The organism is Pseudomonas sp. NY15181, assembly GCF_048068055.1.
Lineage (GTDB): Bacteria > Pseudomonadota > Gammaproteobacteria > Pseudomonadales > Pseudomonadaceae > Pseudomonas.
The window spans coordinates 1-56,196 of record NZ_JBLUPT010000013.1 but is presented as its reverse complement, the minus strand read 5'-3'; the positions used below and the strand labels follow the sequence as shown (position 1 = coordinate 56,196).

The window sequence follows — 56,196 nt, the reverse complement described above, 5'->3', positions numbered from 1 at the left end:
GCAAGGGGTTTGAGCAGTCTCATGTGGACTCCTTTTCTTGTAGGTGTTCCAGGCGCCTGCCTGCGGGCTTGCGAGGCCGCAGGCAGGCTCTGTCGGGCGGGGTCAGACGCTCAGCAGCAGGAATTCGCGTTCCCAAGAGCTGATCACGCGCTTGAAGTTCTCGTGCTCGGCGCGCTTCACCGCGACGTAGCCCTGGACGAACTTGCGGCCCAGGTAGTCTTCCAGCACCTGGCACTCTTCCATGTGCGCCAGCGCGTCTTCGATGGTGATCGGCAGGCGCAGATTGCGGCGCTCGTAGGCGCGGCCTTCGACCGGAGCGCTGGGGTTGATCCGCTCCACCATGCCCAGGTAGCCGCACAGCAGGCTGGCGGCCAGTGCCAGGTAGGGGTTGGCGTCGGCGCCGGGCAGGCGGTTTTCCACGCGCATGGCTTCGGGGGAGGCCGCGGGTACGCGCAGGCCGACGGTGCGGTTCTCCACGCCCCACTCGACGTTCACCGGCGCGGAGGTGTCCGGCAGGAAGCGGCGGAAGGAGTTCACGTTCGGCGCGAACATCGGCAGCACTTTCGGGATGTACTTCTGCAGGCCGCCGATGTAGTGCAGGAACAGCTCGCTCATCGAGCCGTCGGCATTGGCGAAGATGTTCTTGCCGGTCGCGATATCCAGCACGCTCTGGTGAATGTGCATGGCGCTGCCCGGCTCGTCGGTGATCGGCTTGGCCATGAAGGTCGCCGCCACGTCGTGCTTCAGCGCGGCCTCGCGCATGCTGCGCTTGAACACGGTGATCTGGTCCGCGAGGCTCAGCGCGTCGCCGTGACGGAAGTTGATTTCCATCTGCGCCGGGCCGTCTTCGTGGATCAGGGTGTCCAGGTCCAGGCCCTGGGCTTCGCACCAATCGTAGACGTCTTCGAACAGCGGGTCGAATTCGTTGGCCGCATCGATGGAGAAACTCTGTCGGCCGCTTTCCGGGCGGCCCGAGCGGCCCACGGGGGCTTCCAACGGGAAGTCCGGGTCGCTGCTGCGCTTGGTCAGGTAGAACTCCATCTCCGGCGCGACGATCGGGTTCCAGCCCTTGTCCGCGTAAAGCTTCAGAACACGCTTGAGCACGTTGCGCGGCGACAGTTCGACGGGGTTGCCGTACTTGTCGTAGGTGTCGTGGAACACCATCGCGGTCGGCTCGATGGCCCAGGGCACCACGAACACCGCGTCCGGATCGGGACGGCAGACCATATCGATGTCCGCTTCGTCCAGCAGGTCGTAGTAGATATCGTCGTCGACATAATCCCCGGTGACCGTCTGCAGCAGCACACTCTCGGGGAGACGCATGCCTCCCTCGCCGAGGAACTTGTTGGTCGGGGAAATCTTGCCGCGGGCGATACCGGTCATGTCACTGACGACGCACTCGACTTCGGTGATCTGGTGTTGCTTCAGCCAGGAACTCAGCTGATCGGCGGGGGTGCTCATGCAAGCCTCTAATGGTTGGATGGAAGGCACAGGAAGGAAGTCGACCTCGTTGTGGGTCGACGCATGGCTAGTGTTGGGGAGAGCCGGGCCTTGGTTCTATCCACTTTCCGCAGATTCGGGGAGCACCCGGTTTTTTCGCTGGGAGCGCTCGGGGCTATCCGCTGCGCATGGGCCATCCGTTTTCTTGACCTGTCTTTGACCGGCCTTTGACATCCCGGACTCGATCATGGGCGAACCTAGTCAACCCGTGAGTCATCGCCGTGCCCATCAACTCCCTCTCCGCCGCCATGCTTCTGCTGGCGCTCGCCACCCCGATGAAAGCTCACTCGGAAGACCTGCCGGTCCGGGGCTGGATCGAGGACGCGAAAATCTACCCCGAGGGCATCCCGGTCAAAGCCAAGCTGGATACCGGTGCCCTGACCTCGTCGATGGATGCGAAGGACATCGAGTACTTCGAGAAGGGCTCGGAGACGTGGGTGCGATTCAAGGTCGTGGCCAAGAACAGCGACACCGGGGAGGAGAGCGTCCAGGAGTTCGCACGCCCCGTATTGCGGAAAGTGAAGGTTCGCGGCGCCGGTGGAGCGGATCATCGGCCGGTGGTGTCGATGAAAATCTGTATCGGCAACCAGTTGCTCGACGAGGAGTTCTCGCTCCGGGACCGCAAGAACATGATCTATCCGGTGCTGATCGGTCGAAAGACCCTTGAGCACGTAGGCCCCGTGGATGTGCGACGCACCTTTACCCAGGAACCCAAGTGCAAGGCCTGACCGTGTGCGTCGGCCATGAGCGCACAACGCCACGTTGCGACATTCCGGTCGGCTAGTGAAGGACTGCCCGGAACGAGGACACCAGTGCGGCGCCGATGATCGGCGAAAGCCACAAGCCCAGGGTCTGCCGAATGAAATCCCGCAGGTAGGTGGCGAGTTCAAGGTCGTACGGGGGCATGTCGGTGGAGTACCGGGCATAGCCGAACATGGCCAGGACGAAGCCGCCGGCAATGAAAACCCCTACCATCCTCGGCGCTACCCCTTTTCGAAGCGTATAGGCGAACAGCGCACCGCAGAGAATCCCGCAGAGGGCCGTCAGGGCTTCAAAACCGTATTCGGGTTCTGCAAACCACTCATCGCCGTACAGGCCGATCAGCCGTCCGGCATACCAGCCCGCCAGGCCCCCGAACAGCAGCGCGGTGGAAAGCAACGAAGGATTGCGCAAGCCCGGACTGAACTGCATTTCGCCTATCACCCTAGGGCCCTTGCCCAACGAAGGGGCCGGATTATACGTGCATCTCTGCGTCGTCGGTGCGTCGTAAACCCGGTCGAGGAATAGCCGGGCAGGGCGGATGACCGCTGGCGGAGCGTGGTGTCGAATTCTCCTGTCGATACGGTTTCATCCGCGATGCGGCCTATCACCCTGTGTGAACCATTGCGGACAAAGTCCGCTGGTGTCTGCCGACCTCGATAGGAACGAAGGCGAGCGCGGCAGGAGCAAGCCGCCGACTCGCGGTGTTATCATGTAACGATCATGAAGAGTGTTTGAAGCAGGCGAGCCTGGAGCAAGGCCCCGCCTGTGCCGATTCTGTGTCGAAACGGGTCGGCGGCAATCTTGAGTAGATCTCTGCAAGTGCGACGTAGCGTGGTGATTTGAGTGAAGCGGAACGATGTGAAGGCCCGGATTGCCGCAGGCATATCCTTTGACACCCACGTGATCGCAAACCCGACCAATACGAAAGAGTGGATCGTGTTCTTCAAAAAGGACGCGGGGCGCAGTTTTTTCCTGGTGGATGAAGACGAGCAGGTCGAGTCGTTTGCGCAGCTGGACGGTCTGATCGGCGAACTGCGCGAGCTCGGCATCAAGAACGTGGAAATCCATCTCTAAGTCCGCAGAGTTATTCGGAGAGGCCGCCATGCCAGTAAAGAATCGGAATCGGTATCCGCGAATGCCGGGCAACGCAGTGGGCTGGGTCATCCGATGAGTTGTTCGACCCTTCGAAAGATCGACCATCTGCGCCGGCAGATCCCGAGCTTCGCCTGCGTACCGGGCTGCCACGATTGTTGTGGGCCGGTGACCGCATCGTCCGAGGAAATGTCGCGCCTGCCGGTGAAAAGCGATGCCGAGCACGACGCCGCCCTGGCGCATTGGAACTGCGTGCACCTGGGGCCGCAAGGCTGCGAAGTGTACGAGGAGCGTCCGCTGATCTGTCGCTTGTTCGGGACGACCCCGAGCCTCCCATGTCCGCGCGGCCGTGGGCCGGAAACCGCCACGGACGAGCAGGTCGAACGCCAGGTGCATGAGCTGATCGCCACCACCCGGCAAGTGCTCGTTTAGCGGGGGTTATCGGGGCATGTAGCCCAGTTGCCAGGAGCGCGGGACGAAGTAGACGACCACCGCTAGCGCACAGGCCAACGCACTGCTCATGGCCATGGCCCCCAGTCCCAGATGGTGTTCCAGAAAGGCTCCCGCCGCACCCCCTAGCAGCATGCCGCTCCAGGGCACCAGTTGAACCCGCCAGCCGTTATTGCGCTCCCCCAAAAGCCAGCGACCAAGGCCGCGGCCGAAGCGGGACAGCGCACCGGTCACGTAGGTGAGGCCGATGGGCATGCCGTTCACCTGTTCCACCACCGCGTTCAGCATCCCCATCGACATGATCGCCGCAACGAAGGCCGGAAGGTTCTGCTCGCCGGGCCAGAGGGCGGCGAACCCCAGCAGCGTCGCGACGACGATAAGCAACGGCGTGGCCCGCCGCTTGAAGCCGCGGGCCAGGACGACACCCAGGGCATTGCCGGCCACGAAGCACAGCACCGCGAGCGAAAGCCGCCCGAGCGTGGTCAGGTCGTGGTCGGTCACGGCGACGGCGAGCCGGGTGGTATTGCCGCTCATGAAAGACACGAAGTCGCCGGTGGCCAGGAACCCGATCGCATCGGTCATGCCCGCCAGTACGGACAACCCGGCGACGAGCCCCAGCCCGACGCGCCCGCGCATTACGTGCAGCCGCGATCTTTTGGCGCTGCGAGGTTTCGGAGCATGAGGGAGCATTTACGAAGTCGCCTGATGGGAAGAGGGTATGACGACGGAGCAGGGGTTCAGCATTGCGCGGTGGGCACTTCGTCTGCGCTGATGCAATGCTCGATTTCGGTCACCTTGCGCAACGCGAGGTCGGCATTGGGATAGGCGCCGAACATGCGCCCCTGGTAGAAGACCACCCAGACGAAGCCCGACGGTTCCATGCCGGCGAGCCCGCGCAGCAGGGTCTGGAATCGGGCGGGCAGATCGTCAATGTGCATCTGTGCCATACCGCGCAGCATCATGGCCGGTCACCTCTTCGTTCAGTCGGCGGTATTTTCGACTCCCGGTGGCCGAGGAGCAATACGACGGAAGTTTGTCCCGGGAAGAGCATGGCGCGGAGCGGCCGGCAGTCAGCGGGTCGAGGGTGACGGATAGAGGCCGGCAAGCCGCGCGATCAGGACACCCACGTAGAAGACACCGGTGAACTCTTCGATCATCACCAGCGAGCGGGCGTGATTGGTCAACGGCACGATGTCGCCGTACCCGGTGGTGGTGAGGGTCGTGAGGCTGAAGTAGATCAGTTTGAAGAAGGTGCCGGTCTGGGTGAAATCGAGACGGGTGGGGCCGAACGAACCGGCGGCCGTGACCTCGGTCAGGGCGTAGATGAGCGACCAGGCGAAGGCCAGCATGATGTAGCCGGCAAGTGCGCCGTGCAGCTTGTCCGCCGTGATCTGCCCGCGCTTGAGAACATAGCGGAGCACGCTGGTGATCGAGATCGTCAGGGATGCCGCATAGGCTATCCCGGCAAGGTGGAGGATGGTCAGGTTCGACGTCCACAGCGCCGTCCACTGAAGGCCGATCCCCAATAGCGCCAGGCCCAGCTTGGCGATGAGCCCTCGCTGAGACTGCGGGGCAGCGAAGGCCCCTACCAGCAGTACGCTTGAAAACAGGATGCCGAGCAGCGTGCGGGGGAACAGGCCCTCCTCCAGGTAGGGGAACACCAGGATCAGACCGATCAGGAGCAGCAACAGATAGGTGCAGGGCCCGAGGCCTATGATCATCTGCGACAGGTCCTCGTCGGACTCCGTCTTGTCTTTCGAGTCTGTCATTCCGGACCTCCTGAGGAACGAACCGACGCCCGCGTCAGGGCACACTCCTGTTGAGCAGTCATCAGGCCGTACCTTTCGCGTGGAGGGAAAGAACGACGACTGCCCACATACCCAGTGTGGCGAGGAAGTTGATCGTGAAGACCAGGCCGCGCAACCGAATGTTTGTCGTGAGTATCTGCACGCAGCTGTGAGCCACGCGTCCAACGATGAAAATCCAGGCAAGCCAGGCTGCGGCGGCTACCGCGAGCTGGTTCTGTATCAGCAGCAGGCAGGCAGCGTAGAAAAACACCGGCCATTCGAACTGATTGGAAAGGTTGGCGCTGATGCGGGGTTCCACCGTTGCCCAGGGATTGCTGCCATCCGGCCCCTTGCCGATACCCCAGACTTTAGGCGCACGGGCGATAGTCAGCAGCACGTAGAGGAGCGCGGTAAGCGCTACATGGACGGCCATGGGGACTATGAGTGGGTGCACCGGTCGTTACCCTCATTTGGCGCTGCTGCTGAATCAGCCGCCGACTGGAAGCCTGCCTGACGGCCCTGAGCCGGGGGCATGCACCATTCCGCCAACGCCCTTGGCTCATGGTGTTCAGCCGGGGTGAGACTAGCTCAATTCCAGGCGACATGGCCCGCGGCAAGCGGCCATGATTGGCCGAACACCGGCCAGCGCACGCCGCCAACTCTGATAGTCTCAACCGCACCCAGTTCGATGGCGAGTGACGGAAAAATGCCCAACCATTCTCCTGTATCCCAAGCGGTCGATAGCCCGATCACCCGGTGCGCGATCTTCCTGGTCGCGACCCTGGTGCCGGACAAGGCTCATCGCGATGCCGTGCGCTCACTCTGTGGCGACGTGGCCGCCCTGGTGCGCTCGGTGGGCAAGCGCGTCCCCACTGGCAACCTTTCCTGCGTGGTGGGTTTTGGCTCCGAAGCGTGGGACACCCTGTTCGGCGCTCCGCGTCCTGCGTCCCTGCACAGGTTCCGCGAAATCGGCGCGGGCGAGCGTGTCGCCGTCGCAACGCCCGGAGATCTCCTGCTGCATATCCGCGCAGAGCACATGGACCTCTGTTTCGAACTGGCCACCCAGTTGCTGGCGCGGCTGGGCGATGCCGTCACCGTGGTCGATGAAGTCCACGGGTTCCGCTATTTCGACATGCGCAGCATGGTCGGCTTCGTCGATGGCACCGAAAACCCGGTCGGCCGCGAGGCGGCGCACTTCACCCTCATTGGCGACGAAGATCCGGACTTCGCCGGTGGCAGCTATGTACTGGTGCAGAAATACCTGCATGACATGGCGGGCTGGAACGGGCTTTCCACCGAAGCCCAGGAGCGCATCATCGGGCGCACCAAGCTGTCGGACATCGAGCTGGACGACTCGGTGAAACCGAGCTGTTCGCACAGCTCGCTGACCACGCTGGAGAAGAACGGGCAGGAGGTGAAGATCCTGCGCGACAACATGCCGTTCGGCCGGCCCGGGGCAGGGGAGTTCGGCACCTACTTCATCGGTTACGCCCGTTCGCCGGAGCCGATCGAGGAAATGCTCCAGAACATGTTCATCGGCCGTCCGCCGGGCAATTACGACCGCCTGCTGGATTACAGCAAGGCGGTGACGGGAAGCCTGTTCTTCGTGCCATCCGCCGATCTGCTGGAGGCGTTGGCCGACAAGGTCGCGTAGCCGACGGGGAATGACGGCTTAAGCCGGTATCAGGCCCAGGGCGCGCCGTTGGCGAAATGCTCCTCGATCCAGCGCCGAAAGGCTTCGGCGGTGGCCGTGTCGTAGCGCGCCGAGGGGCGGACGAGGTAGACCCCGGCGTCCGCGTCGAGCCGCCAACCGGGCAGCACGCGGACCAATCGCCCGGCATCGAGGTCGTGCTTCATCAGCCACTCGCCGCCGACGAGGATGCCGACGCCGGCGCGTGCCGCCGACAGCAGCGATTCATTGTCATTGCTGGTGAGGGTACTGCTGATCCTGACTGTCTGCTGGGCGCCGTCGCAGGTGAGCTTCCAGTCGGGATAGGAATGCAGGCCGGTGAAGCCCAGGCAGTTGTGTCCGGGCAGCTCCGAGGGCATCGCGGGGTTGCCTTGGCGCTCCAGGTAAGCCGGTGCCGCGCAGAGGATGCGGTGGCTGGCGCAGAGCTTGCGCGCGACCAGGCGGCTGTCGGGGAGTTCGCCGACTCGGATGGCGGCGTCGAAGCCTTCGGCGACCAGGTCGACGATGCGCTCGGAGTACTCCATGTCCAGGGAAACCTTCGGATGCGCGAGGGCGAAGCCGGCGATGATCGGGCTCAGCCAGAGCCGGCCCATCGCCGACGGCAGCGCGACGCGCAGGCGTCCCTGGACCTGGGCGGCGTTGTGCGTCGCTTCTTCCTGGGCTTCCTGGATCAGGCTGGCGGCGTGGCGCAGGCGCTCCGCCAGGCGCAAGCCTTCGCCGGTGAAGCGCAGTTGCCGGGTGGTGCGCTCCACCAGCCGTATCCCCAGGCGCAGCTCCAGCGCGCTCAGTCGTTTCGACAGGACCGAAGGGTGGCGCTGCAAGGCTCGGCCCGCGGCGGCGAAGGAGCCGTGCTCGAACAGTGCCAGGAGGGTGGCGAGTTCGTCCGCCTGTCGACTATCGAACAGATCCATAAGGCTCCCAGTTTGGCGAATCCATTGATCGGGCGGGCAGGGCTCATGGCACCAGCACCATGGCGCCCTCGGAGCGGCCGGCTTCCAGGTCGGCATGGGCGCGCGCGGCGTCGGCGAGCCGATAGCGCTGCCAGACCCGAGGCCGGATGATACCTGCGGCGACCGCCTGCAACACGTCCCCTGCGCGCTCCTGGTATTCCGTGGTGGTCGCCGTGTGCGCCGCCAGCGAGGGGCGGGTGAGGAACAGCGAGCCCTTGGCGTTGAGCGTGGCCAGCTCGACCGCCGGCGGTGCGCCGCTGGTCATGCCGAAGCTCACCAGCAGGCCTCGGGGGCGCAGGCTGTCCAGCGAAGCGGCGAAGGAAGCCCGGCCGACGCCGTCGTAGACCACGTCGACCCTGCGGCCCTGGGTGAGGTCGTGTACTTGCGCGGCCAGGGTCCGGGCATCGAATACCAGCACCTCGTCGCAGCCTGCCGCCCGTGCCCGCTCGACGCTCCCCTGGCGCGACACGACGCCGACGACGAGGGCGCCCAGGTGCTTCGCCCAGGACGCCATGATCTGCCCGAGCGCGCCGCCGGCGCCGTAGATCAGCACCCGCGTGCCAGGGCCGACGGGGTAGGTGGTCTTGAGCAGGTATTGCGCGGTGATGCCTTTGAACAGCAGGGCGGCCGCTTCGTCGAAAGCCAGTTCGTCGGGCAGCTTCACCAGCCTCTCCGCCGGGTAGAGGCGTCCGCTCGCGTAACCGCCCAGGGGGCCGGTGGCATAGGCGACCCGGTCGCCGACCGCCACCTGGGTGACGCCCGCTCCCACCGCCGCCACGACGCCGGCGCCCTCGAGCCCCGGCGTGGCCGGCAGGGGAATTTTCACCGCGCCCGAACGCTGGCTCGCGTCCAGCGGGTTGACGCCAATGGCAGCCTGTTCCAGCCAGACTTCGCCCGGGCCGGGATGCTGGTCTTCGACCTGGCCGATCCGAAGAACCTCCGGCCCGCCGAACTGCTGCAGCGTTACGCGCGCGATCATCGTTTTTTCCTCTGACTGTGAACGATGATCGGCAGTCTAATTGCCTAGCTCTGGGGCACTAGATGGCTGGATTGCAGATGATAACTGCACTGGGTGCAGCAATGCTGCATGCCGCGAAACGCCGGCGTTGGATGCGCTGGCCGGTGCGGTTCAGCCCCTGCGCCCGAAGGCGGCGCTGGCGAAGTCGAGGAAGCTGCGCAGTTTGGGGGTAAGGCGCCGGTCGGGCGCGTAGAGGATGTTCATCGGCGAAGTCGGTACGCCGTAGTCCGGCAACAGGGCGACCAGGGTGCCGTCGCGCAGGGCATCGCTGACCAGCTCCAGCGGTTGCAGCACCACGCCCAGGCCGGCCACGGCGGCGGCGAGCAGCGGGTCGCCCTGATTGATCGTCAAACGGCTTGTAATCGGCACATCGATTCGTCCCTCGGGGCCGTCGAAGGTCCAGCGCGTTCGCCCATCGGAATAGGCGAAGCCCAAGCATTCGTGCTGCGGCAGGTCCCAGGGCGAGGTGATCGGTGGGCGCCGTGCGAGATAGGAAGGCGCCGCGCAAAGGACCAGTCGGTAGGGCGCCAAGGGGATTGCCTTCAGACCGCTGCTGGGCAGCTCGCCGATGCGGAAGACCGCGTCGTAGCCGTCGTTGACCAGGTCCACCAGTTCGTTGCTCAGGGTCAGGTCGATCGACACCTGCGGGTAGCGCACCATGTATTCCACCAGGCGCGGCGACAGGCTACGCATGCCGAAGCTGACCGGCGCATTGATCCGCAGGCGGCCGCTGGGTACGCCGCGGGTCACCGCGGCCAGGCTTTCCGCCGCCAGCATGTCGGCAAGGATCAGCTTCGCCCGCGGATAGAAGGCGCGGCCAAAGTCGGTGAGGCTCTGCCGGCGCGTGGTGCGGTTGAGCAACGACAGGCCCAGGTGCTGTTCGAGCAGCTTCACCTGCTTGCCCACCAGTTGCGGCGACATTTTCAGCTCTTCCGCGGCGGCGCTGAAGGAGCCCAGCTCTACGGCCTTCACGAAGGTGGCCATCTGCGTCAGGCGGTCCATTACAAACTCTTCGTTTCAAGTGTCGGGCCATCCTAGGCCTTTATCCCCCTACGGCCAACGCCTAGATTTCCTCCCATGCCGCGGGCGGTCGGGTGACTGCTTCGCGGTCCTTCTATAGTCCCAATCCGGCCGGCCCGCTTCCGGCCCCGATCAAGAAGAGGTGAACATGGCCCGCATTGTCAGAATCCACGAGTACGGTGATGCCAGCGTCCTGAAGCTGGAGTCGGTGGAGATTCCCGCCCCGGCGGCGGACGAGGTGCAGATCCGCGTCAAGGCCATCGGCCTGAACCGCGCGGAGGTGATGTTCCGCAGCCACGCCTACCTGCAGGAGGCGCAGTTCCCCAGCCGACTGGGCTACGAGGCGGCGGGCGTAGTGGCGGCGGTGGGCAGCGCGGTCAGCGACCTTGCGGTCGGCGATGCGGTGAGCCTGATCCCGCCGCTGGATATCGCTCGCTGGGGCACCTACGGCGAGGTGGCCAACGTGCCGGCCTACCTGGCGGTCAAGCACCCGGCGAAGCTGTCCTTCGAGCAGGCCGCGGCGTCCTGGATGCAGTACGTCACCGCTTGGGGCGCGCTGGTCGACCAGGCGAAGCTGGGCAAGGGCGATTTCGTCCTGGTCACTGCCGCTTCCAGCAGCGTGGGCCTTGCCGCCTTCCAGATCGCACGGCTGGTTGGCGCAACAGCCATCGCCGTCACCCGTACCCGGGCGAAGAAGCAGGCACTGCTGGAGGCTGGCGCGGCGCATGTCATCGTCAGCGATGAGGAAGACATCGTGCAGGCGGTCATGGCGTTGACCGGCGGGAAGGGCGCCCGTGTGGTCTTCGATCCTGTCGGCGGTCCCGCCTTCGAAGTCCTGACCCAGGCCATGGCCAGGGGCGGCATCCTCCTCGAATACGGCGCGTTGAGCCCGGAGCCCACGCCGTTCCCGCTGTTCACCGTGCTGGGCAAGAGCCTGACGCTCAAGGGCTATCTGTACGCTGAAATCGTCTCCGACCCTGCGGCCCTGGCACGGGCCAAGGCGTTCATCCTGAATGGGCTGGAGTCGGGCGAGCTGAGCCCGATCATCGCCCGGACCTTCCCGCTGGACGATATCCAGGACGCGCATCGCTTCCTGGAAGCCAATCAGCAGGTGGGCAAGGTGGTGGTGACCGTCTGAGTTCCCCGGCAGGTCCGGGACGCATCCGGGCCTGCCGCGTCGGCCGGGATCTGCTGGCGGGCGGGCTGGCGGAAGGTCGGCCGGTGTCTTGTGAAGCGCCTCCAGTGCCCATCGGGAATTTGATCTAGCTTGAATGGAGGGGCGCCGGTGACGCCTTCATAAGCCGGCACTTTCGGCCCCATGAGCACTGGGCGTCGCCGCCAGTCGAGCGTTCGCCCCCCCACAGTCCATGACGCCAGGGTGACGACAGCAACATGGCCTCCCGCAAGAAAACCTCTGCCAGGAAAGCCGGCAGGACCGAACAGACAGTCAATTTCCTTTCCCGCGAGGAGCGACTGGCCAACGGACAACGCCTGCGCGCCCAGATCCCTCGCGAAGCGCACGCCAAATGGAAATCACCGGGCCGGCAGCGCGATGTGATCGCCATCCTGGAAAAATCCAACCGCGACCGTCTCAAGGACCTCGTGCCGATCCGATACGGGCGCATGCTGCGCACGCCCTTCACCTTCCTGCGCGGCTCGGCTGGACTGATGGCCCACGACCTGGCCGCGGGGCCGTGCATCGGCGTGAATGTCCAGGCCTGCGGCGACTGCCACCTGCTCAACTTCGGCCTGTTCGCCACCCCCGAGCGCAACCTGGTCTTCGATCTCAATGATTTCGACGAGACCCTGCCCGCACCCTGGGAATGGGACATCAAGCGCCTGGTGGCGAGCTTTGCCGTGGCGGCGCGCGATGGTGGCCTGTCCGATGTCCGTGCGCGCGATGTGGTCGTGACCTGCGCGCGCGCCTACCGCGAGAACCTGCGCGCCTATTCGAAGCTGAGCCCGCTGGAGGTCTGGTATTCGCGCCTGGACACCGAGGCGCTGCTGGCGATGGCGCCGGACGCCAAGGCCCGCAAGTTCCGCCAGCAGTTGTTCGACCGCGCCCGCGAACGAGTGATGGAAAGCGCCTTCCCGAAGATCGCCGAGCAGGTTGCCGGCCAGCCGCGCATCATCGACCAGCCGCCGATCATCTATCACGTCGCCGAGGACAACTTCATGCAGCGTGTGCAGCACAGCCTGGCCGATTACCGCCGCAGCCTCACCGATGATCGCCGGGTGTTGTTCGATCGTTACCGCCTGGTCGACGCCGCAGTGAAAGTGGTCGGCATCGGCAGCGTCGGGACCCGCTGTTTCATTGCGCTGCTGTTCTCCGAAGAGAACCATCCGCTGATTCTGCAATTCAAGGAGTCGTGCCGTTCCGTGCTCGAGCCCTACGCCGGCAAGAGCCAGTACGACCATCACGGACAGCGGGTGGTGATGGGGCAGCGCCTGATGCAGTCTTCCAGTGACATTTTCCTGGGCTGGATGCGCAGCCCGGCTGGACGCGACTATTTCGTCAGGCAGTTGCGCGACATGAAGCTGTCCGTACCGGTCGAGCGCATCAGCGCACCGCAACTGGAGCGCTACGCCGACATCTGCGGCCTGACGCTGGCCCGTGCCCACGCCAAGTCCGGCGACGCCGCGACCATCAGCGGCTACCTGGGCAAGGGCGATACCTTCGATGAGATCCTGGGCGACTTCGCCATGCTCTATGCCGACCAGACCGAGCGTGATCACGCGGCGCTGGTCAAGGCTGCGCGCGCCGGGCGCGTGAAGGTGCTGATCGAGGAGGCGTAGATGAGGCCTCCCATTGTGTCCCGGTTCGTGTGGCGCGGGATATTTGCGTTGGGGTGCCGCTGGCCGGCGGGGTGTCTAGCGGTGTTCCTCGTGCTCGGCGGCTGCAGCCATATCGGCCCCGGCTCCGTGGCCGTGGACCGCTTCGACTACAGTTCGGCGGTGGCGGACTCCTGGAAGCAACAGACCCTGCTGAACATCGTCAAGCTGCGCTACCTCGACATGCCGGTGTTCGTCGACGTGGCCTCCGTCGTCGCCGGCTACTCTCTGGAAACCGGCGGTAGCCTGGGCGGGCAGGTCTCCTCGGCGGACGCGGTGCAGGGCAACAGCGTGCTGCTGGGTGCAAGCAGCAAATACACCGACCGCCCGACCATCACCTACGTGCCGCTGACCGGGGAACGCTTCCTCACGGGGCTGGTCACGCCCATCGACCCGAAGAAGATCTTCGGCCTGCTGCAATCGGGCTATGCGGCGGACTTCATCCTGGGGTTGACCGTGGACTCGCTGAACGGGGTACGCAACCGCTCGGCGGTGGCAGGCACGGTGCGCGAAGCCGACCCCGAGTTCCTCCAGGTCCTGCAATTGCTGCGGGAAATCCAGGTCGCGGGTGCAGTGGGCATGCGCGTGGAGGAAGACAAGAGCAAAGGTCAGATCGCGTTGCTGTTCATGCGCAGCAACGACATCACGCCGGATATCCAGGCCAAGCAAAAGATGCTGCGCGGGTTGCTGCACATGCCGGAGGACCGCCAGCAGTTCGTGCTGCGCTATTCGCCGGTACGCGGCGAGGCGGACGAACTGGCCGTCAGCAGCCGCTCGTTGCTGCAGATCCTGACGGCGTTCTCCAGCTACGTTGACGTGCCCCAGGAGCACATCGAGGATCGCAGCGCGCTGCCTGCGTTCCGGGAGGGGGAGGCGAGCAGTGCGAGGGCGCAGATCCACATCCTCAGCGGCAAGGACAAGCCCCGGCATGCCTATGTCGCGGTGTTCTACCGCGACTACTGGTACTGGATCGAGGACAGCAACCTGGCGGCCAAGCGAGCGCTCGGCGCGGTGATGCTGTTCTTTACGCTTGCGGAAACCAGCGGCAATGAGAAGGCTCCGCTGATCACGATTCCCGCGCAGTAGCACTTGTCGCGTAAAGGCGCGGCCGCCGTTCATGAAAAGTACAGCGGGCGGCGGTAGATTTTGTGCCACAGGCGCAGGCGGCAATGGCGGATCGCGCCTATCTTCTGACGATAACTATTAATAAAGGGTTCCACATGGAAGTTTCCGGCAAGAAGATGACGCTGACCGGGCTGACCACCCTGGTGGCAGTGAACATGATGGGGTCGGGCATCATCATGTTGCCGACGAGCATGGCGCAGCTGGGGGCGATTTCGCTGCTGTCATGGGCCGTTACCGCGGTCGGCTCGATGGCCATCGCCTACTGCTTCGCCCAGTGCGGCATCTACTGCACGCGCTCGGGCGGGATGTCGGCGTACACCGAGGAAGCCCACGGCAAGTCGGCGTTCTTCCTCTGCTCCTATCTCTACTTCCTGTCGCTGGCCATCGGCAACGTGGCCATCGCCATCTCCGCGGTGGGCTACCTGACGCCCTTCATCCCCTGGCTGGGCACCGGGGCGATGCCCTTGTTCGTCGGTACGGTGGGGCTGATCTGGCTGACCACGCTGGCCAACTTCGGCGGTCCCAAGGTGACCGGGCAGATCGGCTCGCTCACCGTCTGGGGCGTGATCATTCCCGTGGCGGGCCTGTCGGTGATCGGCTGGTTCTGGTTCGACGGCGCGGTGTTTTCCGCCGCCTGGAACCCCAATGGGATCGCCACGCACGACGCCATCACCCAGAGCATTCCGCTGACCCTCTGGGCCTTCCTCGGCATGGAGTCGGCGGCGCAGAACTCCGACGCGGTGGAAAATCCCAAGCGCAACGTACCGTTGGCCTGCCTGCTGGGCACCCTCGGCGCGGCGGTGGTCTACGTGCTGTCCACCTCGGTGATCATGGGCATCGTGCCGAACGCCGAGCTGGCCAATTCCAGCGCGCCGTTCGCCTTCGTCTACGCGAAGATGTTCAACCCGGTGGTGGGCAACATCATCATGGGGCTGGCGGTGATGGCCTGCGTCGGTTCGCTGCTGGGCTGGCAGTTCACCCTGGCGCAGACCGCAAAGGTCACCGCCGACCAGCGCATGTTCCCCAGGCTGTACAGCCGTGTCACCCTGATCGGTGCGCCCATCGCCGGGCTGCTGGCGAACGCCGCGCTGCAAAGCGCCATGGCGGTTTCCACTATCTCCCCGAACGCCTCCGAGCAGTTCGGCAAGCTGGTCAGCCTGGCGGCGGTGACCAACATCGTGCCCTATATCACTGCGCTCTCGGCGCTGCTGGTGATCATGCAGAAGGCCGGCGTGGTCGGCTTTCCCCGCTACCGTAATGTCATCGCCCTGCTGATCGCCATGATCTACAGCTTCTATGCGCTCTACGCGTCGGGCATGGAGGCGGTGTTCGGCGGCATGATCGTGACGGCCGTGGGCTACCTGATGTTCGGCTACATCGCCGACCGGCTGCTCGAACCGCAGTCGCCCGCCAACGCGGAGGGCCGGCCATGAAGCACATGCTCCCCCGCGTTGCCGTCCTCATGGCGGCGATGCTGCCGTTGTTGGCGCCGGCCCAGACCCTCGAACGCATCCGCGGCAGCGGCACCCTGACCCTGGGCTACCTGCCGGATCTCCCGCCATTCACGATCAGCGAAGGCGAAGGCGCCGCCGGTTACGGCATCGACCTCTGCCAGAAGGTGGCCGACCAGCTCCGGACCCAGCCGGGCCTTGCGCAGATGAAGGTGCACTTCGTGCCGCTGACCTCGGACAAGGCACAGGATGTGGTGCATGACGGCGGCGTCGACCTGCTTTGCAGCCCGATGGTGGAGACCCTGCAGCTGCGCCAGCGCCTCGACTTCTCCCTGCCGGTGTACACCGCCGGATTGGGGGTAGTGGTGCGCAAGGATGCGCCGCCGTTCCTGCTCAAGGCGCTCAATGGCGAGGTGGAGCAGAGTGGCCCGACCTGGCGCGCGACGCTCAATCGCGGCCTGGCGGCCTACAGCTTCGCGGTGCAGGGCGGCTCGGCGGTGGAAACCTGGGCCCATGAAAGGATGCGCTTGCTGAAGGTGCTGGTCACCCTGCGGACCGTGGCCAGCCCGGCCGAGGGCGTCGGGCAGGTCGCAGGCGGCAAGGTCGATGCGTTCTTCGCCGATCAGATGACCCTGCGCAGTCTGGTGGCGCGGGACAGCGCCAATGCCAACCTGATGGTGCTCGATCGTCGCTTCGAGTTTGCGCCGGTTGCATTGGCCATGGCCCGGGGCGACGAGGACTTCCGCCTGCAGGTGGATACGGCGCTGAGCCAGGTGTACCGCTCCGGCGCCATCGAAACACTCTACGGCAAGTACTTCGGCCCACCCGGCGAGCTGGACCGGACCTTGTTCAAGGTCTATTCGCGGCCCTAGCTCCCTTGCGCGGGAGCCAGGTAGCGGGCCGGGATCGCTGGCTCGCTTCAGGGCGTGGTGCACACGGCGCCGTGGAGGAAGCTCGTCTCGATCAGGTCGGCCAGGCTCGCCCGCGCAACGCGGCCCCTTCGCACGGCATTCAGGATGCCGATCAGTAGCCGGCTCCACAGCTCCGTCAGTACGGGGGCAGGTACGTCGATTCGGAACACCTTTTCACGCTGGCCGCGCAGGAAAAAGGCGTCCAGCTCGGCCTCCCATGCTCCGATTTCCGGTGGTTTCACCGGGGCGCCGTTGCAGTGGTGCATCAGGAAGGTCGCCAGTTCCGAATGCCCGAGGCTGCCGTGGATCATCCGCCTGAGGGCCTCCTGCGGTGGGGCATTCGCGAGATCGGCTTCTCGCAGAATCGCGCCACAGGTTGCCACGGCGCGGGCGACCAGGCGCTCGATCAGTTCCTCGCGAGTCCCGTAGAGCCGATGGAGGGTCGGCTTGCTGATGCCAATGGCTTTCGCTAGCGCCTGCAGGGAGATGCGTGGGTGGTCCGCCAGCGCACTGGCCAGGGGGGCGAAAAGATCGGGATGCCGGGACGAAAGCATGGTCATGCCTGGGCGGGCCGCTGTTTGCTGATGGAGGGCAGGGCGAGGAGCATCAGCGCGCCGCAGGTCAGCAGCGCCGGGGTGTAGGAGTGGGTAAGGTCGACCAGGTAGCCGACGGCTTCGGGGCCGAAGGCGGCCACCAGGCCGGAGATCAGGTTGCCGATGCCCAGCAGGCTGCCGAAATTGCGTTGGCCCATGATGTCCACCAGCAGCAGCGGCGCGAGCTGGTTGACGAGGTTGAAGGTGCCGCCCCAGAGCAGGGCGAACAGGACGATGGCGCCGCTGCCCAGGTTCGGGACCGCGGCGCCCAGCAGGCAGAGCAGCCCCACGGCGCCGATGAGCGTGCCCAGTAGCAGGATTTTGCGGGCGCAGTAGCGGGCGCTGACCAGGCCGAAGATGAAATTTCCGAGCATGGCGGCGCCGCTGGTGCCGGCGAGGAAAGCCGCTGCCGTCGGCGCGGCGAAGCCGGCGGACACCAGGTAGGGCACCAGGTTGATGAAGATGCCGATGCTGCTCAGGATCAGCAGGGTCTGCATGGCGATCCACCACCAGTAGGCTGGCGTGCGCAGGGCATCGCCGATGCCCGGTCCCGCGCCCTGGCCTTCGGCCGGCTGCGTCTCGTCCACCGCCTGCGCGGGCGGCACCCGCGCCAGCAGCAGCGGCAGCGGGACGCAGACCAGCAGCAGGAGGAGGGCGATGAGCTGCAGGGTGTCGCGCCAACCCAGGCTGGCGATGGCTTCGGTGAGCAGCATGGGGAACAGCATCGCGCCCACCGAGGCGCCCGCCAGCAGCACGCCGAAGGCCAGGCCCTGGCGCCGGGGGACGACCCAGCGCGCCGCCAGGATGATCGCCGGCACGTAGGTCGAGGCGCCGATGCCGGCGCCGCTCAGGGCCATGGCCAGCGTCAGCTGGCCGATGTCCGAACTCTGTGCGCCCAGGAAGTTGGCCAGCGCGGCGAGCGCCGCGCCGCTGACCATCACGGCGCGCGGCGCGACCCTGTCGAGCAGCCAGCCGACCACGGGTGTCGCCAGGGTCATGCTGAAGATGAATGCGGTGGCGAGGAAGCCGGTCTGGGCATTGCTGCTGCCGAAGGTTGCGGAGATCGGCAGCATGAACACGCCCAGCGAATTGAGCGTGGTGCCGAAGCCGACGCAGAGCACCAGGGTGAGGCCGAGCACCAGCCGCCAGGCCTGCCGCTGGTCGGGGACGTTGGCCGGGCTTGCGAGGACCTCGGGTGCGGAAGGCTGGGGCCATTCCACGTCCAGCTCCGCGCTGGGGTTCTGCGTGCGCCGCATGGCGGTAACCTCTTCGTTCGTGGGTGGTGGCGGCGCGGACGGCCGCAGGGGTGCCGGGACGTCCGGTTGGCGTCGCCGGGTGATGGATTCAGTGCGTCGATTTCCCTCGCAGGGGCGGAGGGCAGGCAGGCGGCCGGGATGAGGCATGGGACCGGACAGCGCGATAGCTCGCCCGAGGCCGGGCGGGCGCGTCCGCAGGCGGTTCGCAGCGTGGCCGGACGGGGCGCCGGTTCACGGTACTTGCCGCAGGCAACTGCCCAGGCTGCACGGGGCGGCCGGGGATTGACGGGCCTCCTCGCTGGCCTGTTTCGCCGAGGCTTCGTACCTGTCCAGCATGTAGCGGGCGGCCAGCAGGCAACCGCAGATGACGATGGTGATCAGCAGCGGAATGAACCTGGACATGGCATCGGCCTCGTCGACTAACCCCGGGTTTCGCACGGTAGTCTCGGAGGCCGACGGCCAAATCGTCCGCTAGGACTAGCCCAGGGAGGCGACGCTGCGCAGGATCAGGCGTACCAGCATGGTCTGCCGGGTCACCCCGGTCTTGGAGAAGGTCGAGCGCAGGTGGGCGCGCGCGGTATTGCGGCTGATGCCCAGCTCATCGGAGGCTTCGTCCAGGGTCAGACCGTTGGCCAGCAGCATCGCCAGCTGGGACTCGGACGGGGTCAGGTCGAACAGCGCCTTGACGATCTCCTGGGGCGCGCGGGCCTCCTGTTCCGGGTCGCTGACGAAGATCACCACCGAGGGACAGTGCCTGCCTTCGTTCCACTCGCTCAGTGGCACCGAGCGCACGACGATGCCCAGGTCCGCGCGGCCGGAGGGACGCTGCACGCGCATGGCCTCGACCACCGACGGATGCGAACTTTTCTGCGACAGCAGGGCCTGCTTCACCAGGCGGCGGAATTCCTGGCTGTCGCGTGCGGTGCCGACCTGCAGGTTGTCGCCGCTGATCTTCAGGCCATCCTTTTCGCGCAGCAGGTTCTCGGCCACCTGGTTGGTCTGCAGGATCTTGCCGTTCTCATCGAGGATGATGGTGCCGACGGCGAACTGGTCTACCGCGCCGGCGTAGAGGTTGCGCTCGGTCTCGATGCGGTTGATCTGCGTGTGCAGCACCACCGAGCGCTCCAGGTGCGGCACGAAATAGGCCAGCCGCGCCTTGTCGTCCTCGGTGAACGCGGGTGACTCGATGCCGCGGCAGACGCGGATGCGGCACAGGGCGCCGTCACTGGTGCGGATGTCGGCGCCGAGGATATGGAACACCCCCGCCGGCGCGGCGAAGTTGCGGTAGAACTCCGACGCCAGCCAGGCTTCCTGGGAGATGAACTCATCGATGGTCACGACCTGGCCGCTGGGCAGGTCGACGAAGGGATCGAGGTTGAAATAGTACTGGTTGTAGGAGGCCACGATTTCGGCCGAACTGCCGTTGGCGTTGACCATCAGGCCTTCGTTCTCGTCGCTGGGCGGACGCAGGATGAAGGTGACGTACTTGGCGTCGAGGAACTGGTTGAGCTGGTTGAGAAAGGACTGCCACGGCGTGGGCTCCAAAGGGCCCTGGTAGAGATTGCCGAGCATTCCGCTGAACTGGTCGAGCGAAAGCGTGTGTGCCATTGGTGAACCATTTCTTATTTTTGTAGTAGGAAAACGCTGACGAGATTAGTCAGCGTTTTCCGCAAAAGGCAATCCGTCCCGCCAGACAGGGGATAAGTGGCATCGGCCGCTCTACTAGGCGCGTCAGCGCAGCAAGCGGCCCGGGAGCGCACAGTCAGCGCGCGGCGCTGGGTTCTCGGTGGGCTAGTTCAATCGGACGAGGGCCACCGTTCCCGCTGTCGATATGGTTGGCGCGTCCCTGCCGGTCGCAGCGGTGTGGCGCCGGCCTTGCGCCGGCCGCTGATTTTCGCTCGATTCCCGCTGCTTCTGTTCGATCACGGCCCGCAGGCCCATGTGCCAGAACAACAACAAAAAGGAGCATCTGCATGTCATCCCCGTTCTCCGTGAACCGTCCGTGCCGTCTGCAGGAAGTCCCCGCGTGGGACCAGGAAGCCGAGGTGCTGGTGGTCGGTTTCGGCGCCGCCGGCGCCTCCGCCGCCATCGAGGCCGCCACTGCAGGGGCGCGCGTCGTGTTGCTGGAGGCCACCTCCGGCAACGGTGGCACCAGCGCGCTCTCGGGCGGCGAGATCTACCTCGGCGGCAGTGGCGGTACCCCGGCCCAGCGCAACGCCGGGTTCAGCGACGATACCGAAGACCTGTACCGGTACCTGATGCTGGCTGGCGGGCCGGACGCCGACGAAGCCAAGGTGCGCCTCTACGCGGACAACAGCCTCGCCCACTACCACTGGCTGGTGGAGCAGGGCGTGCCGTACAAGAACACCTTCCTGCCGCAGAAGATGGTGGAGCCGGCCACCGACGACTGCCTGATCTGGTCCGGCAGCGAGGAGGCCTGGCCCTTCGCCGAGGCGGCCAAACCCTGCCCGCGGGGCCATACGCCGCAGTGGGAGGGATGGGGCGGCGGCCGCCTGCTGATGGACATCCTGGCCGCCCGCGTGGTCGAACTCGGCGTCGAGGTGCACTATGACAGCCGCGTGCTGGCCCTGGTGGCCGATGACCAGGGCAGGGTTCACGGCGTGGTGGCGCGTTGCGACGGCCAGCCGCGCTTCATCCGCGCGAGCAAGGGCGTGATCCTCTGCGCCGGCGGCTTCGTGATGAACCGCGAGATGGTGCGCTGCCATGCCCCGCAGTTGATGCACAACGACAACCCGATCGGCACGCCGGGGGACGACGGCAGCGGCATCCAGCTGGGCATCAGCGTCGGCGGCGCGGCGATCCACATGGACGAGGCTTTCGTCAGCCTGCCGTTCTACGCGCCGGAATCGCTGGTCAAGGGCATCTTCGTCAACGAGCGCGGCCAGCGCTTCATCAACGAGGACTGCTACCACGGCCGAATCGGCTATCACATCCTGCGCCAGGGCGGGAACCGGGTATTCCTGCTGGCCGACAACGCCTGCTTCGAGCGCCCGGCCGAGTTCACCCGCATCGACATCGCCGCTGTCGGCGAGACCTGGGAGGAGGTGGAGCAGGAGCTGGGACTGCCGTCGGGCACCCTGGCCGAGAGCGTCGCCTTCTTCAACCGGCATGCCGCCGAGGGCCGCGACCCGCTGTTCAACAAGGCGGCGAAATGGCTCAAGGCACTGGACGAGCCGCCCTTCGTCGCCCTGGACTGCCGCATCGATTACGCCTTCTACCCGCACTTCACCCTCGGCGGACTCGACACGCTGCCCACGGGTCAGGTGCTGACCCAGCAGCGCGATCCCATCGCCGGCCTCTACGCCGCCGGCCGCACCAGCTGCGGCCTGCCGCGCTGGGGTGGCGGCTACAGCTCGGGGCTGTCGCTGGCGGATGCCAGCTTCTTCGGCCGCCAGGCCGGTCTTCACGCCGCTACGCAGGGCTGACCTGCACGGGACGCCCCGGTGATCATCACCGGGGCGTCTTTCCATCGGCGCTCCCGAAGGGCGCTCGCGCCCCTGCCGCCGGGGCGGCACCTCCTTGTCCATTCGGACGATTCCCGCCCTTGGCGCTGCCCACAGACTGAGCCCATCCGACTCAACGGAGGTCGCCTGCCATGAAGTACGCCTTCACCGACGAGCAGGGAACACCACTCGCCGTCGCTCCCGACGCTGAACCCTGCGTGGCCGAAGGCCAGCCCGAGCGGGCGCGGCCTGGGCGGCAAGCCCATGGGCGCTGAGCATTCGGCGGTCAGGGCGCCGGGCCGCGCCGACGAAGGGCCCGGCCTGCTGCTGCGCAGCCTTCAGGTCGCCAGGGCGCCGGCCTGGGACCCCACCCAGGCGCTTTCCGAACTGATCGGCCTGGCTTACGAAGGGCTCAGCGAGGCCCGCCCCTGGTTCACCCTGGCCGAGCGCCTGCGGCAGTTGCTCGGCGCCTTCAACGTGACGATCACCCTGTATCACCATGAGGACCAGCCCAGGGACATCCAGGTGACGGCCCTGGATGCCTATGACCGAACCGACTGGGACTGCGTCGAACGGGAGTCCCGCGAGCGCTTCGGCCACATCGAGCTACTGCGCCCGGAAACCGTGGCGCCGGGCACGCTGATCGAGTTCGGCCCGGAGGACGTGGAGCCGGACTGCGCGGCCTACATGGCTGCGCTGGGCATCGGGCGCTGCCTGCGCAGTTGCTTCGCCGAGCCGGTCGGTATGCGCTGCTGGGTGGATGTGGTGCGCGGCCAGCGTGTGTCCGGACAGGCATTCGTCGAGGCGGAGCGGTGGCTGCTGCTGGAGCTGATGCCTCACCTGGCGCGGGCTCTGGGGCTGTACGCCCGGCTCAAGCGCGAGGAGGCCGAGAGGGCGGTGTACGAGGATAGCCTTGACCACATGGCGCTCGGCTGCCTGCTGCTGGACGGCAACGCCCGGGTGCTCTGCGTCAACCGCACGGCGCAGGCGATCATCGCCCGGCAGGTCGGCCTGGAGTTGCGCCAGGGGCGCCTGCTGGCCGAGGATCGCAGCGTGCAGCTGGCGCTGGAGGGGGCGTTTACCAAGGTCATGCGTGCGCGCGCAGGTCGCGGTACCGCCTGCCCTGGCGAACTGGTTCGCCTGCGGACGCGCGACGGCATGCTGCTGGGGATCCTGGTCGAGCCGGTTCCGCCGACGCCGTACTACCAGGGTGAGCAGGTGCCCAGCCTGATCCTCCACCTCTGCGAACTCTCCCAGTGCGAGGCCGTCGTGCAGGCACCGCGCGACCACTCGCCCGAGCTGATCGCCCAGCTCTTCGGCCTGACCCGCCAGGAGGCTCGCCTGGCGGCCTGGCTGGGCGCCGGACAGACCATCAGCGAGGCGGCCGTGCAGATGAATATCGCGGTGGCCGCCGCGCGCAATTACTCGAAGAACATCTACGCCAAGCTCGGCATCAAGGGGCAGACCGACCTGGTTCGCCTCATGTGCCGCAGCGTCGCCTTGCTGCGCTGACGAAGGAATCCACGCTCTCAGTACCAGTTGGTACTGGAGCGGCCTTTCCCGCTCTCTCTAGGATCGATCCCACTGGAGCCGCCCCGGCCATATCGGCCGGCGGCGCATACCTGGGAGTCGTCAGTGAGCGCAGTGATCGATCGGCAGGCCGTATGCGGACCGGTTCCGCAATATCCCATCGCCCAGGCCTACGAGGCCGGCGTGGTACCGATCCGCTTCAGTGGCTGGCCGGCGGCGCAACCGGCGCCGGTCTACGCGGCGCTCGAAGGTGAGCGTGACACCGATGTAGTCGTCGTCGGCGCCGGCCTTGCGGGAACCTCCCTGACCCTGCACCTGGCCGAACGCGGCGTACGCACCGTGCTGCTGGAGGCCGACCAGCCGGCCAGCGGCGCCTCCGGGCGCAACGCCGGGCACGTGCAGCCCTACCTGAGTTCCTTCGAGCCGTTGCGCGCCCACCGCGACGAAGGGCGGCGCTTCATCGAAACCTTCACCGAGCAGCGCAATATCGTCTTCGAACTCAGTCGCAAGCATGGCCTGGCGGCGGATGTGGAAGCCTGCGGCCTGCTCGAAGTGGCCCGCCGGCCGCAGGCGGCGCTGGAGCGCCAGGCCCGGCTGTGGAAGGGGATGGGCTACGACGTGGAGCTGGTCGGTGGAGCGCGCGTGCAGGAAATGCTCGGCACCACGCTCTACATCCAGGGGCTGCACTGGCGTGAAGGCGGGCGTGTCAATCCCTACCTCTTCACCCAGGGCATGGCGGCCAGCGCGGTGCGCGCTGGGGCCTCGGTGTACGGCAACTCCTGCGTGCTGGCCTGCGAGCGTGACGGCAGCCGCTGGCGTGTGCGCACCGCCACTGGCAGCGTGCGTGCGGCACGCGTAGTGCTGTGCACCAGCGGTCATGCCGGCAACGGCTTCTTCCCGGAACTGGCGCGGACACAATTCCCCCTGGTCGCCTGCGGCATGGCCACGCGGCCGCTGCCTGCGGCCGTGCTCGATGCGATCAACCCGGCCCGGGTCACGCTCATGCAGTACCCCGCCGGCCTCTATCCGCTGGTCATCGACGGTCGCGGCCGGCTGATCACCGCGACCATTCCGCGGCACCGCCAGGCGCAGTGCGCCGAGGTCCATTTCGCCGATTTCGTGCGCTACCTGCGCCGCACCTATCCGGGCGTGGGCGATGCGCCCATCGAGCTGGAGTCGTACTGGACCGGGATGACCGCCAACTCTTCGTCCGCCTACGACGCTGCCTATCCGAAGCTGTACCAGGTGGAGCAGGGCGTGCTGGCGCTGATGAACCTGGGCTCCTGGGGCAACCTCATGGGGCCGCTGCTGGGCATGGACCTGGCCCGCGCATTGGTTGCCGACCGTCCGGACGATGCCATTTTGCCCCTGGAGCAGCCTCAGTCGGTGCGCCTGCCGGGGCGCTTCGAAACCAAGATCCGCCGCGTGCTGATCCCCGCGGCCAGGCTGGCGGACCGCCTCGACCTGGTTTGAACGGAGCGGTCCGCGAGGGCCGCATCCGGGGTGATTACCGCTTTACACAAAAACAAGAAGCACAATGAGAGGTAAGCATGAAGATCTTGCTGTTGGGATGTGGGAATGTCGGGGCCAACGTCGCGCGCCAGCTGGTGCCGCGCCACCCGTCGGTGGACTACGTGGTGGCCGACCTGAACCTTGAAGTCGCCCAGAAGCTCGCCGCCGACCTGGGGCCGAAAGTCAGCGCCGCACGGGCGGACGTTCTCGATCCGGCGTGCCTGGACGCGCTGCTCGATGGCGTCGACCTGGTATTCAACGCGGTCGGTCCGTTCTACCGCAGCGCCGTGCCGGTGATCGAGGCGGCCCTGCGAGCCCGCGTCGACTACATCGACATCAACGACGACCACGATGTCGCCGAAGCCCTCTACCTCGACCCGGCCTACCACCAGCGCGCGCTGGAGGCGGGAATCCGGCTGGTGGTTGGTTGCGGCTCGACGCCCGGCCTGAGCAACGTGATCGCGCGCATGCTGGTCGACCGCCTGGACAGCACCCAGGAAATCCACCTGGCCACCGCCGTGCCCTTCGTGCCGGACCTGCTGTCGCCGGCGGTGATCGATCACATGATGCACATCACCTGCGGCGAGGTGCTGCAGTTCGTCGATGGCGAATACCGCAAGATGCCCGGCTGGGGCGGCCGCCTGGAGGTGCCTTACGCGGCGCCGTTCAAGCACTACCCGGCGTTCTTCATCGGCCACGGCGAGACCGTCACCCTGCCGCACTGCATCCCGGGGTTGCAGCAGGTCACCAACCGCATTGGCTTCTTCCCCGAGGCCGGTTCGAAGATCTGGCAGTCGATGATCGACCTTGGCCTGGGCAGCCCGGACAAGATCGAGGCGCTGGGCATCTCGCCGCTCAAGTTCCTCACCCAGCACCTGTCCAGCGAGGCCGCTCGCAAGAGCCTGAGCGTGGACCTGTCCGACGAGCCCTGGGCCGTGGCCATGCGCGTGGAAGTCCGTGGCCTGCGCGACGGCGCCGAGGTCTGCTGCGTTGTCGAGCAGCACCTGGAGCTGCCGGTGGAGGAGACCGACGACACCACCGCCGACCCGACCCCGACCTGCGCGCGCCTGTTCATCGAGGCCTACCTGGATGGACGGATTCTCGGCCAGGGCCTGCTGGCCCCGGAAAGCTGCGTGGACGCCGAAGCCTACGTGCGCACCTTCGCCGAGGAAACCGGTGCCACCTTCATCGCCAGCGAAACCCGGGTACGGCGCGATCTCCACGTCTGATCCCGTGCCGCGTGCCACGGCGGCACGCGGCCGCCACCCGAGGATGACGACAAGGCCGGTCCGCCCCGCGCGGCCGGACCTTCGCAGAGGAAGAGAAGACCATGAAGCACCGAATTCTTGGCGCGCTGCCGCTGGCGGCGGCGCTGATGCTGGGCAGTGAGATCGCCTTCGCCGCGGCCAGTCCCGCGGAAGTGGAAAAGCTTGGCCGTGAGCTCACCTGCATTGGCGCGGAGAAGGCCGGCAATGCCGACGGCAGCATCCCGCCGTTCGCCGGCAAATGGCTGGGCACTCCACCGGGCGTGAAGTTCGAGGGCCTGGGCAGCCGCCACCCCGACCCTTACGCCGGGGAAAAGCCGCTGTACACCATCACCGCGCAGAACATGGCTCAGTACGAGGCGCGCCTGTCCGACGGGCAGAAGGCCCTGCTGCGCAAGTACCCGCAGACCTTCGCCATTCCGGTCTACCCCAGCCACCGCGACTTCCGCTATGAAGACCAGCGTTGCGAGATGACCCGCAAGAACGCCGCCACGGCGGAGCTGGAAGACGGCAACATGGGCGAGCGCGCGGTGCGCAACGGCACGCCGTTCCCGATTCCCAGAAGCGGCGACGAGCTGATGCGCAACATCCTGCTGCCGGCCTACCCGAGCCAGGAAGACGGAATCTACGACCAGGCCGTGGTCTATCCCGATGGCAAGGTGGCCTGGGGTCGCCTGCACTTCGAGATCCTCGACCAGACCAGCGGCCCGGAGTTCGCCGGCCAGCCCACCGAAGGCATCTTCGCCTACTCGCGGGTGACCACGCTCAAGCCGGACCGGCAGAAGGGCGAGGTGTCGCTGACCTATACCTACTTCAACGAAGCGCGCAATGCCCAGACCAGCTGGCAGTACAACCCAGGCACGCGGCGCGTGCGCCAGGCGCCGGGCTACGGTTTCGACATCCCGCTGGGGGTCGGCGGCTTCCGTACCATCGACGACGACCGTCTCTTCAACGGCTCGCCCGAGCGCTACAACTGGAAGCTGGTGGGCAAGCGCGAGCTGTACGTCCCGTACAACGGCTATCGCCTGGAACAGGCGGACATCAAGTACGCCGACCTGCTCAAGAACGGCAGCATCGACCCGAAGTACATGCGCTATGAACTGCACCGGGTCTGGGTGCTGGAAGCGACGCTCAAGGAAGGTTATCGCCACCAGTACGCCAAGCGCGTGCTGTACATCGACGAGGACACCTGGAACGCCATCATGGCCGACAACTACGACGCCCATGGCGAGCTGTGGCGGACCAATTTCCTGAACACCTTCTACGCCTACGGCGCGCGGGTGTTCCATGCCGGCGTCACGGTCTACCACGACCTGGTTTCCGGTGCCTACCTGGCCGATCGCCTGACCAACGAAGGCAACCCCGCGCAGATCGGCGGGGACCGCCTGAAACCCTTCATGTTCACCACCGACATGTTGCGCCAGGCCGGCCACTGAGGCCCCGCGGCCGCGTCGCGCCGACGCGGCCGTCTTCACACCCAATTCATTGCTGCCGCTCGCGCACCCGGCCAGGCCGGTGCGCGCGGGTCGCCGCTGCGCGCCCGACAGACAGCGGCGCGTCGACGAACAGGAGATTCCCCATGCCGTATCTCGCGAACAAGGCGCCGCGCGGCGCCGTCGTCCACCCGTGGCTGCTCGGCCTGTGCCTGCTGCCGCCGATGCTCCCGGCCCACGCCGGCAGCTTCGACCTCGGCTCCGAGGTCGCCGTCGATTACACCCTGACCCTCAACTACGGCCTTGCCTACCGGATGCGCGATCCTTCGCAGGCCCTGGTCAATGGCCCGGTCGATCCCCAGAGCGGCCTGTCCAGCACGGTCAACTCCGACGACGGCGATCGCAACTTCAAGAAGGGCAGCCTGATCAACAACCGCTTCTCGATGCTCGGCGAGATGGACATCAAGTACCGCAACTACGGTGCCTTCGTCCGTGCCAGCAGCTTCTACGACGATGTCTACAACCGCTCCAACGACAACGACTCGCCGGACACGGTGAACAAGAGCGGCGCCTACGATCACTTCACCTCCCAGGCGCGCAACCTGTCGGGCAGCCGCAGCCGTTTTCTCGATTCCTACGTCTACGGCAGCTTCCAGACCAGCGAGGAGTCGATGCTCAACCTGCGCCTCGGGCGTCAGGTCGTGCAGTGGGGCGAGAGCCTGTTCTTCCCCAACATCGCCGCGGCGCAGTCGCCGGTGGACGCGACCAAGGCCAACGTGCCCGGCGTCGAGGTCAAGGACATCCTCCTGCCGGTCGGCCAGGCCTCTGCACAGTGGCAGCTGACGCCCAGCTTCGGCGTGGCGGCCTACTACCAGTACGAGTACAAGGCCAACGAACTCGACCCGGTCGGCACCTACTTCTCCTACACCGACGTGGTCGGCCCCGGCGCCCAGTTCATTCGCGCAGCGCCCGGCTTCGACATCCACCGCGGGCCCGACCACAAGCCGCGCGACAGCGGCCAGTGGGGCCTGAGCACGCGCTTCGGCCTGGGCGGCGAGAGCGAGCTGAGCCTGTACTACCTGCGCTACCACGACAAGAACCCCAACGTGGCGGTGAACTACGAGGACGGCTTCCCGCTCGACTACAACATCATCTACTTCGACGACATCAACCTCTACGGGGCGAGCTTCTCCACGCGCCTGGGCGACCTCAATCTGGCCGGCGAGGTCAGCTACAAGGACGGCGTGCCGGTGCTGGTCGACTCCGACCTTGGCCCGGTCGCCACCCGTGCCGATGCCACCCAGGCGCAGCTGTCGGGGATCTACCTGCTCGGTCCGCGCTGGTTCTCCGACCAGACCACCTTCATCGCCGAGGTGGGCTACCTGTACGTGAACGACGTCGATTCCTATCGCTCCAACGGCCAGAGCTTCGACGAGCTGAGTCTGGACCGCAGCGCCTGGGCCTACCAGCTCTCGGTGACGCCGTCCTGGAACAACGTGATCGACGGTTGGGACATGACCCTGCCGCTGACCTTCGCCCAGCAGGTGCAGGGCACCGCCGCCGTGGGTGGGGCCTTCGGCAGCCTGGTGGGCGAGGGCGACATGCGCATGAGTGTCGGCGTCGTCGGCAAGTACCTGAACAACCTGGAGCTCGGCGTGACCTACAACGGCTTCCTCGGCTCGGCCGACCTGGAAAAGCGGCCGCTGGCGGATCGCGACTACCTGGCGATCAACGCCAAGTACAGCTTCTGAGTGGGGGCCGTCATGAGGATGATTCTCGGACTGGCGGCCTGCGTGGTGGTGGCGTTGGCCGGTGCGCTGGCCTTCTCCCCGCGCAGCGCGCCCTCGCTGCGGCCAACGGATGTGCCGGTGGATCGCTTGCGGATCGACGGCATCAAGTCCACGGCCGCCGGGCTGGTGCTGGCCGGCGAGCTCGGCCAGATACGTTACTCCACCGACCAGGGAGCCAGCTGGCACGCCGCCAGCGTGACGCCGCAACGGCAGGCGCTGATCACGCGCCTGGTGTTCGCCGACTCCCATCATGGCCTGGCCCTCGGTCACGAGGGCTGGATCCTGCGCAGCACCGACGGCGGGCGTAACTGGCGCGAGGCGGCCTTCACCGACAGCGATGGCCAACCGCTGATGGACGCCGCGCGACTGCCCACGGGGGACTGGCTGGCGGTCGGTGCCTTCGGCCGCGTACTGCGCTCCGGCGATGGCGGGAAGACCTGGGCCAGCCAGTCCATCGGCGCGCCCGGCGACTGGCACCTCAATGCCATCGCCGCGTCGCCCGACCGGCGCCAGTGGCTGATCGTCGGCGAGGCGGGCAGCCTGCTGCGCTCCACGGACGCCGGTACCCATTGGCAGGTCATCGAGCCGTTCTACAGCGGCTCGCTGTACGGCGCGGTCGGCCTGGGCGGCGACATCTGGGTGGCCTATGGGATGCGCGGCCAGGTGTTCCGCAGCAGCGACGGCGGCCAGCACTGGAGCCCGGTGCGGCTGCCGCTGTCCGAGTCCCTGTACGCCGGCGCGCTCGCCCCGGACGGCACGCTGCTGCTCGCGGGGCAGGGCGGCGTGGTGCTGGGCAGCCGCGATGGGGGCCTGTCGTTCCAGGTGCTGCGCGACGGTGGCCAGGAAAACCTCACCGACCTGCTGGTCGATTCCACCGGCGCGCTGCTCCTGGCCAGCGACGCCGGCCTGCGTCGCCTGCCCTTGCCGTCGCGCGCGCAAGCCGCCAGCGGCGAGACCGCGCCCATGTCGTCACAGGAGATTCGCTGATGTCCGCTGTTCCCACCCGTACCGAGCGCCTGGTCGCCGCACTGGCCCGTGGGCTGATTGCCCGGCGCAAGGTCCTGGGCCTGCTGTTCGTGCTGGTCACCCTGGGCCTGGGCGCCTCGTCGCTGCACACGCGCCTGGACCCCGGCTTCAACAAGCTGATTCCGCTCAGCCATCCGTTCATGGCGGCCTTCCGCGAGCACGGCACCACCTTCTCCGGCGCCAACCGCATCCTCGTCGATGTGCATTGGAAGGGCCCGGGCGACATCTATAACCGGGAGTTCCTCGAGGTACTGCGCAAGGTCACCGATGAGGTGTTCTTCACCCCTGGGGTGAACCGCAGCCGCGTGCGTTCGCTGTTCACCCCCAACGTGCGCTACATCGAGGTCACCGAGGCCGGCTTCACCGGCGACGTGGTCGTGCCCTCGCGCTTCGTCGCCGACGCCACGGGGCTTGCGCAGATCCGCACCAATGTCGCCAAGTCCGGCGAGATCGGCCAGCTGGTGGCCAACGACCTGCGTTCGGCCATGGTCCAGGCGGACCTGCTGGAGTTCGACCCGCAGACCGGGCAGAAGCTCGACTACGCGGCGGTGGCCAAGCGCCTGGAAAGCATCCGCGCGCGCTACGGCAGCGGGCAGATCGACATCCGCATCGTCGGCTTCGCCAAGATCATGGGCGAGGTGATGGACGGCCTCAACGGCGTGCTGGCGTTCTTCGCCATCGCCTTCGCGATCACCACGCTGCTGCTGTGGCTCTACTGCCGTTCGCTGAAGCTGACCCTGCTGGCCATCTGCGTGGCGCTGCTGCCGGTGATCTGGCTGCTCGGCCTGCTGCCGTTGCTGGGTTATGGCATCGACCCGATGTCGGTGCTGGTGCCGTTCCTGATCTTCTCCATCGGCGTGTCCCATGCCGTGCAGATGACCAACGCCTGGAAGCAGGACGTGCTGGTCGGCGCCACCTCGCGCGAGGCCGCCGAGGCTGCCTTCCGCAAGCTGGCGATTCCGGGGACGGTGGCGCTGCTGGCCAACGCCCTGGGCTTCATGGTGATCATGCTGATCGACATTCCCATCGTCCGCGAGCTGGGCCTCACCGCGTGCCTGGGCGTCGGCCTGATGGTGGTCACCAACAAGATGTTCCTGCCGATCATCCTCTCCCACCTGCAACTGGAGCGCGCCGCGCGCCGGGCGCAGTCGGGGCAGCGGCAGCGCGTCTGGTGGGCATTGTCGGCGCTGGCCGAACCGAAGCCGGCGCTGCTGTGCCTGGCCGGGATGCTCGTGCTGCTCGCCGCTGGCACCTACGAGTCGCGCTTCCTGCGTATCGGCGACATCGGCACCGGTGCCCCGGAGCTGCGCGCCGAGTCGCGCTACAACCAGGACAATGCGGCCATCGTCGGCAGCTACTCGATCAGCATGGACGTGCTGTCCGTCTATGCCGAAACCACGGGCCTGGAGGAAGCCTGCCTGAACTGGGAGGTGATGAACGCGGTCGAGCGCCTGGACCTGTTCCTGCGCGGCGTCGCTGGCGTGCAATCGGTGCGCAGCGTGGCTGGCGGGGCGAAGCTCTACGTCGCCGGCAACAACGAGGCGAACCCGCGCTGGGCGGCGCTGCAGCGTTCGGAGGCGGCCCTGCGGATCGGCGGCGGCGCGGCCAACCCGGAGCTGGGGCTGAACAGCGAGGGTTGCCGGACCATCAACGTGCAGGTCTACCTCGACGACCACCAGGGTTCGACCTTGAAGCACGTCACCGAAGAGGTGCAGCGCTTCATCGCCGCCGAGCACAGCCCGCTGATCCGCTTCCGCCTGGCGGGGGGCAACGCCGGGGTGGCGGCCGCCACCAACGAGGCGGTGGAGCAGGCCGAGGTGCAGATGCTGGCGTCGATCTTCGTCGCCATCACGCTGCTCTGCTGGGTGACCTTCCGCTCCTGGCGCGGGGTGCTCTGCGTGATCGTGCCGCTGATGCTGGTGACCATTCTGTGCAACGCGCTCATGGCCTTGCTCGGCATCGGCCTGAAGGTCGCCACGCTGCCGGTGATCGCCCTGGGCGTCGGGGTGGGCGTGGACTACGGCGTGTACCTGTTCGAGCGGGTGCAGCATGAGCTGCACGACGGCAGGAGCCTGCGCGAAGCCTTCTACGAGGCGCTGCGCCAGCGGGGCACCGCCGCGGCGTTCACCGCCGTGACCATGTCGATCGGCGTCGGCACCTGGGCCTTCTCGGCCCTCAAGTTCCAGGCCGACATGGGCGTGCTGCTGGCCTTCATGTTCCTGGTCAACGTGCTGGGGGCGATCTTCCTCCTGCCGGCCCTTGCGGTCTGGCTTGGCGTGGGGCAGCGCGAGGCGCCGGCGTTGCCGGTCGGGGGCGAGCTGCTCGACGGCTGACCGAGTTTCCCGGGGCGCGCGCAATGAGGGCACGCAGGATGTCGGGCTTGGGAGTGTGGCAGCCGACAGCGCGCATCCTGCGGGGTGGGCGCGTCCCCGGGGTTTTATTCAGGTGCGGGCCAGCCTTGCGTTGGTTCAGTCGATACGCACCGATCGACGTTGGCCCGGCATCCATCGCCGGGCCAACGCCGTTCTGAGGTATTGAAAGGGAAGGGGGTGCAGCTGTGCGTCGCCCGGCGTCGCTGGATGAGTATTTGCGGCGGGCCTCAGCTGGCCGGCTGGTTGCCGCAGAGGAAGGCGACGCTGCCATGCAGCGTGCAGGCCAGTTCACTCTGCCGGTTGACCCCGGCCTTGCCGAAGATCGCCCTCAGGTGCGATTTGGCCGTGTTGCGGCTGATGCTCATGCGCACGCAGGCATCCTCCAGCGACAACCCGTTGGCCAGTTGCGCCGCCAGCTCCGCCTCGGTCGGGGTGAAGCCGAACAGCTGGCGCAGCGGCTGCTGCGGCACGCTGGCGGTCTGTTCGGGGTCGCGCAGGAATACCGCCACCCGCGCTTCGCCGCCCTCGGTCTGCTCGCGGCCCGGCAGGCTCTGCACGACCACGCCCAGCGCCGGACGGCCGGACGGGCGCGTCAGCATGATTGCCTCGGCCACCTGCGGGCCGTTGGGCTCGCGCTGCTGCCGGGCCTGGCTGATCAGCCGCTGCAGGGCCTGGTTGTCGCGGCCGACGCTGGCTTGCAGGCAGCCCTCGAGCACCTGCAGGCCATCGCCGGCCGCCAGCAGTTCCTGGGCGGCCTGGTTGCATTCGAGCACCTGTTGGCGGCTGTCGAGGATCAGGGTGCCAATGCGCATCCGCTCCACGGCCGTGGCATACAGGCGCCGCTCCACCTCGCTGCGCTCCAGTCGTCCGTAGAGACTCAGGGCCCGTTGCAGGTGCGAAAGCAGGCGCGCGCAGAACGCCTTGTCGGCGGCATCGAAGGCCGGGGCACCGTGTGACCGGCTGATGCGCAGGCGGCATTGGCCGCCGTCGGGGCCGGGGATGTCCGCGCCGAGAATATGGAAGATGTCCAGCGGCGCGTTGAACTGCTGGTAGAAGGCCGACTCGCGCCAGCCGTCCTCACCGAGGATTTCGGTCACCGTATGGACTTCGCCCTGGGGCAGGTCGACGAAGGGGTCGAGGGCGTAGAAGGTGCCTTCGTAGGCGTCAACGGCCCAGGTCGAGACCGCGCCGGCATTGACCATGAAGCCCGGCGCGCCGGGTTTGGTCGGGCGCAGGATCAGGGTTGCGTAGCTGGCGCCGAGGGTTTCGCGCAGGTGTTCCAGGCTCTGTTGCCAGGGCAGGGCTTCGCTGGCGCCTTCGTAGATCAGGTCGATCAGGGCGCTCAGGTCGTCCAGCGAAATCTCGGTGCCGTGCATGTTCTTCCCTCCACCGGGTGAGCCTTCTGATGGGCTCTGCAAGGCTGGTCCGCCCGGGGATCACGGGCATCGTCCGTATGGGGGATGCGAGGGGGCGCGAGGAGCCGCGCTATCTCACCCATGTGGGCTAGTCCCCGGCGGGGATGTTGATGAGCGGGGCCTGCTCGATAGTTCGGCTCGACATCCATCACCCTGGAGAACCGTATGCAATCGCCGACCAACGCGCCCGCCATCTACCCGCAACGCTTCGCCCGTGGCTGGCACTGCCTGGGCCTGGCCGCGGACTACGCCGACGGCAAACCGCACCGCCTGGATATCTTCGGCACCCGCCTGGTCGCCTATCGCGGTGAGGACGGCGCCATTCGCATCCTCGACGGCTACTGCCCGCACATGGGCGCCGACCTCAGCGGCGGCGAGGTGCGCGGCAACGACGTGGTGTGCCCGTTCCACCATTGGCAATGGGGCGCCGACGGCAAGTGCACTTCCATCCCGTACTGCCAGCGCATTCCGCCGCGCGCGCGGGTCAAGGCCTGGCCGACCCTGGAGGAAAACCGCCTGCTGTTCGTCTGGCACGACGCCGAGGGCGGCGCGCCCGATCCCGCCGTGCGCATTCCGCGCATCGACGCCTGCTTCTCGCCGGAGTGGACCGACTGGCGCATGCGCAAGATGGTGATCCAGACCAACTGCCGCGAGCTGGTGGACAACCTCGCCGACTTCGCCCACTTCGGCCCGGTGCACGGCTCGCCGGCCAGCTACTTCTGCAACACCTTCGACGGCCACATCGGCTACCAGATGTTCCAGGGCGAGGAGAGCGAGCTGCTCGGTAATGGCCTGCGCGCCGACAGCGCCTACTTCGGCCCGGCCTACCACGTCACCCGGATGAGCGCGCAGACCGGCGGCCAGACCATCGACACGCTGCTGCTCAACTGCCATGTGCCCATCGACCAGAACAGCTTCGAGCTGCGCTACGCGGTCAAGGTACGCAAGCAGCCGGGGCTTTCCGAGGAGCAGAACCTGGCCATCGCCGAGGCCTACGCCGAGCAGGCCCACAAGTCGTTCTTCCAGGACGTGGAGATCTGGCACGGCAAGCGCCGCATCGACAAGCCGCTGCTGTGCGATGGCGACGGCCCGGTCTACCAGCTGCGCGAATGGTACGAGCAGTTCTACACCGACGTCGCCGCACTGCCGGCGCCGACCCTCAAGGTCTTCGAGCGGCACGCCACTGGCTGGCGCCAGCTCGATGAAGTGCCCGAACAGGCGCGCAGCCAGCTGCACCTGATCTGAGCGGAGAACCCCGGATGAAACTCAAGGACAAGGTCGCGCTGGTCACCGGCGCGGGCTCGGGCATGGGGCGCGCCACCGCGGTCCTGTTCGCCGAGCAGGGCGCCAGCGTGGTGCTGGCGGATATCGACGGCGCAGCGGCGGAAAGTGTCCGCCAGGCGCTGACCGGCAGCGAGCGCTGCATGGCGGCGGCCTGCGACATCGCCGACGGCGCGGCCGTGGAGCGGCTCTTCGCCGCAGTGCGCGAGCGCTACGGCCGGCTCGACGTGCTGGTCAACAACGCCGGTCTCGGCCAGGTGCCGGGCGATGGTTTCGAGCACTACCAGCGGCGCCTGGGGGAGCGCAATGCGCAGCTTGCGGCAGGCCGGAAGCCGGATGTGTTCACCGACATGATCGTCGACCTCACCGACGACGGCTGGCAGCGCATCCAGAAGATCAATCTCGACGGCGCCTTCTACTGCAGCCGCGCGGCGGTGCGCCTGATGATCGCCTGCGGCAGCCGTGGCTCGATCATCAACATCGCCAGCCTGTCGGCGCTGACCGGCGAGGGGCCGCTGGCCTACTGCGCGTCCAAGGCCGCGCTGCTGGGCTTCTCCAAGTGCCTGGCGCGGGACCTCGGGCCGCGCGGCATCCGCGTCAACACGGTGTGCCCGGGGCCGACCCGCACACCGATGATGCAATCGATCTCCCGCGAATGGGCAGAGGCCCTGGAGCGCGCGATCCCCCTGGGACGGATGCTGGAGCCGGAGGAGATCGCGCATACCTGCCTGTTCCTCGCCAGCGACGACTCCAGCGCTTTCACCGGACAAACCCTCGCCGCCAGCGGCGGCATGTTGATGCTTTGAAGAGGCCTAGGCAGATGACTGGACGACTGCAAGACAAAGTGGCGCTGATCAGCGGCGCCGGTACTGGCATTGGCGCCGCGGCGGCGCAGCTGTTCGCCGCCCAGGGCGCGCGGGTGATGGTCTGCGGCCGGCGCCGCGAGCCCCTGGAGGCGGTGGTGGCGCAGATTCGCGCGCAGGGCGGCGAGGCCGACTGGGTGCAGGCCGATGTCACCGACGAGGCCTCGGTGGACAACGCCGTGGCGGCGACCGTGGCGCGCTTCGGGCAGCTCGACGTGATGATCAACAACGCCGTGAACTACACCTGGGGCATGCTCTCCGGCCTTGAGACCTCCGAATGGCACAAGTGCTTGCGCGGCAGCCTCGACGTGGCCTTCTTCGGCACCCGTGCGGCGTTCCGTGCCATGCAGGGGCGCGGCGGCTCCATCGTCAACCTCGGTTCGGTGGCCGGCCTGCTCGGCAGCCCGGGCCTGAGTGCCTACGGTGCGGCCAAGGCCGGGGTACTCAACTTTAGCCGCGCGGTGGCCCTGGAAGGTGCGGCGCAGAAGATCCGCGTCAACGTGGTGATCCCCGGCATCGTCTGGAGCGAGGGCACCCGCGAGGCGATGAGCAGCCCGCAGATCGCCGAGGGCACCGCGCGCTCCGTGCCGCTGGGACGCATCGGCGAGCCGGAGGAAGTGGCCAACGCCATCCTCTTCCTGGCGTCCGACGAGGCCTCCTACATCACCGGCCAGAGCCTGGTGGTGGACGGCGGCAAGACCTGTGAACTGAACGTGGGCGCCACCGACTACACCTCGGCGACCTCGACCGAAGTCCGTGCAGCCGCCCAGGAGGCTTGATCCGATGAACATTCAACTGAACTCCCCCGCAAGCCCGGTCGTGGTCACCGGCGGCGCATCCGGCATCGGCCTGGCCTGCGCCGAGGCGCTCGCCGCCGTCGGCCGTCCGGTGGCCATCTGGGATCTGCAGGCTGGCAAGGCCGAGGAAGTCGCCGCCAGCCTGGGCGAGACCTTTGGCGTGGCCTGCGTGGGTATTGGCATCGACCTGTGCGATGCCTCGGCGATCGCGCCGGCCCTGGTGGCGACCCGTGAGGCACTGGGTGCGCCGGGTGGACTGGTGCATGCCGCCGGCATGGTCGACCAGAGCGGCATCGAGCAGCTCACCGTGGAGCGCTGGAACCGCGTGCTCGACGTGAACCTGCGCGCCATGGCCCTGCTGGTCCAGGAGATGCTACCGGACCTGCGCGCCAACCCCGGTTCCTCCGTGATCGGCATCGCCTCGATCAACGCCACGCTGGGCAACGGCCTGATCCCGTCCTACAGCGCCTCCAAGGGCGGCCTGCTGTCGCTGGTGCGTTCCCTGGCCGACGCCCTCGGCGCCGACGGCATCCGCGTCAACTCGGTGTCGCCGGGGCAGATTCTCACGCCCATGGTGGCGCCCATCGTGGCGGCCCACCCTGGCGCCTTCGAACGTCGCATCCTGCTCGGCCGCCTTGGCCGCCCCGATGAAGTCGCACGCGTGGTGCGCTTCCTGCTGTCCGACGAGGCCAGCTACATCAACGCCGCGGAAATCGTCGTCGACGGCGGCAACATTTCCTCGCAGCGCTGAGCCCCGTCCATGGAGAAACCGATGAATGAAATGAGCCTGGAGCAGCGCCTGGATCGCCTGGAATCGATGGAGCAGATCCGCATGTTGCCGGCCAAGTACGCCCTGGCCCTGGACATGCGCGACCTCGATGCCTGGGTCGGGCTGTTCCCGGAGGATGTGCGGGTCGGCAAGGACCAGATCGGCCGCGCCCACCTGAAGGCCTGGATGGACGACACCCTGCGCCTGCAGTTCAGCACCACCTCGCACCATATCGGCGGGCACATCATCGAGTTCCGCGATGCCGACAACGCCAGCGGCGTGGTCTATTCGAAGAACGAGCACGAAGCCGGCCCGGAGTGGGTGATCATGCAGATGCTCTACTGGGACGACTACCAGCGCATCGACGGGCGCTGGTACTTCCGCCGCCGCCTGCCGTGCTACCTCTACGCCACCGACCTGAACCGCCCGCCGATCGGCGAGAAGAAGATGCGCTGGCCGGGCCGCGAGCCCTATGACGGCTCCTGGCACGACCTCTGGCCGACCTGGAAGACCTTCTGGAGCAACAAGCCCGACGATGCCCTGCCGCAGGTGGCCGAGCCAGCGCCGCTGGAGCAGTTCCTCGACACCATGCGCCGGGGTTCCAGCGCGCCGCGGATCAAGGTGCGCTGATGGCCGGCTCTTCCTCGCGCGCCCTGGACGCGCTCTTCGAACCGCTGCAGCTGGGCGAGCTGCGACTGGCCAATCGCATCGTCATGGCGCCGATGACGCGCAGCCGCGCCGATGCCGATGACGCCCCCGACGCGCTGCATGCGCGCTATTACAGCCAGCGCGCCGACGCCGGATTGATCATCGCCGAAGGCACCTACCCGAGCATTCATGGCAAGGGTTACTGCCGCACGCCGGGTATCGCCACGCCCACGCAGATCGCCGCCTGGGGCCGGGTCAACGCCGCCATCGGCGAGCAGGGCGGCGCCAGCCGCGTGCTGCAACTGATGCACGTCGGCCGTGCGGCCAGCCGCCACAACAAGCCCGAAGGTGCCGAGACGCTGGCACCCTCGGCCATCGCCGCACACGGCAGCCTGTACAGTGACAGCCATGGCATGGTGCCGATGGAGGTGCCGCGAGCGCTGGAAACGCATGAAGTCGCCGGGGTGATCGATGAATACCGGCAGGCCGCACTGAATGCCCGCGCGGCCGGCTTCGATGGCGTGGAGCTGCACTGCAGCAGCGGCTACCTGCCGATGCAGTTCCTCCTGGCCAGCAGCAACCAGCGCAGCGACGGCTACGGCGGCTCGCTGACACGGCGCATCCGCTTCGTGGTGGAGACCCTGGAAGCCATGGCCGAGGCGATAGGGGCAGGGCGCGTCGGCTTGCGCATCTGCCCGGGCAATCCGTACAACGACATGCAGGACGACGATCCGGCCGCCACCTACGGGGCATTGCTGGATGCCGTCGATCCGCTGGGGCTGGCCTACCTGCAGGTCAGCCGCTCGCCACAGCCGGAGCTGGATGCCTTCGAACTGGCGCGCCGGCACTTCAGCGGCGCGCTGATTCTCAACGACGGCTTCGATGGCGCGAGTGCTGCGCAAGCCATTGCAGCGGGGCAGGGCGAGGCGGTGTCGTTCGCCCGTCATTTCATCGCCAACCCCGACCTGGTGGCGCGCCTGCGCGAAGGCCTGCCCCTGGCCGGCTTCGATCGCGCCACCCTGTACACGCCGGGTGCGCGCGGCTTCACCGACTACCCGGTCTACGCCGACGCTACGGAGGTGCAGCCATGATGCCGGCGCGGAGCATTCCTGCGGCGCTGGCGCGCAGCGCGCGTCGCGCTCCTGGGCACATCGCCGTCGACGAGGGCGACCTGCGTCTGACCTATGCCGAGCTGGAAAGCCGCTCCCGGCAGCTTGGCAGGGCCTTGCTCGCCCAGGGCCTGGCGCCAGGGGATCGGGTCGCCGTCTGGGCGCCGAACGGCCACCGCTGGCTGCTGGCGGCCCTGGGCGGGCTGATGGCCGGCGCGGTGCTGGTGCCGCTGAGCACACGACTGAAGGCCGCCGAGGCGGCGGACATCCTGCGTCGCAGCGGGGCGCGGGTGCTGTTCAGCGTCGGCGAGTTCCTCGGCAGCTACTACCCGGAACTGCTGGCCTGCCAGGTGCTGGTCGACCTGGAGCGGACCGTGGTCATCGAACAGGCCCGCGTCGGCGACACCAGCTGGGACGACTTTCTCACCGGCGCCGAAGCGATTCCCGAGACCGCGCTCGACGTGCGCATCGAGGCGCTGGACGAGAACAGCCTGAGCGACCTGATGTTCACCTCCGGCACCACCGGCTATCCGAAGGGCGTGCTCTGCGCCCACGGGCAGAACCTACGGCTTTTCGACAACTGGGGTGAGACCGTAGGCCTGGGCGCCGAGGACCGCTACCTGATCGTCAATCCGTTCTTCCACGCCTTCGGCTTCAAGGCCGGTTGGCTGGCGGCGCTGATCCGCGGCGCGACCATCCTGCCGCAGCGAACCTTCGACGCCGAAGATGTGTTACGGCGCGTCGAACATGACCGGGTGACCTTCCTGCCGGGGCCGCCGGCGCTGTACTCGGCCATGCTGGAACACGCGCGGCGCGGCGACTTCGACCTGTCTTCGCTGCGCGTGGCGGTGACCGGCGCAGCCTCGGTGCCGCCGGTGCTGGTGCAGCGGATGGGCAGCGAGCTGGGCTTCGACAGCGTGCTCACCGCCTACGGTCTCACTGAGAGCTGCGGGCTGGCGACCCTGTGCCGGCCCGGCGACGACGTGCAGACCGTGGCCAGTACCTGCGGACGGCCGCTGGAGGGCATCGAGATTCGTTGCGTGGACGGCGAAGGGCGGGCGCTGCCCAGCGGCCAGGTTGGGGAAGTGCTGATCCGCGGCTTCAACCTGATGCGCGGCTACTTCAACGATGCGCAGGCCACCGCCGAAGCCATCGATGCCGAAGGCTGGCTGCACACCGGCGACGTTGGCGTCATCGACGAGCGGGGTTACCTGAAGATCACCGATCGCCTCAAGGACATGTTCATCGTCGGCGGCTTCAACTGCTACCCGGCCGAGGTGGAGCGCTTGATGATGGAACATCCGGCGGTGGCGCAGGTGGCGGTGGTCGGGGTGCCCGATGCACGCCAGGGCGAGGTGGGCAAGGCGTTCGTGATGCTGCGTCCCGACCTCGATCTGGACGCGGAAGCGCTGATCGCCTGGTGCCGGCAGCACATGGCCAACTACAAGGTTCCGCGCTATGTCGAGTTCGTCCAGAGCCTGCCGCTGAACGCCTCGGGCAAGCTGCTCAAGCGCGACCTGCGCACGGACTGACAAGGCGCTTGCCGGGATGGCACCCGGGCAGGTTGTGCTGCTAGGGAGTCATTCCTGCATCCGTGGCCGCTATTGCCCGAAAGCGAAATCCGCAGGATCGAATCGCTCGCTCGTGTCCAGCCGGACGCTTCGCAGGCTCGCAGTTGCCAGATGTGACGCGTAGAGCGGCTCGGAGAAATAGCTGATCAGGAGGGAGCGCCGGCGCGCGCCGTCGGCATTCAGGCTGCCCGCATGCAGCAGATCGACGTCAAGCACCAGGATGTCGCCCGCTGAGCCTGAAAGCTGCACGGAGCGGGATTCGTCGTTGCAGTAGAAAGGCGGCTCTGCCTGTCCGGGGCGATGGCTGCCGGGGACGATGCGCGTTGCACCGTTCCCGGGGCCATAGTCGTCGAAATAGGCCAGGGCGATCACACTGTCGCCGGGCCGTTGGGCCGACAGGTCGCGGTGCAGTTGCTGATGACCGCCGCCTGCGAGCGGCTCGCGGCCCTCCACCTGGGAGAGGAAGAAGCGTTCCCCGATCAACTCGCCCGCCACCGCCAGCAGCGCCGGCAGGCGACACACCGCCTGCACGGTCGGATCAACGTCCAACAGCGAATGGCGCCAGTCCCTCCCGCGCGGCACGGGCCACTCCGCCGACGGCTTCACGCCCGCATCGAACACGGCGCGAAGGTCATCCAGCCACTCGGCCGGAATCGCCCGACGAAGCAGTGCATAGCCCTCTCGATGGAGTTGCTCGCGGTCAGTCATAGTTTGCTCTATTCCTTTTTTACCAACGTGTCCTGTGGTATCGCCCAGAGCAGGACAGAGCATCGGGTAAGGGTTGGCCGGTGATCAAGGAGCAAACGTTTCGATTTGCGAGTCCGGGTCTTGGAGAAGGCGTTGTTGGGTGCCGTCATCAGCGCGGCTCAGGCGCAGACATTTTGGAGCTCTGGCGTTCAAGGTAAAGCAGGCGAAGGCAAAGCGGTTTCACTCCCCGCGATGAGGCGTTTCGACCAGTTAAAACCCATAGTGGATGGTCAGAAAAGGCAGGTAAGGAGCAACGGGGTGTCTATAAATACTTTCATCTAGAAATGCCGGATGCTGGCAGTCATCTGCCTTGCAAGGGATGCTGTATGAAGCAATCTTGGAAGTTAATTCTCTTGGCGCTTTTGCCCTATGCCATTTCCTTCGCACTGCCTGCCCTGCATACAGAGGAACACTGGGGGGACCAACGCACTCCCGTTTACATGAATGGCTTCGAGATAGCGCTCTTTGGCTGGTCTGCGATTTTTGGGAGTGGGAAGTATTGGTCGATGGCTTGGTACGCCAATCCTTTACTTTTTGTCACCATAGGTTTTTATGCCGAGGGGTTTCGAGAAGCGCGTGTCACCGCCATCGCAGGCCTTCTGGTGGCCTGCACCTCGCCCTTCCTGACTCGCATTTGGAGCGACAAGGAACCGCCCTCTGTCTATGTCACAGGTATGGGTATCGGCTTCTATTTTTGGTTGGCAGCGTTCGTAATCATGCTGTTGGCAACGTTTAGAAAACGCTGACGGATAGGTTCTGTAAGTCAAGCGCTTGCATCTGGTCGATAGCGCTCGTTGGTACATAGTGTTCGATAGGCACCTCCACTCCCGAAAACCTATGAGCACCGCATGGCGCTACGATGGGCAGGGCTGATCTACGCTGAAGGACGGAAAGGCCGCCACCGCGCGATGCCTTTCGTGCGCCTTTCACGCCCTGGAGCCATTTGCCCATGTCCGACACGTCCCAACCGGGATCTTCCTCGCGTCAAAAAGCCTCAGGTTTCGACTGGCAGCGCTGGCTGCCGGGGCTCGCTACCTTGCGGCAATACCAGATGGCCTGGTTGCCGAAGGACCTGGCCGCCGGGCTGGTGCTGACCACCATGCTGGTGCCGGTGGGCATCGCCTACGCCGAGGCTTCCGGCGTGCCGGGCATCTACGGCCTGTACGCGACCATCGTGCCGCTGCTGGCTTATGCGCTGTTCGGGCCGAGCCGGATTCTGGTGCTCGGTCCGGACTCGGCGCTGGCCGCGCCCATTCTCGCGGTGGTGGTGCAATACGCGGCGAGCGATCCGCAGCGCGCCATTGCCATCGCCAGCCTGATGGCGCTGGTGTCCGGGGTGGTCTGCATGGTCGCCGGGTTGCTGCGCCTGGGCTTCATCACTGAGTTGTTGTCCAAGCCGATCCGCTACGGCTACATGAACGGCATCGCCCTGACGGTGCTGATCAGCCAGTTGCCCAAGCTGTTCGGCCTGTCCATCGACAGCCAGGGTCCGCTGCGCGATCTCTGGAGTCTGGGGCAGGCCTTGCTCGATGGCCGCGCCAACTGGGCGAGCTTCGCCGTGGGCGCCGGCAGCCTGGTGCTGATCCTGCTGCTCAAGCCGTACCAGCGCCTGCCCGGCATTCTCATCGCGGTGGTCCTGGCAACCTTGTCGGTCAGCCTGTTCGATCTCGGCAGCCTGGGCGTCAAGGTGCTCGGCCAGTTGCCCCAGGGGCTGCCGTCCTTCTCCATCCCCTGGCTGACCGGTATCGACCTGATGGCCGTGGTGCTCGGCGGCGTAGCGGTGGCGCTGGTGTCCTTCGCCGACACCAGCGTGCTGTCGCGCACCTACGCCGCGCGCATGAAGACACCGGTAGACCCGAACCAGGAGATGTTCGGCCTGGGCGTGGCGAACCTGGCGTCCGGGCTGTTCCAGGGGATTCCGATCAGCAGCAGTTCGTCGCGCACGCCGGTGGCCGAGGCGGCCGGTTCGAAGACCCAGCTCACCGGCATCATCGGCGCGCTGGCGGTGACCTTGCTGCTACTGGTGGCGCCCAACCTGATGCAACACCTGCCCAACAGCGCGCTGGCGGCGGTGGTGATCGCGGCGGCGCTGGGGTTGTTCGAGTTCGCCGACCTCAAACGCATCTTCCGCATGCAGCAATGGGAGTTCTGGCTGTCCTTCACCTGTTTCGTCGGCGTCGCGGTATTCGGGGCCATTCCGGGTATCTGCATTGCCGTGGTGATCTCGGTGATCGAGTTCCTCTGGGACGGCTGGCGCCCGCATTTCGCGGTGCTCGGCCGGGTCGAAGGCACCCGTGGCTACCATGATGTGGCGCGCTACCCGCAGGCCCGGCGCATCCCGGGGCTGGTGCTGTTCCGCTGGGACGCGCCGCTGTTCTTCGCCAACGCCGAACAGTTCCAGAACACCGTGCTGGAGTCCGTCGACCAGTCTCCCACCCCGGTGCAGCGTCTGGTGATCGCGGCCGAGCCGGTGACCAGCATCGACATCACCTCCGCCGACATGCTCGCCGAACTGGACAAGGCCCTGGAGGCGCGCGGCGTGGAGTTGCAGTTCGCGGAAATGAAGGACCCGGTGAAGGACAAGATGAAGCGCTTCGAACTCTTCGAGCGCATGGGCGAAAGCGCCTTCCACCCCACGGTCGGCGCCGCTGTCGACGACTACCTCAAGGACTCCGGGGTCGACTGGCGGCCCTAGGCCGTACCGGTACGCGCGCGGCGGCTGTCGATCCACACCAGCATGCCGCTCGCGTACAACGACACCGCGAGAAACAGCGCCATGCGCACAGCGAAGGCGCGGTAGACGTCCTGGCCTGACGCGCTGTCCTGCACGGATTGGCCGAGCAGGATGAGCATGGTGGTCAGGCAGCTGACCCAGAATGCCGGGGTCTGCCGGGTGGCCACTGCCGCGTAGAGCCGACGCCCCTGCCAGAGGGTGAAGAGCAGCACCCAGAGGAAGAACATCCAGAGGTGGACGAACAGGCTCAGGGCGCTCCAGACCAGGATCGCCAGCAGCCCGGCCAGCAGGGTGGAGCCGATCAGTTCGCGGCTGGCGTGGCGCGCGCGGGTTTCGCCGGCCTGCTGGCCGAGGCTCACCGACTTCATGATCAGCGGCATGAAACGGTCCGGCGCGATCATCGCGAGCAGGAAGGCCGGCATCACGATCAGGACGGCGCGCAGGGCGATCCAGGCGGCGTCTTCCTCGCTGGGTAGGGGCGGGGCAGGGGGCGCGGGTGCATTCGCAGGCTCGGGAAACAGCGCATGGGCCACGGCGGTGCTCAGCACGGCGAGCAACATGCCCTTTGCCAGCGCCTCGACCACCGACAACGCCAGGGTGAAGTCGCTGGTGCCCGCCGCGGCGATCATGGTCAGGCCCACCACCAGCAGGTTCGCCACCAGGCCGTTGCCGCCGCGCAGGGCGTAGCGGAACACCAGGTAAAGGCCGACCCCGACCAGCAGTACGCCGCTCAGCGAGGCATGGCGCAGCAGCGGGATCAGCAGCAGGCCGCTGCCGCAACTGAGCAGCACCAGTACGGCCAGCGCCGGCGCGGCGCGCAATGGCAGCGGCTGGGCGCGCATGGCCAGCAGGAGCACGGCGAACACCGGCGCCAGGATCGGCACCGGCAGGCCCAGGCCGAAGCTGGCCGCAAGGCACAGCGCGGTGCCCCAGGCCAGGCGCAGCGCGCGCAGACGGCGAAGCTCAATAGGCATACGACAGCCAGCTCATCAGCCACATGAACAGGCGGCCGAGCGGGTTCAGCGGGTTGCCTTCCTTGGGCAGCGCCATGACTTCGGCCTGGCCGCCCACGCGCAGGGCGGTGTGGTCCAGCGGCTGGTCGCGGTCCAGCTCGACGATCACCGGGAAACGCTGCGCCGAACGCAGCCATTCGCGGCTGTTCTGTACCGTCGGCAGCGAGCCTGGCGGGGCGCTCTGGCCAACGCTCACGCCGTAGCCGATGCTGCGGATGCGCCCGCGCAGCAGCTCGCCGGGGAGGGCGTCGAGCACCACCAGCACCGGCGTGCCGGTACTCAGGTGACCGAGGTTGTTCTCGGTCATGTCGGCGCTGATCCACACGTCGTGGATGGCGATCAGGGTCATCACCGGGCTGCCGGGGCCGACGTAGTGGCCGACGTCGGTGCGCAGGTCGGTGATCAGTCCGTTCGAGTCGGCGCGCACCTCGGTGCGCGCCAGGTCGAGGCGCGCCTTCTGCACGTTCGCCGTGGCACTGCGCAGCTGGGCGTTGTCCTCGTCGTGGCCGCCCTGTTGTTCGCGGGCGCGTTCGACTTCGGCGCGTGCGGCCGCCACCTGGCTGGCTGCTTGCTCGCGGTTTGCCTGGGAGTTTTCCAGGCGACGCACGGAGACTGTGCCCGGGTCTTCCTGATACAGCCGCTGCAGTCGCTCGGAGTCCTGCCGCGCCTTGCGCTCGTTGGCCTGCGCCGCGGCGAGCGCCGCCTGGGCCGAGTCAATGCCGGCGGTGTTGGCGCCGATCTGCCGGCGAACCGTATCGAGGTCAGCCTCGGCTCGCGACAGGGCAATCCGGTACTGCTCCTGGTCCAGCTCGAAGAGCACGTCGCCCTTGCGCACTTCCTGGTTGTTGCCTACCGCCACGCGCTTCACCTGGCCCGCTACCTCGGCGCTGACCGGAACCACGTAGGCCTGCAGGCGCGCCTGCTGGGTGTAGGGCGTGAAACGGTCGGCGAGCAGGTACCAGATCAGGCTGGCGAGAATCAGCAGCAACACCACGCGCATCCCGCGGTCGGGGGAGGACTTGCCTGGGGAAGGGGCCGGCTGTTGTGCGGGTGGCTTGCCGGGGGCGTCGCTCATTTCTGCTCACCTTTTTCCTGCGGTGCTGGGGCTTGGGTTGCGGGGGCGGGCTCGTCGAGCAGGTCGCCCCAGTCGGTTCGTTGTTGCATCTGCTTGCGGGTCGCCGGGTCGATGGGCGGGCGCTGGCTGTCCCAGCCGCCGCCAAGGGCCTTGTACAGGGCGACCAGGCTGCTGACCGCGTTGCCCCGGCTGACCAGGTAGCCGTCCTGCTGTTGCAGCAACAACTGCTGGGCGTCGAGCACGCGCTGGAAGTCGGCGAAGCCTTCGCGGTACTGCGAGCTGGCGAGGCTCAGTGAGCGCTGCGCCGCCTGCGAGGCCTGCTCGCGAATGCCGGCGCTCTGCAGCGAGCGCACCAGGCCGCTGGCGGCGTCGTCGGCCTCGCGCGCGGCGTTGCGCACGTCCTGGTGATAGAGCTCGATCAACTGTTGCAGGCGCGCGTCTTCCACGCGCACAGCGTTCTTGCGCCGGCCGTAGTCGAAGGGGTTCCAGATCAGGCTCGGGCCGGCGGCGAGGTTGAAGCTGTCGGGCAGGTTGTTGGCCGAAACGAAGCTCCAGCCGATGCTGCCCAGCAGGCTGATTGACGGATACAGGTCGGCCTCGGCGACACCCACCAGCGCCGACTGCGCCGCCACCGCCTGCACGGCGGCGCGGATGTCCGGGCGGCGCTGCAGCAGGCTGGCCGGCACGTCCTGGAGGATCGCGCGGTCCGGCAGTGGCAGTTGTCCGTGGCGCGCGGCCAGTTCCGGCATCGCTCCCGGCGGCCGCCCGAGCAGCGCGCATAGCACGTTGCGCAGGGCGTTCACCTGGTTCTCGAACTCGGGGATGGTGGCCTGGGTCGCCAGGTACTGGGTGCGGGCCTGCTGCCAGTCGAGCTCGTCGTTCTCGCCGTGGCGGAACAGCCGCTCGGTGATCTCCAGGCTGCGCTCCTGGCGCTTGGCGTTCTCGCGGGCGATGTCCAGGCGCGCCTCGGCGGTGCGCAGGCCAAAGTAGGTGTCGGCGACCTGGGCGCGCAGCAGCACCATGGCGTCGGCGTAGTTGGCCTGGGAGGCGAAGTAGGCGGCGTCGGCGGCTTCGATGGCGCGGCTGAAACGGCCCCAGAAGTCGATTTCCCAGCCGATGTCGAAGCCCGCGCTGGATTGCCAGAACACCGAGTCACGGGCGCTCGGCGCGCCGGACTGGTTCTGCTTGAGGTAGAGGCTTTCGCCGCGGATCTGCTGCAGCTGCGGATAGCGCCCGGTTTCCGCGATGGCCAGCTGCGCGCGCGCTTCGGCGATGCGCAGGCCGGCCACCCGCAGGTTGGTGTTGTGCGCGTCGGCCTCGGCGATCAGTGAGTCGAGGGTCGGGTCGGCGAACACCGTCCACCAGCGGCGCAGGTCCGGGGCGTTGGCGTTGCGACCGGCCTGCTCCAGCAGCGGTGTGTTCCAGCCGGCCAGCCAGGGATCTTGCGGCGGCTGGAAGTCCGGGCCGACTTGGGTACAGCCGGCCAGGAGGGTGGTGAAGATGAAAGTGCAGCGTTTGACGCGCTTTGGCATGGCAATCCTTGCTTATTCGGACGGTTCGGAGGTGCTGTCCGCTTCCTGCTGGTCGACCCATTGCCAGAACAGGTTGTAGGCCACGGCCAGGATCACCGGGCCGATGAACAGGCCGATGATGCCCTTGACCACCATGCCGCCGATAGCCCCGATCAACACCACCGGCATCGGCACGTCGACGCCGCGTCCCAGCAGCAACGGCTTGAGCACGTTGTCGGACAGGCCGGCGACGAAGGAGTAGATGGCAAAGACGATGGTCCCGGCGGTGAAGCCTTCCGTGGAGAAGACATAGGCAATCACCGGGATGGTGATCAGGGTCGCCGGTGCCTGGGCGATACCCAGGATCAGGATGGCGACCGCCAGGATGCCTGCGCCCGGTACGCCCTTGACCACGAAGCCGATGCCGATCAGCAGCATCTGGATGAAGGCGATGCCGATCACCCCCTGGGCGACCGCACGGATAGTGGCGGTGCACAGGACCGCCATGCTCTTGCCGCGATCCGCACCGGCCACCCGGTTGGCGATACGTTGCGCCGCCCGGGTACCGGTTTCACCGAAGGCCATGATGATGCCGGAGACAATGATCGCCGCGATGAACAGCAGGAAAGCGCCGCCGGCGCTGGCCGCGGCGCCGAGCAGCACGCGGCCGGTACCCTTGAGATAGGGCAGCAGGTGTTGCGCCACATCGCTCAGGCCGCCGGACGCCATCTGCCATGCCGCGTAAACGCGAGGGCCGATCAGCGGCCAGGTGGCCACCGACTCCGGCGGTGCCGGAATGCTCAGGGAGTCGCTCTTGAGCAGCGTCACCACCTTGTCCATGGAGTCGCCGACGTTGATCGCCAGGAGATAGATGGGCGCGATCAGCACCAGCAGGACGAACAGCACGATCAGGGTCGCGACGTAGCCGTCCTTGAGGCCGGTGCGCGCCTTGAGCCAGCGCTGCAGCGGATAGAGGGTGACGGCGAGGATGACCGACCAGATCATCAGCTCCTGGAAGGGCTGGAAGACCTGAAAGGAAAACATCACCAGGACGGCGATCAGTCCGGCCTTGATAAGGACATCGAGCAATCCTCGGGACAGGTTGCTATCGAACTTGAAACTGGGTTGCATGGTTTCCTCCAGACCGACCTCTTCAGGTCGGGCGATCCTCGCGCCCTGGGGCGCTTTCCAATGGCTGTTCCTTGACCTGCGGTGTAACGCCGGCGACTCGATCACTGTCGTCGCCGAATCGACCGTCCGGCTCGTCATCACGGCCCTGTCGGTGCAGCTCCAGCAGCCACTGCGCCTCCTGCTGCTGGTAGCGGCGAACCCAGGTCGCGGCCTGTTCCTCGCTCACGCCTAGTTCAATGAAAGCACGGCGCCCCATTTCCAGGCTTGAATGGAAGGTTTCACGCACCGGGTTGGCACCCCGGTCGAGATACTGCAGGACCTGCTGGCGGTTGCTCGCCCTGGCGATCACCCGGGTATGCGGGTAGAGGCGGGCGAGGGCGTCGACCGTACTCACGTTGATCTCCGGGTCGTCGGTGGCGACTATCACCAACTCGGCCTCGCCAACCTTGGCGGCATGGAGGATTTCCGGGCGCGTCGGGTCGCCGTAGAAGACCGGCACGCTACCGTCCTTGCCCTGGCGGCGCAGGGCGTCCACCGAGGTGTCCAGGGCCACCACCGGCACGTCCTGGGCCTGCAGCAGGTTGGCGATCACGCGCCCCATGCGGCCCATGCCGGCGATCACCACTCTGGGCTGGTCATTAACTTCCGGCGTGCCTTCCGGAGCTTCGGCGTCCGTCGTCTCGTCGCGCATCCAGCGTGCCAGCGCCATCATCACCAGCGGCACCACGGCCATCGACAGGGTGATGGCGAGCACCAGCACATCGTGCACCTGCTGATCCAGCAGACGGTGATCCAGTGCCAGCTTGAACACCACGAAAGCGAACTCGCCGCCCGACGCCAGCACCACGCCCAGGCAGATTGCTCCGGCGCGGTTCAGGCCGCCGAAGAAACGGCCGAGGCCGACCAGCAGCGGCAGCTTGATGCCCACCAGCAGCACGGTCAGTCCCAGCACCAGGATCGGCGCGTTGATCAGTAGACGCAGGTCGGCGGTCATGCCCACGCCGACGAAGAACAGCCCGAGCAGCAGGCCCTTGAGCGGTTCGATCTGCGATTCCAGTTCATGGCGGAACTGCGACTCGGCCATCAGCATGCCGGCGAGGAAGGCGCCCAGCGCCATGGAAACGCCGACGTGCTCCATGATCCAGGCGGTGCCCAGCACCACCAGCAGGGCGGTGGCGGTGGAGAGCTCGCGCAGCCCCGAGCCGACCGCCCAGGTGAACACCGGGCGCAGCAGGTAACGGCCTCCGATGATCACTATGCCGATGCCGACCGCTACCGCCAGCAAGGGCCGTACGCCACTGTCCGCGGCACTGTCGCCGGCGCCGCCCAGCAGCGGCACGATGGCGATCAGCGGAATGGCGGCGATGTCCTGGAACAGCAGGATGCCCACGGCGGTGCGGCCGTGTGGCTTGTTCAATTCCTTGCGCTCGGCCAGTACTTGCAGGCCGAAGGCGGTGGACGACAGCGCCAGGCCCACGCCCAGCACCACGGCGGCTGCCGGCGACTGGCCGAACAGCAGATAGGCCAGCGCACCGATGACGATCGCGGTCAGCCCTACCTGCAGGGAACCGACGCCGAACAGCGAGCGGCGCATCATCCACAGGCGGCGCGGGGAGAGTTCCAGGCCGATGATGAAGAGCAGCATCACCACGCCCATTTCGGAGAGCTTGCTGACGTTCTGTGGGTTGCTGATCAGGCCCAGCACCGAGGGGCCGATCAGGATGCCGGCCAGCAGATAGCCGGGCACCGCACCGAGTTTCAGGCGTTGGGCCAGCGGTACGAGAAACACCACCGCCAGCAGGAAAATCACCGTCGCCTGTAACAGGCTTCCGTCATGTGGCATTCATCAGCCCCCTTGTGGCTCCGCGGGGCACGCTGCCCCGGGAGCCGATTCTGTTCGCGAACCCGGCCGGAATGTCTTCCGGCCGGGTGGTTCAAGTCACGCTTACTGCTGCGCGCGCAGCTTGGTGTAGGACAGGCGCATGTCCTTGGCCCAGCCGTCCAGTACACCTTTCACGTCGTTGGCGGCCATGGCCTGCTTGTCGTTCTCCAGCGGCTGCCCGGTGCCCTTGCGCACCACCTGGGCGACTTCCTTGCTGGTGCGGCCATCGAGGAAGTCGGCTTCGGTGGCGATCACCGTGTCCTGGTCGCGGATGCCGGTGGCGGTACTGACGCCGGCGGCGATCAGCGCGATCGGGATCACTTCGTAGGCATGCAGGGACTGAGTATGGCTGCTCACCCCGGTGATGGCGGCGCGTACCACCAGCGAGTCGCTGGTGGGCTGGTTGACCACCGGCAGCACCTGGCCGAATTCGCGCTTGAGCACCTGGGTGTAGTAGGTGGAAATCTGGTCGAGGGTCTGTTGGGAGACCTTGTCGGTCGGCGCCGGCTTGGGGAAGTACTGGGTCGGCTCGATGTAGACGCTGGTGTAGCGGCTGAGCTTCAGGTTCGGGTCGACCCAGGACATGACCTTGGCGCCGGAGGCGTTTTCCTGTTCGCTCAGGTGCGAGTAGTTGCTCAGGAAACCGGAATAGTCTTCGGTCGAGACCTTGTTGCTCGAGCAGCCGAACAGCAACGGAAGGACGAGCAGGGGTACCAGAACCGCGTGTTTCTTCATGTTTGTCTCCTGATGTGGGTGCAGCGACAGCGATGGCCGCGGGGGCGCAAGCACTCCTCGGCCTTCTCCGAAAGGTGGGGGCCAAGGGCTTGCGTTTGCCGGCCGCGCCGCGCCTGTTCAGCTCCACGCATTCACTGCCGGAGCGCCTTGCAAGGGCCCGAGGCAGGAGGTGGCAGATGATATTCAGGCGTGTGACGCTGTCGTTGGAATACACCACAAATCAATAACGTAGGTTGATTATGGGTGATCCGTGACAATTTGCCGGCCGGCAAGCTTACGGGGAGAACTGCCTGTCCCGTAATACAACGGCAAGAGATTCAAAGGTTTACGAGGCGCGAACGCGCTGTGTCCTGTCCGTGGGGTGTGGCTGCGGCGGGCATGGTCGCGACCCGGCCCTGGCAGGGCGGTAATGGATCGTGGGCCAGGGCGTTCCCCGGAGGAAGGCAGGCGCCGGATCAGATCTTCCAGATGGGGCCGTAGGAGCCGAAGCAGGCATTGGACAGGGCTTCAGGTCGCACGCCGTGAGTTTCGACGGCGCCCCATTCATTGATTTCCAGGGTCAGTTGAGGGGTGAGTTCCTTGCCACTCTTCAGGCGAACACTGTCGAAGACCTGGATGTTCTTTCCGCGGTTGACCACGCTGGTTTCCATCCAGGCGTCGGGTGTGCTCGCTTCATGCAGGCGGGCGAGCAAGGCGTTGTACAGCGGCAGGTAGCGGCCATCCGGGGCTTTGCAGTCGATGTTGATCTTCCTGATGATCGCCTCCGCCTTGGGCGAGCTGAAATAGATTCTCTGCCCGAAGTCCCGTTGCAGTTGGCCGACATAGGTCGAGTCCTGCGCGGAGGCCTGGGTCTTCACCGGGGTTGTGGTGACGGCCTTGAGCGGAATCGATTCCGGCCTTCTGGAGAGGTCCGCCTGGCAGGCCTCGCGGCTTTTGTAGAAAGAATGGGAAACCACTTCGCCGGTGGGCTTGTAGGTTGCCGAGGCAATCAGGACGGCACCGCTGGCCATGAGCTTCTCGGTCTTCTGGGCATAGTCGCCCCCGTTTCCCCAGACGCCATTGGGCAGGCCAGTCGCCCATTCGTAGCAGAACGGCGGCGAGGTATCCCGGCGCAGTTCGTAAACGCGGCTTTGCAGGAATGTCTGAGGGTTTTCGGCAAGGGCCAGGAGTGATGTCGCCGACAAGCAGGATGCGATGAGCAGCTGAATCCGATTCACACAGGGTCTCCTTGTAGACCGTCCAGCCCTGGAGCAGATGGGCGCCGTCATCATGATAGCTCGGCCAGCCATACAAACTGCTCGAAGTTCGGGTCGTTGCGGCCGAACCTTTGCCGGCACGGAGGACAGGTCCTGGCGGGGATGTCTGAAGGAGGACGATACAGCTTTCGCGGGGCAGGTTGGTCAGCGCCAGCAGAAGCGCGCGGCTGTTCTTCCGGGCCCTGTACAGCAGGAGCACGACACCCAGGGTAGCGAGCAGGCTGTAGAAAATGCGCACTTAAAATCATCTTAAAGATCGCCGTGCGAGCATGCGGACGTTGCATGCCGGTGTGCCTGGCCCTCAATGTCTTCTTGGGCGGGCACAGGCTTGAACCTTGGAGGATCTTATGCGCCTGCTATTGGCGGAAGACGACGCGATGATCGGCGCGGGCCTGCAGCAAGGTTTGCGCAAGGAAGGCTACAGCGTGGACTGGGTCCGGGATGGCAGGTCGGCTCTTCTTGCGCTGGAAACCACCGACTACGCCTTGCTGCTGCTTGACCTCGGGCTGCCTCGGGAAGACGGCATGCACGTCTTGCGGCGACTACGCCAGGACGGCGAAGCGCTGCCGGTAATCATCATCACCGCGCGCGACCAGTTGGCCGACCGCGTGGCGGGCCTGGATTGCGGCGCTGACGACTACCTGGTGAAACCCTTCGCCATGGAGGAGCTGCTCGCCCGCATACGCGCCATCAGCCGACGCCAGGCCGGACAGGTGCAGAGCGAATTGAGCGCCGGGCCGCTGCGCCTGGACCCGGTCAGCCACCAGTTGTGGCTGCGCGGCGAGCCGGTGAGCGTCTCGGCCAAGGAGTTCTCGGTGCTGCACGAACTCATGCGCGGACCGGAACGCATCCTGTCGCGGGAGCAACTGGAAGACCGTCTCTACGGCTGGGGGGAGGAGATCGGCAGCAATGCGGTGCAAGTGCATATCTTCAACCTGCGCAAGAAGCTTGGCGCGGATGTCATCCGCTCGGTACGTGGCGTCGGCTACCACATCGGGGAAGATCAATGAACTCGCTGCGCCGCCGCCTGCTGCTGTGGTTGCTGCCCGCCACCTTCGCTGCCGGCGCCCTGGCCAGCGTAGGCACCTATTGGGGGGCGCTCCTGGAGCTGGGCGATCTGCTCAATGATCAGATGCGCTACATCGCCCGGCATGTGAGCCTGTCCGGGGAGCAGGTGTCGTTCGACAGGCACGGCCATCGCCTCACCGACGCGGAGGAAGAAAAACAGGACGAGGTGCTGTTGCAGGTCTGGGACACTCAGGGGCAACTGCACTACAGCTCGGACACCACGCTGCAGCTGCCGGCACCCACCGCAGTAGGCATCAGCGACCTGTCCTACCAGGCGCAGACCTGGCACACCTTCGTCACCCCACGCGGCGATCGTCTGATCCGTGTGGCCCAGGCCCAGAACGCGCGCTGGGAGGCTCTGGCCGGCCTGGCGGTCCACCTGCTCTGGCCTGTGTTGTCGCTGCTGCCATTGTTGGCGCTGTTCCTCTGGTTCGGTATTGGTTATGGCCTGAAACCGTTGCACCGGATCGTCGCCGAACTGGCGCAGCGTAACGCCAATAGCATGGTGCCCATCAAGGACACGGATCTGCCCAGCGAGATCAGCCCCCTGGTGACTGAACTCAACTCCCTGCTCCAGCGGCTGGACCAGTCGTTCACGCTGCAGCGGCACTTCATCGCCGATGCGGCCCACGAACTGCGCACGCCAATCATGGCGCTGAGCATCCAGGCCGACCTCGCGCAGCGGGCAGCGGATCAGGAGGAGCGACAGCAGGCGCTGATCCAGTTGCAGGGAGGCGTATCCCGCCTGGCGCACCTCGCCCAGCAGTTGCTGACCCTTGCGCGCCTGGAACCGGAGGCCCAGTGCGCCCCCCAGCAGCCGGTGCCATTGCTTGCGTTGTGCAAGCAGGTGATCAGTGATCGCATCCGCCAGTCCGACCTGAGCGGCAATGACCTGGGGCTCGCGCAGGCCGAGGACTTGTCGATCATGGGCGATGCCGCTGCGCTGGGCATCCTGCTCAATAACCTGGTCGACAACGCCATACGGCATGCCCCGGGCAGCACCGTCAATCTGTCCGTCTGGCGTGACGGCCAGGAGGTCATCCTTGAGGTCAGCGACGACGGCCCCGGTATTCCCGAGGCTGAACGTGAGCGGGTGCTGGAACGCTTCTATCGGGGCCAGGGCGAGAAGCTGTCCCAAGGTAGTGGGCTTGGGCTTTCCATCGTCGCCAAGATTGCCGAGCGGCATCGGGCAGGATTGGTCCTGGACTCCGGGCCTGGAGGACAAGGCTTGTGCGTGCGTTTGAGCTTCCGCGCTTCTGGGACGGAGAACAGCCAGCAGGAGCTGGAGCTCGGATGAAAGATACTTATTTCATGGATGGTTCTCTTCTTTATATATAGGAGGGGAAGGGGAGACAGATATTTGTCATCTTTCTGCAAAAAGCCGTTGACGGGTCTTTTAAAGTCCCTATAATGCGCACCTCTCCCAGCGACGAAGCGCTGAAAGGGCTTGAAAATCAGGCACTTACAGATGTTCGAAGTTGAGAGTGGTGGTCCGGCAGGTGAATCGCTTGCCACTTTTCCTTCGCTGCTCCGGCGGTGAGTCGAAAAGAAGATCATCGAGGTGCTTGACAGTGAGGTTGATCGCTGTAGAATGCGCCTCCCGCTGGTGGGAAGGCTTCCTTCTCCGAAGCGCAAGCGGTTGAGTAGAAAGGAAAATTTTCGAAAACAACGCTTGACAAGATGAGGTGCTGCTGTAGAATGCGCGCCTCGGTTGAGACGAAAGAATCAACCAACTGCTCTTTAACAAGTCGAATCAAGCAAT

General features: G+C 66.5%; 51 protein-coding genes and 1 pseudogene (1 of these 52 only partly in view). 28 read left to right on the top strand and 24 right to left on the bottom strand.

The window, feature by feature from the left end; genetic code table 11:
* Together ACNFBT_RS24445 and ACNFBT_RS24440 are read right to left on the bottom strand one after the other, a co-directional pair.
* On the bottom strand, positions 1-23 hold the 5' end (the start) of the coding sequence (locus ACNFBT_RS24445; RefSeq protein ID WP_416753291.1) for a polyamine ABC transporter substrate-binding protein. It extends 1,063 nt beyond the left edge of the window; only the first 23 of its 1,086 coding nucleotides appear in the window; the start codon lies at positions 21-23; the stop codon falls past the left edge of the window.
* Positions 24-102: 79 nt separating this feature from the next.
* Positions 103-1,461, bottom strand: a complete 1,359-nt coding sequence (locus ACNFBT_RS24440) for a glutamine synthetase family protein (RefSeq protein WP_416753290.1) — start codon at positions 1,459-1,461, stop codon at positions 103-105.
* A 287-nt stretch (positions 1,462-1,748) separates the two neighbouring features.
* On the opposite strand from ACNFBT_RS24440, the gene ACNFBT_RS24435 reads away from it, so the two are divergent.
* Positions 1,749-2,228 (top strand): ATP-dependent zinc protease, encoded by a 480-nt coding sequence (locus ACNFBT_RS24435; RefSeq protein ID WP_416753361.1) that lies wholly within the window; start codon positions 1,749-1,751, stop codon positions 2,226-2,228.
* Between the two features lie 52 nt (positions 2,229-2,280).
* Here the strand turns inward: ACNFBT_RS24435 and ACNFBT_RS24430 are convergent, their stop codons facing one another.
* The gene (locus ACNFBT_RS24430; RefSeq protein ID WP_416753289.1) at positions 2,281-2,691 is read right to left on the bottom strand and encodes a hypothetical protein; all 411 of its coding nucleotides are present in this window, start codon (positions 2,689-2,691) and stop codon (positions 2,281-2,283) included.
* 414 nt (positions 2,692-3,105) lie between these two features.
* On the opposite strand from ACNFBT_RS24430, the gene ACNFBT_RS24425 reads away from it, so the two are divergent.
* Both ACNFBT_RS24425 and ACNFBT_RS24420 read left to right on the top strand, forming a co-directional pair.
* A complete protein-coding gene (locus ACNFBT_RS24425; RefSeq protein WP_416753288.1) occupies positions 3,106-3,336 on the top strand; it encodes a hypothetical protein in 231 nt (76 codons plus the stop codon).
* A gap of 93 nt (positions 3,337-3,429) precedes the next feature.
* Entirely contained in the window at positions 3,430-3,786 is a 357-nt protein-coding gene (locus tag ACNFBT_RS24420; RefSeq protein ID WP_416753287.1) for a YkgJ family cysteine cluster protein, read from the top strand.
* A 6-nt stretch (positions 3,787-3,792) separates the two neighbouring features.
* On the opposite strand, the gene ACNFBT_RS24415 is transcribed toward ACNFBT_RS24420, so the two are convergent.
* The 4 genes from ACNFBT_RS24415 to ACNFBT_RS24400 all read right to left on the bottom strand — a co-directional run bounded on the left by ACNFBT_RS24415 (position 3,793) and on the right by ACNFBT_RS24400 (position 6,024).
* Positions 3,793-4,494 carry a YoaK family protein gene (locus ACNFBT_RS24415; RefSeq protein ID WP_416753286.1) on the bottom strand — a complete coding sequence of 234 codons (702 nt, stop codon included), beginning with the start codon at positions 4,492-4,494 and terminating at the stop codon, positions 3,793-3,795.
* Between the two features lie 47 nt (positions 4,495-4,541).
* Positions 4,542-4,766: a hypothetical protein gene (locus tag ACNFBT_RS24410; RefSeq protein ID WP_416753285.1), complete on the bottom strand. Its 225-nt coding sequence runs from the start codon at positions 4,764-4,766 to the stop codon at positions 4,542-4,544.
* A 108-nt stretch (positions 4,767-4,874) separates the two neighbouring features.
* On the bottom strand, positions 4,875-5,573 hold the full coding sequence (locus tag ACNFBT_RS24405) for an ion channel (RefSeq protein WP_416753284.1): 699 nt from the start codon (positions 5,571-5,573) through the stop codon (positions 4,875-4,877).
* A 61-nt stretch (positions 5,574-5,634) separates the two neighbouring features.
* On the bottom strand, positions 5,635-6,024 hold the full coding sequence (locus ACNFBT_RS24400; protein ID WP_416753283.1) for an MAPEG family protein: 390 nt from the start codon (positions 6,022-6,024) through the stop codon (positions 5,635-5,637).
* A gap of 273 nt (positions 6,025-6,297) precedes the next feature.
* Here ACNFBT_RS24400 and ACNFBT_RS24395 point away from each other — a divergent pair, with 273 nt between their 5' ends.
* Positions 6,298-7,245, top strand: coding sequence for a Dyp-type peroxidase (locus ACNFBT_RS24395; protein ID WP_416753282.1), 948 nt, complete (start codon positions 6,298-6,300; stop codon positions 7,243-7,245).
* 29 nt (positions 7,246-7,274) lie between these two features.
* On the opposite strand, the gene ACNFBT_RS24390 is transcribed toward ACNFBT_RS24395, so the two are convergent.
* The 3 genes from ACNFBT_RS24390 to ACNFBT_RS24380 all read right to left on the bottom strand — a co-directional run bounded on the left by ACNFBT_RS24390 (position 7,275) and on the right by ACNFBT_RS24380 (position 10,251).
* Positions 7,275-8,192 carry a LysR family transcriptional regulator gene (locus ACNFBT_RS24390; protein WP_416753281.1) on the bottom strand — a complete coding sequence of 306 codons (918 nt, stop codon included), beginning with the start codon at positions 8,190-8,192 and terminating at the stop codon, positions 7,275-7,277.
* Between the two features lie 43 nt (positions 8,193-8,235).
* On the bottom strand, positions 8,236-9,210 hold the full coding sequence (locus tag ACNFBT_RS24385) for a quinone oxidoreductase family protein (protein WP_416753280.1): 975 nt from the start codon (positions 9,208-9,210) through the stop codon (positions 8,236-8,238).
* A gap of 150 nt (positions 9,211-9,360) precedes the next feature.
* Entirely contained in the window at positions 9,361-10,251 is an 891-nt protein-coding gene (locus tag ACNFBT_RS24380; protein WP_416753279.1) for a LysR family transcriptional regulator, read from the bottom strand.
* Positions 10,252-10,417: 166 nt separating this feature from the next.
* Between ACNFBT_RS24380 and ACNFBT_RS24375 the strand changes: the two genes are divergently transcribed.
* The 5 genes from ACNFBT_RS24375 to ACNFBT_RS24355 all read left to right on the top strand — a co-directional run bounded on the left by ACNFBT_RS24375 (position 10,418) and on the right by ACNFBT_RS24355 (position 16,549).
* Complete coding sequence (locus ACNFBT_RS24375; RefSeq protein ID WP_416753278.1) at positions 10,418-11,407, top strand: zinc-dependent alcohol dehydrogenase family protein; 990 nt, start codon at positions 10,418-10,420, stop codon at positions 11,405-11,407.
* Between the two features lie 254 nt (positions 11,408-11,661).
* Entirely contained in the window at positions 11,662-13,065 is a 1,404-nt protein-coding gene (locus ACNFBT_RS24370; protein WP_416753277.1) for a DUF2252 domain-containing protein, read from the top strand.
* 81 nt (positions 13,066-13,146) lie between these two features.
* Positions 13,147-14,187 carry a hypothetical protein gene (locus tag ACNFBT_RS24365; protein WP_416753276.1) on the top strand — a complete coding sequence of 347 codons (1,041 nt, stop codon included), beginning with the start codon at positions 13,147-13,149 and terminating at the stop codon, positions 14,185-14,187.
* A 134-nt stretch (positions 14,188-14,321) separates the two neighbouring features.
* Positions 14,322-15,659, top strand: a complete 1,338-nt coding sequence (gene potE, locus ACNFBT_RS24360) for a putrescine-ornithine antiporter (protein WP_416753275.1) — start codon at positions 14,322-14,324, stop codon at positions 15,657-15,659.
* Positions 15,656-16,549 (top strand): amino acid ABC transporter substrate-binding protein, encoded by an 894-nt coding sequence (locus tag ACNFBT_RS24355; protein ID WP_416753274.1) that lies wholly within the window; start codon positions 15,656-15,658, stop codon positions 16,547-16,549. The genes potE and ACNFBT_RS24355 overlap by 4 nt, the downstream gene beginning before the upstream one ends.
* Positions 16,550-16,596: 47 nt before the next feature.
* Here ACNFBT_RS24355 and ACNFBT_RS24350 read toward each other — a convergent pair whose 3' ends face one another.
* The 4 genes from ACNFBT_RS24350 to ACNFBT_RS24335 all read right to left on the bottom strand — a co-directional run bounded on the left by ACNFBT_RS24350 (position 16,597) and on the right by ACNFBT_RS24335 (position 20,045).
* Positions 16,597-17,148 carry a TetR/AcrR family transcriptional regulator gene (locus ACNFBT_RS24350; RefSeq protein WP_416753273.1) on the bottom strand — a complete coding sequence of 184 codons (552 nt, stop codon included), beginning with the start codon at positions 17,146-17,148 and terminating at the stop codon, positions 16,597-16,599.
* Positions 17,145-18,437: an MFS transporter gene (locus ACNFBT_RS24345; RefSeq protein WP_416753272.1), complete on the bottom strand. Its 1,293-nt coding sequence runs from the start codon at positions 18,435-18,437 to the stop codon at positions 17,145-17,147. Before ACNFBT_RS24345 ends, ACNFBT_RS24350 begins: the two co-directional genes overlap by 4 nt.
* A gap of 231 nt (positions 18,438-18,668) precedes the next feature.
* On the bottom strand, positions 18,669-18,839 hold the full coding sequence (locus tag ACNFBT_RS24340; protein ID WP_416753271.1) for a hypothetical protein: 171 nt from the start codon (positions 18,837-18,839) through the stop codon (positions 18,669-18,671).
* Positions 18,840-18,914: 75 nt separating this feature from the next.
* On the bottom strand, positions 18,915-20,045 hold the full coding sequence (locus ACNFBT_RS24335) for a helix-turn-helix transcriptional regulator (RefSeq protein ID WP_416753270.1): 1,131 nt from the start codon (positions 20,043-20,045) through the stop codon (positions 18,915-18,917).
* A gap of 365 nt (positions 20,046-20,410) precedes the next feature.
* On the opposite strand from ACNFBT_RS24335, the gene ACNFBT_RS24330 reads away from it, so the two are divergent.
* The 8 genes from ACNFBT_RS24330 (at position 20,411) to ACNFBT_RS24295 (ending at position 32,790) form a co-directional block, all read left to right on the top strand.
* On the top strand, positions 20,411-21,883 hold the full coding sequence (locus tag ACNFBT_RS24330; RefSeq protein ID WP_416753269.1) for an FAD-dependent oxidoreductase: 1,473 nt from the start codon (positions 20,411-20,413) through the stop codon (positions 21,881-21,883).
* 282 nt (positions 21,884-22,165) lie between these two features.
* Positions 22,166-23,413: a helix-turn-helix transcriptional regulator gene (locus tag ACNFBT_RS24325; protein ID WP_416753268.1), complete on the top strand. Its 1,248-nt coding sequence runs from the start codon at positions 22,166-22,168 to the stop codon at positions 23,411-23,413.
* A gap of 123 nt (positions 23,414-23,536) precedes the next feature.
* Positions 23,537-24,904, top strand: a complete 1,368-nt coding sequence (locus ACNFBT_RS24320) for an NAD(P)/FAD-dependent oxidoreductase (RefSeq protein ID WP_416753267.1) — start codon at positions 23,537-23,539, stop codon at positions 24,902-24,904.
* Positions 24,905-24,981: 77 nt separating this feature from the next.
* Positions 24,982-26,172, top strand: coding sequence for a saccharopine dehydrogenase family protein (locus ACNFBT_RS24315; RefSeq protein WP_416753266.1), 1,191 nt, complete (start codon positions 24,982-24,984; stop codon positions 26,170-26,172).
* Between the two features lie 101 nt (positions 26,173-26,273).
* Entirely contained in the window at positions 26,274-27,644 is a 1,371-nt protein-coding gene (locus ACNFBT_RS24310; RefSeq protein WP_416753265.1) for a DUF1329 domain-containing protein, read from the top strand.
* Between the two features lie 143 nt (positions 27,645-27,787).
* Positions 27,788-29,392 (top strand): DUF1302 domain-containing protein, encoded by a 1,605-nt coding sequence (locus tag ACNFBT_RS24305; protein ID WP_416753264.1) that lies wholly within the window; start codon positions 27,788-27,790, stop codon positions 29,390-29,392.
* Between the two features lie 12 nt (positions 29,393-29,404).
* Positions 29,405-30,418, top strand: coding sequence for a YCF48-related protein (locus tag ACNFBT_RS24300; protein WP_416753263.1), 1,014 nt, complete (start codon positions 29,405-29,407; stop codon positions 30,416-30,418).
* A complete protein-coding gene (locus tag ACNFBT_RS24295; protein ID WP_416753262.1) occupies positions 30,418-32,790 on the top strand; it encodes an efflux RND transporter permease subunit in 2,373 nt (790 codons plus the stop codon). The genes ACNFBT_RS24300 and ACNFBT_RS24295 overlap by 1 nt, the downstream gene beginning before the upstream one ends.
* A 266-nt stretch (positions 32,791-33,056) precedes the next feature.
* Here ACNFBT_RS24295 and ACNFBT_RS24290 read toward each other — a convergent pair whose 3' ends face one another.
* Positions 33,057-34,205, bottom strand: a complete 1,149-nt coding sequence (locus tag ACNFBT_RS24290) for a helix-turn-helix transcriptional regulator (RefSeq protein ID WP_416753261.1) — start codon at positions 34,203-34,205, stop codon at positions 33,057-33,059.
* Between the two features lie 204 nt (positions 34,206-34,409).
* Between ACNFBT_RS24290 and ACNFBT_RS24285 the strand changes: the two genes are divergently transcribed.
* The 7 genes from ACNFBT_RS24285 to ACNFBT_RS24255 are packed head-to-tail and all read left to right on the top strand — an operon-like array spanning position 34,410 to position 41,243.
* Complete coding sequence (locus tag ACNFBT_RS24285; protein WP_416753260.1) at positions 34,410-35,489, top strand: Rieske 2Fe-2S domain-containing protein; 1,080 nt, start codon at positions 34,410-34,412, stop codon at positions 35,487-35,489.
* 14 nt (positions 35,490-35,503) lie between these two features.
* On the top strand, positions 35,504-36,331 hold the full coding sequence (locus tag ACNFBT_RS24280) for an SDR family NAD(P)-dependent oxidoreductase (protein ID WP_416753259.1): 828 nt from the start codon (positions 35,504-35,506) through the stop codon (positions 36,329-36,331).
* Between the two features lie 14 nt (positions 36,332-36,345).
* Complete coding sequence (locus ACNFBT_RS24275) at positions 36,346-37,167, top strand: SDR family NAD(P)-dependent oxidoreductase (RefSeq protein WP_416753258.1); 822 nt, start codon at positions 36,346-36,348, stop codon at positions 37,165-37,167.
* 4 nt (positions 37,168-37,171) lie between these two features.
* Positions 37,172-37,936 (top strand): SDR family NAD(P)-dependent oxidoreductase, encoded by a 765-nt coding sequence (locus ACNFBT_RS24270; RefSeq protein ID WP_416753257.1) that lies wholly within the window; start codon positions 37,172-37,174, stop codon positions 37,934-37,936.
* A 21-nt stretch (positions 37,937-37,957) separates the two neighbouring features.
* Positions 37,958-38,584 (top strand): nuclear transport factor 2 family protein, encoded by a 627-nt coding sequence (locus ACNFBT_RS24265; protein WP_416753256.1) that lies wholly within the window; start codon positions 37,958-37,960, stop codon positions 38,582-38,584.
* A gap of 23 nt (positions 38,585-38,607) precedes the next feature.
* A complete protein-coding gene (locus ACNFBT_RS24260) occupies positions 38,608-39,693 on the top strand; it encodes an alkene reductase (RefSeq protein WP_416753360.1) in 1,086 nt (361 codons plus the stop codon).
* Entirely contained in the window at positions 39,690-41,243 is a 1,554-nt protein-coding gene (locus ACNFBT_RS24255) for a FadD3 family acyl-CoA ligase (RefSeq protein WP_416753255.1), read from the top strand. Before ACNFBT_RS24260 ends, ACNFBT_RS24255 begins: the two co-directional genes overlap by 4 nt.
* 69 nt (positions 41,244-41,312) lie before the next feature.
* On the opposite strand, the gene ACNFBT_RS24250 is transcribed toward ACNFBT_RS24255, so the two are convergent.
* Positions 41,313-41,990, bottom strand: coding sequence for a phytanoyl-CoA dioxygenase family protein (locus ACNFBT_RS24250; RefSeq protein WP_416753254.1), 678 nt, complete (start codon positions 41,988-41,990; stop codon positions 41,313-41,315).
* Between the two features lie 365 nt (positions 41,991-42,355).
* Between ACNFBT_RS24250 and ACNFBT_RS24245 the strand changes: the two genes are divergently transcribed.
* Together ACNFBT_RS24245 and ACNFBT_RS24240 are read left to right on the top strand one after the other, a co-directional pair.
* Complete coding sequence (locus ACNFBT_RS24245; RefSeq protein WP_416753253.1) at positions 42,356-42,775, top strand: hypothetical protein; 420 nt, start codon at positions 42,356-42,358, stop codon at positions 42,773-42,775.
* A 203-nt stretch (positions 42,776-42,978) separates the two neighbouring features.
* A complete protein-coding gene (locus ACNFBT_RS24240; protein ID WP_416753252.1) occupies positions 42,979-44,724 on the top strand; it encodes a SulP family inorganic anion transporter in 1,746 nt (581 codons plus the stop codon).
* On the opposite strand, the gene ACNFBT_RS24235 is transcribed toward ACNFBT_RS24240, so the two are convergent.
* From ACNFBT_RS24235 to ACNFBT_RS24205, 7 genes are all read right to left on the bottom strand, one after another.
* Positions 44,721-45,737 (bottom strand): DUF2955 domain-containing protein, encoded by a 1,017-nt coding sequence (locus ACNFBT_RS24235; RefSeq protein WP_416753251.1) that lies wholly within the window; start codon positions 45,735-45,737, stop codon positions 44,721-44,723. The two genes, ACNFBT_RS24240 and ACNFBT_RS24235, sit on opposite strands and share 4 nt — an antisense overlap.
* A complete protein-coding gene (locus ACNFBT_RS24230) occupies positions 45,727-46,851 on the bottom strand; it encodes an HlyD family secretion protein (protein ID WP_416753250.1) in 1,125 nt (374 codons plus the stop codon). Before ACNFBT_RS24230 ends, ACNFBT_RS24235 begins: the two co-directional genes overlap by 11 nt.
* Positions 46,848-48,383, bottom strand: a complete 1,536-nt coding sequence (locus ACNFBT_RS24225; protein ID WP_416753249.1) for an efflux transporter outer membrane subunit — start codon at positions 48,381-48,383, stop codon at positions 46,848-46,850. Before ACNFBT_RS24225 ends, ACNFBT_RS24230 begins: the two co-directional genes overlap by 4 nt.
* Before the next feature lie 12 nt (positions 48,384-48,395).
* Positions 48,396-49,493 carry an AI-2E family transporter gene (locus ACNFBT_RS24220; protein ID WP_416753248.1) on the bottom strand — a complete coding sequence of 366 codons (1,098 nt, stop codon included), beginning with the start codon at positions 49,491-49,493 and terminating at the stop codon, positions 48,396-48,398.
* A gap of 22 nt (positions 49,494-49,515) precedes the next feature.
* Positions 49,516-51,336, bottom strand: a complete 1,821-nt coding sequence (locus ACNFBT_RS24215) for a monovalent cation:proton antiporter-2 (CPA2) family protein (RefSeq protein ID WP_416753247.1) — start codon at positions 51,334-51,336, stop codon at positions 49,516-49,518.
* 102 nt (positions 51,337-51,438) lie between these two features.
* Positions 51,439-52,110: a DUF3313 domain-containing protein gene (locus ACNFBT_RS24210; protein ID WP_416753246.1), complete on the bottom strand. Its 672-nt coding sequence runs from the start codon at positions 52,108-52,110 to the stop codon at positions 51,439-51,441.
* A 455-nt stretch (positions 52,111-52,565) separates the two neighbouring features.
* Positions 52,566-53,327: a hypothetical protein gene (locus ACNFBT_RS24205; RefSeq protein ID WP_416753245.1), complete on the bottom strand. Its 762-nt coding sequence runs from the start codon at positions 53,325-53,327 to the stop codon at positions 52,566-52,568.
* 386 nt (positions 53,328-53,713) lie between these two features.
* On the opposite strand from ACNFBT_RS24205, the gene ACNFBT_RS24200 reads away from it, so the two are divergent.
* Both ACNFBT_RS24200 and ACNFBT_RS24195 read left to right on the top strand, forming a co-directional pair.
* On the top strand, positions 53,714-54,376 hold the full coding sequence (locus ACNFBT_RS24200) for a response regulator (protein WP_416753244.1): 663 nt from the start codon (positions 53,714-53,716) through the stop codon (positions 54,374-54,376).
* Positions 54,373-55,731 (top strand): ATP-binding protein, encoded by a 1,359-nt coding sequence (locus ACNFBT_RS24195; protein ID WP_416753243.1) that lies wholly within the window; start codon positions 54,373-54,375, stop codon positions 55,729-55,731. Before ACNFBT_RS24200 ends, ACNFBT_RS24195 begins: the two co-directional genes overlap by 4 nt.
* 256 nt (positions 55,732-55,987) lie before the next feature.
* Here the strand turns inward: ACNFBT_RS24195 and ACNFBT_RS24190 are convergent.
* Positions 55,988-56,196 (bottom strand): annotated as a pseudogene (locus ACNFBT_RS24190) (hypothetical protein); the annotation flags it as partial.

Coding starts and splice junctions, on each gene's coding strand:
- ACNFBT_RS24440 (WP_416753290.1), bottom strand. CDS start 1,461: ATGAGCACCCCCGCCGATCAGCTGAGTTCCTGGCTGAAGCAACACCAG.
- ACNFBT_RS24435 (WP_416753361.1), top strand. CDS start 1,749: ATGCTTCTGCTGGCGCTCGCCACCCCGATGAAAGCTCACTCGGAAGAC.
- ACNFBT_RS24430 (WP_416753289.1), bottom strand. CDS start 2,691: ATGCAGTTCAGTCCGGGCTTGCGCAATCCTTCGTTGCTTTCCACCGCG.
- ACNFBT_RS24420 (WP_416753287.1), top strand. CDS start 3,430: ATGAGTTGTTCGACCCTTCGAAAGATCGACCATCTGCGCCGGCAGATC.
- ACNFBT_RS24415 (WP_416753286.1), bottom strand. CDS start 4,494: ATGCTCCCTCATGCTCCGAAACCTCGCAGCGCCAAAAGATCGCGGCTG.
- ACNFBT_RS24410 (WP_416753285.1), bottom strand. CDS start 4,766: ATGATGCTGCGCGGTATGGCACAGATGCACATTGACGATCTGCCCGCC.
- ACNFBT_RS24405 (WP_416753284.1), bottom strand. CDS start 5,573: ATGACAGACTCGAAAGACAAGACGGAGTCCGACGAGGACCTGTCGCAG.
- ACNFBT_RS24400 (WP_416753283.1), bottom strand. CDS start 6,024: ATGGCCGTCCATGTAGCGCTTACCGCGCTCCTCTACGTGCTGCTGACT.
- ACNFBT_RS24395 (WP_416753282.1), top strand. CDS start 6,298: ATGCCCAACCATTCTCCTGTATCCCAAGCGGTCGATAGCCCGATCACC.
- ACNFBT_RS24390 (WP_416753281.1), bottom strand. CDS start 8,192: ATGGATCTGTTCGATAGTCGACAGGCGGACGAACTCGCCACCCTCCTG.
- ACNFBT_RS24385 (WP_416753280.1), bottom strand. CDS start 9,210: ATGATCGCGCGCGTAACGCTGCAGCAGTTCGGCGGGCCGGAGGTTCTT.
- ACNFBT_RS24380 (WP_416753279.1), bottom strand. CDS start 10,251: ATGGACCGCCTGACGCAGATGGCCACCTTCGTGAAGGCCGTAGAGCTG.
- ACNFBT_RS24375 (WP_416753278.1), top strand. CDS start 10,418: ATGGCCCGCATTGTCAGAATCCACGAGTACGGTGATGCCAGCGTCCTG.
- ACNFBT_RS24370 (WP_416753277.1), top strand. CDS start 11,662: ATGGCCTCCCGCAAGAAAACCTCTGCCAGGAAAGCCGGCAGGACCGAA.
- potE (WP_416753275.1), top strand. CDS start 14,322: ATGGAAGTTTCCGGCAAGAAGATGACGCTGACCGGGCTGACCACCCTG.
- ACNFBT_RS24355 (WP_416753274.1), top strand. CDS start 15,656: ATGAAGCACATGCTCCCCCGCGTTGCCGTCCTCATGGCGGCGATGCTG.
- ACNFBT_RS24350 (WP_416753273.1), bottom strand. CDS start 17,148: ATGACCATGCTTTCGTCCCGGCATCCCGATCTTTTCGCCCCCCTGGCC.
- ACNFBT_RS24345 (WP_416753272.1), bottom strand. CDS start 18,437: ATGCGGCGCACGCAGAACCCCAGCGCGGAGCTGGACGTGGAATGGCCC.
- ACNFBT_RS24340 (WP_416753271.1), bottom strand. CDS start 18,839: ATGTCCAGGTTCATTCCGCTGCTGATCACCATCGTCATCTGCGGTTGC.
- ACNFBT_RS24335 (WP_416753270.1), bottom strand. CDS start 20,045: ATGGCACACACGCTTTCGCTCGACCAGTTCAGCGGAATGCTCGGCAAT.
- ACNFBT_RS24330 (WP_416753269.1), top strand. CDS start 20,411: ATGTCATCCCCGTTCTCCGTGAACCGTCCGTGCCGTCTGCAGGAAGTC.
- ACNFBT_RS24325 (WP_416753268.1), top strand. CDS start 22,166: ATGGGCGCTGAGCATTCGGCGGTCAGGGCGCCGGGCCGCGCCGACGAA.
- ACNFBT_RS24315 (WP_416753266.1), top strand. CDS start 24,982: ATGAAGATCTTGCTGTTGGGATGTGGGAATGTCGGGGCCAACGTCGCG.
- ACNFBT_RS24310 (WP_416753265.1), top strand. CDS start 26,274: ATGAAGCACCGAATTCTTGGCGCGCTGCCGCTGGCGGCGGCGCTGATG.
- ACNFBT_RS24305 (WP_416753264.1), top strand. CDS start 27,788: ATGCCGTATCTCGCGAACAAGGCGCCGCGCGGCGCCGTCGTCCACCCG.
- ACNFBT_RS24300 (WP_416753263.1), top strand. CDS start 29,405: ATGAGGATGATTCTCGGACTGGCGGCCTGCGTGGTGGTGGCGTTGGCC.
- ACNFBT_RS24295 (WP_416753262.1), top strand. CDS start 30,418: ATGTCCGCTGTTCCCACCCGTACCGAGCGCCTGGTCGCCGCACTGGCC.
- ACNFBT_RS24290 (WP_416753261.1), bottom strand. CDS start 34,205: ATGCACGGCACCGAGATTTCGCTGGACGACCTGAGCGCCCTGATCGAC.
- ACNFBT_RS24285 (WP_416753260.1), top strand. CDS start 34,410: ATGCAATCGCCGACCAACGCGCCCGCCATCTACCCGCAACGCTTCGCC.
- ACNFBT_RS24280 (WP_416753259.1), top strand. CDS start 35,504: ATGAAACTCAAGGACAAGGTCGCGCTGGTCACCGGCGCGGGCTCGGGC.
- ACNFBT_RS24275 (WP_416753258.1), top strand. CDS start 36,346: ATGACTGGACGACTGCAAGACAAAGTGGCGCTGATCAGCGGCGCCGGT.
- ACNFBT_RS24270 (WP_416753257.1), top strand. CDS start 37,172: ATGAACATTCAACTGAACTCCCCCGCAAGCCCGGTCGTGGTCACCGGC.
- ACNFBT_RS24265 (WP_416753256.1), top strand. CDS start 37,958: ATGAATGAAATGAGCCTGGAGCAGCGCCTGGATCGCCTGGAATCGATG.
- ACNFBT_RS24255 (WP_416753255.1), top strand. CDS start 39,690: ATGATGCCGGCGCGGAGCATTCCTGCGGCGCTGGCGCGCAGCGCGCGT.
- ACNFBT_RS24250 (WP_416753254.1), bottom strand. CDS start 41,990: ATGACTGACCGCGAGCAACTCCATCGAGAGGGCTATGCACTGCTTCGT.
- ACNFBT_RS24245 (WP_416753253.1), top strand. CDS start 42,356: ATGAAGCAATCTTGGAAGTTAATTCTCTTGGCGCTTTTGCCCTATGCC.
- ACNFBT_RS24240 (WP_416753252.1), top strand. CDS start 42,979: ATGTCCGACACGTCCCAACCGGGATCTTCCTCGCGTCAAAAAGCCTCA.
- ACNFBT_RS24235 (WP_416753251.1), bottom strand. CDS start 45,737: ATGCCTATTGAGCTTCGCCGTCTGCGCGCGCTGCGCCTGGCCTGGGGC.
- ACNFBT_RS24230 (WP_416753250.1), bottom strand. CDS start 46,851: ATGAGCGACGCCCCCGGCAAGCCACCCGCACAACAGCCGGCCCCTTCC.
- ACNFBT_RS24225 (WP_416753249.1), bottom strand. CDS start 48,383: ATGCCAAAGCGCGTCAAACGCTGCACTTTCATCTTCACCACCCTCCTG.
- ACNFBT_RS24220 (WP_416753248.1), bottom strand. CDS start 49,493: ATGCAACCCAGTTTCAAGTTCGATAGCAACCTGTCCCGAGGATTGCTC.
- ACNFBT_RS24215 (WP_416753247.1), bottom strand. CDS start 51,336: ATGCCACATGACGGAAGCCTGTTACAGGCGACGGTGATTTTCCTGCTG.
- ACNFBT_RS24210 (WP_416753246.1), bottom strand. CDS start 52,110: ATGAAGAAACACGCGGTTCTGGTACCCCTGCTCGTCCTTCCGTTGCTG.
- ACNFBT_RS24200 (WP_416753244.1), top strand. CDS start 53,714: ATGCGCCTGCTATTGGCGGAAGACGACGCGATGATCGGCGCGGGCCTG.
- ACNFBT_RS24195 (WP_416753243.1), top strand. CDS start 54,373: ATGAACTCGCTGCGCCGCCGCCTGCTGCTGTGGTTGCTGCCCGCCACC.